This is a genomic window from Lactobacillus xujianguonis (genome assembly GCF_004009905.1).
Lineage (GTDB): Bacteria > Bacillota > Bacilli > Lactobacillales > Lactobacillaceae > Lactobacillus > Lactobacillus xujianguonis.
In genome coordinates, this window is sequence record NZ_ML136885.1 from 1 (window position 1) to 50,211 (window position 50,211).

Consider the following 50,211-nt stretch of genomic DNA (forward strand, 5'->3'; position numbering starts at 1 on the left):
TGAACTAGATACGCCGCAAAACCACGAGCATTTAACGCGGCTACGCAGCTATATTGATCGCCGCTGGAACGATATTAAGCCGTTCAAAATGCGTGATTTAAAAGTTACCAAGGCAATTGGTAGTTGTGAAAGTAATCACCGTAAGTATACTTATCGCGTTAAAGGCCAAGGCAAATATTGGTCTGAAGCTGGTGCCGAAGGAATGCTTCGAATTCTAACTTGCATCAAGAATGGAGACTTAGAAGAATGGCTCAACAGTGATTTTGAAACGAGCAAACTAATTAGCTTAGACCGTAAGAAATTACAAGCCGCAGCTAGAGATAGTTTGAGAATCCGTCACGAAATCCATACCGGTATTCAACACGGAGCCTTAACAGCAGCAGTAGTTGGTGGCAGCTATTTAAGTAAATTCAATCGGATGTTAAATCACATAAATTATTAAGAAATTAAGGTCAGACTAATGGTTTTTGAGTAACCGCAAAAACTTTGACACTTACCTGTAATAGTCCAGTAATTACAGCTTAACATCAGTAGTGTATAGTTAGTAGTGCAATTTGAAAGTGTTTAAACTGAAAATTGCGTACCAACTCATGGATTTGTTTAAACGTTATTTTTTGGAACGAGTTGGTTACATGGTATAAAAAATTCACAATAAGTAATGAGGTATGAAACTTATTATTTATCGTACTGAGTTTTTATCCAGAAAGGAAAGACCACATATTATGAGAAAAAAGACAAGAATTATTAGTATGGCTGCTGCTGCATTGTTAGCTGTCGCTCCTGTAGCTACAGGTGTGATTCCTGCTGCTGGCAGTGCTGTTGTTAAGGCTGATATTAACAGTAATGTTAGCGTTGAAGTTAAGCCATCAAACACTAATAGTAGTAATACACAAACTAGTAAGCCAGCTGATGGCCCATACTTCTCATTTGGAGGCTATGTATTTGGTAAGCCAGATGCTAACGCCCCAAGTAAGAATGTTGCTAGAACTACTATTTCAATTAAAGTCGGAGATACAGTATCCGATGTTGTAAACCAAATTCAAAAGTTATCTATTGTTTATCACAAGAACAATGTTGATTCTGGTACAGTAAAGTTAATACTTCAGTTCTTAAGCAACGTTTGCAATCAAGCGGCGTAGTATTTGATACTGCAAAGAATAAGACTGATGTAATTAAGAGTTTACCAAATTCAGAATTCAATTTATCACTTACAAGTAATGGTGCAGAAATTCAAATTCCTATTGTATTTTCTGCTTCAACTACTACTCCAGATACTACTAGCAATCCAGTTATTAAGTATACTCTTAACGGTACTACTACAACATTAACTAACGACTCTGTTTTCCAAGTTGCTAAGGGCGCTAATTTTACACCAACTGACTTCTATAACACTAATGGTGAAGAAGTTAAGATTAATGCTCAACAAACTGATAAGATTGCAACTCCTGCCATTTTAAGCGTAACTTCCAATGATGTTAATACTTCAGAAGAAGGACGTTATTACCATGTAACTCTAACTGCTACTGGTTTAACCCAAAAAACTACTAGTGTTACATATACTGTCTTAATCGCTTCAAGTGCAAAGCGACCTATCTATGGTAATGGCCCTATTTCTACTTACAACATCTATGGAATCAATGTCTTCCCAGGTTCAACTACCTTTAAGACAGGTGATGAAGTTTATGTTGCTGATGGTACAAAGACAATTAACAATGTATCATACTCACAAGTTTCAACTAAGTCTAAAGCTGATGCTGCAAAAAGCAATATTTGGGTAAAGACTTCAGACTTAACTAAGCCAGCTACTCCAGCAGGTGATACTAACGTTGCAACTCATGCTGTAATGGTGGATTCAAGAGCTTATGATAAGAATGGTAACTACTTAGGTCACATGTACTATGCCTACAATGACATTCAATATGTTCCAGAAGTAGTAACTATTAACGGTAAGACTTACTACAAGGTAGCTAACAAGAATGAATACGTTCGTGTAACTAACATTACTGGTAACCAACGTACTTTACGTCACAATGCTTACATTTATTGGTCATCATACCGTCGTACTCCAGGTACTGGTAAGATGTACAGAGGTCAAACCGTAACTACTTATGGTCCACAAATGAGATTTAAGAACGGTAAAAAGTACTACAGAATTGAAGGCTGCAGAAACAACAATAAGCGTTACATCAAGGCTGTAAACTTCTATTAAAAAGTAGAATCTAAATAACGAAAAGACGATGCTTCGGCACCGTCTTTTTTTGCCCAAAAAATATTTTATTTTTCAGCTCAAACTCCTATAATGAGAAAACAAAAGAAAAGGGAGTATCTGAAAAATGAAAAAAGTAATTCTACCACGCAAGCGCTGGCAGCAAATCTTTGACCTGCAACTGATCATCGCTGTCTTAGTCGCTGCCATCCAAACCTTTACAGATAATAGCGATCGCATTACCAACCTAATTCAATTAGTAATGCTAATCCTCATCGTGGGCCTCAATTTCTATGTCCAAATCAAACATGATCAACCAGACTCAAGCAATTTTGAACTCGCTCGCTGGATCAATCTGGCTCTGTTCAGCGAATTCTTCTGCTCTATTTGGCTCGAAATCGGAAACTTTCTCTTACTGAATTTCCGCAGCCTCGAAGTACTCTGGGTAATTCTACTCTGGATTGCTTATCTAGTGCTCTTATTGCCACTAGCTGTGCTCTACGCCGGTAATTTGCGCCACTGGTATCTCGCTTTATTTGCTGTGATTTTACTTGACCAACAATACGGTCCCGACGAATCCCTCATGGTAAGCAAACATTTCCGTTTACTTCATTCCGTCACCGCTCAAGGAGTGATCGCCGCTTTTGCACTATTATTCATTGCTTGCTGTCTAAGTTACGCCTGGTTCAACCGCTTCAACCCAAGTTTGAAATTCGTCAAAAGCCCCATTTCCAAAAATCAGTTTTAATCGCCCTGTTAGTCATGGCCTTAATTGATTTGTGCTACAATTCCTTCAACACCTATGACAAGAGCATATCAAGCGTCTTTTTTGCCTATAGCTGTGACATCAAGGCCAGTTCCTTCACCATTCTTAATTTCACCAATGCCTTAGAGCCAGGAATCTTAGAGGAAACCCAACGCTACCTGATGATCGTCGTTTTTCTCTGGGGTTTCAGATATGATCGCAACTACCGTGTACCTTTGGCAGTCTATGCCTCAGGAATTATCTTCGGTTTGTCCCATTTATCCAACTTCGGCTGGAACGGCGAGACAGCCCAAGCCGTCTTTGCCCAAGTCATCGGCGTCATGGGCAGCGGCTTTCTCTGGGCCGTCCTTTACCTCTACACCGGTAAACTCTGGTTACCAATGATGTTCCACTTCTTAATGGATTATCTGATTAATTTGCAAACTGGTTGGAATTCAGCTGGTTGGTCATTTGATGACTGGATGACGGACTACCTCAACTTAATCTTAATTGTTGGCGTACCATTACTGTTCACCGTTTGGATGATGTATGGTAAACGTCGGCAAGCGCTAGAAGAGAATGCGGATCGTTTATTAAACATGCAAAGTTAATTAAATTGCTAAATCAAAAATAGTCATTGCTCATTAGTTTGAACAATGGCTATTTTTCGATATTTTCACTTTTATTTTCTACATAATTCCTAAGGCAATCTTACCAGCCTCACTAATCTTATCTGGCGTCCAGACCGGATACCAAACGTATTCAACATCCACGTTCTTAATTTCTGGAACTTTTTTCAGTTCTGCCTTGATCCGCATCTCTAAGGTGTTAACTAGCGGACAGCCTGGCGTGGTGAGGGTCATGTTGATCAAACAGATCCCATCTTTATCCAGGTCAATGCCGTAGATCAAACCTAAATTAACCACATCAATGCCTAATTCCGGGTCAATTACTTGGGCTAGATGATTAATGATATCATCTTTAATTACTTTTGCTTCACGCATGATTAAGCATCCTTACCAAAAATCTTTGTCTTAATTGCTTGGCCAGTTGGGGTCCCAGCTAAGCCGCCCATTCCAGTTTCTCTTAGAGCAGCAGGCATGCTGTGACCAACTTCTTTTAAGGCAATGATACATTCGTCGGGAGGGATGACGCTGGTGCAGCCAGCTAAGGCCATATCAGCGGCGATTAAGGCATTCCCCGCACCGATGGCGTTTCTCTTAACGCATGGCACTTCTACTAACCCTGCAATTGGATCGCAGACTAAGCCGAGCAGGTTAGAGATAGCGATGGATAAGGCTTGCGCACTTTGTTCAGGACTGCCACCAGCCGCTTCGACTGCAGCGGCGGCGCCCATCCCTGACGCACTGCCAACTTCAGCTTGGCAGCCACCAGTTGCCCCGGCAATTTCCGCATTATTAGCGATCACCATGCCAAAGCCACCAGCCGTGAAGAGAAAGCGAATCATTTGCTCCTCAGTCAAGTCTAAGCGTTTCTTGAGCATGAATAGTACGCCAGGCAAGGTCCCAGATGAGCCAGCTGTTGGGGTCGCACAGATAGTGCCCATGGCCGCATTAACTTCATTAGTGGCAACGGCGTTTTCAACGGCTTGCATCATAATATCGCCTGACAGAGTTTGGTGCTTTTGTCGATAATTCTTGATCTTGATGGCTTCACCACCGGTTAAGCCAGTTTTAGAATAGACGCCATCGCCGCTTTCACCTTTTTCCACCGCTTGCTTCATAGTGGAGAGGTTATATTTCATCTTTTGCCAAATGACTTCTCTTGGTAGGCCAGAAGTTTGGCATTCTTGTTCAATAATTAATTCAGAAAGGGCTTTGTGCTCTTTTTGGGCCGCGGCCACAATTTCTTTAATGTGTTGATACATAATTTTTCTTCTTATAAACAAATAACATTGGGAAACTTGGTTTTAATTTCTTGGATTAATTTATCTTGCAAATAATTCTTCAAGTCATATTCATAAATATAACATGAGTCGTTGTGATAAGCTCGCTTAATATTGTAAGGAGCGTGTTTTTGCAAGAAGAGATCGACCGGAATTTCGTCAGTTAATTCTTGACCATGATTAATGGACAGGATGATAGGCAAGGGACCAGACGGGGTGATGGTGAGGCCATGCAGTTTGAGTTGCCGGATTTCAATCGCGCCTCCGCCAATCGAGCAGCCGGAGAGCTGAATCTTTTTCTCACCGTCAGACATGTCCAAGATCGCTGTATTCGGGTGGTCGATGGGACTTGGACCGTCTTCTTCAACGAAGCGGATATCCACGCCTTGCTTGCGGGCAATTTCTGGGGCGTCAGGCACGCGTGGATCATCAGTCTTGAAACCTAAGATGCCAGCTGCAATCGCGTAGTCAGTTCCGTGGCCACGGTGGGTCTTAGCGAAGGAATCGTAATAGTGGACGGTCACCTTCTTGGGGATGCCACCGAATAATTTATTACCTTCTTGGCCGATTGCCACGGCGCCAGCTGTGTGTGAGCTGGAAGGTCCGATCATTACGGGGCCGATAATATCAAAGACGCTGCGATAAATTCCTGTCATTTTTGTTCATCCTTATCCTTTTGGTTAGTTCTATTCTAAAATTTTTCCGTAAAAAGTAAAAAAGAAAATTCTTTTGATAAAAAGGTTTATAATGATGAGGACACTTTAGTGATGTTTAAGGAGGAAAATTCATCTATGAAAAAGAACATCAAAATCGTTAGTTTAGCTGCAGCAGCTTTGCTTGCTGTGTCACCAGTTGTGGCTTCAGCTGTGCCAGTTAATGCAGCAGCAAGTGCTAAGACTACAGCTAACAGTAAATCAACTAAAAAGACTGAAAAGAAGGAAGCTGTTAAGCCAGTAAATTCTGAAAACGTTGAAGGTACACCATACTTTGTTGAAGGTAACAACCGCGTAACTTCAGGTTCAGTTTCACTTAAAGCTAACACTGTTTCTGCAATTGTTGATGCAATTACTAAGAAGTACAGCATTACTACTGATGGTAAGAATACTGTTGCTTGGAACACTCAAGCTTTGACTATTGCAATCACTGGTGCTCTTAACTCACAAGCAGGTATTTCTGTAAACGCTAATGGTTCATTTAACATGCCAGCTAACTCATTCACTGTTAATGCAGTTTTGAACTACGGCAAGAACTTGAGCCAATCAATTACTATGCCTGTTAATGTAACTCCTTATGACGCTCCAGCTGATTATAGTGCAAACCCAGTAATTTCTTACAATGGTAAGAAGTTCGATCACACTCAAAACATTACTTTAGCTGATAACGCATCATTTAATTACGTTAAGGTTAACGGTACTGTAGACACTGCTGCTATTCAAAAAGCTTTCACTGCTCAAGTTTCAGCTTCAGATAAGAATGCCATTGCTGTGACTGTGGACACTTCAAAGGTTAACACCGCAGTTGCTGGTCAATACCCTGTAACTGTGACTGCTATTAACCCAGCAGGCAAGGGCGTAACTTTAACCTTCAACTTAACTGTTGGTGAAAAGGGCGCAACTTACAAGACTGTTAACACCCAAGCCGTTGTTTACTCAATTAACGGTAACACTGTTTCTCAAACTACTAACATCATTAACGTTGGTACTTCAATTGCTACCTTCGGTAACCCAGTAGTTGTTAACAACGTTTCATACACTCGCATCAACGGTGCTAGTGCTAACCAATTTGTCTTAACTAGCGTCTTTGACAAGGTTGCTACTGACAACAACACTAACAAGGATGAAAATTCTAAGCCAGAAGTTGCTACTAAGAAGATTACTTTGCTTCACGCAGCAGCTGCTTACACTAAGGACGGTAAGCGTGCAGGTCATACTTACAAGCTTTACAAGCGCGTAACTATTGAAGACCAAGCAGTTACTATCAACGGTGCTAAGTGCTACAAGATCGCTAACAGCGACAACTACATCAAGGCTTCTAACGTTGACGGCAAGAAGCGGACTTTGAAGCGTCGTTCATACATCTACAAGTCTTCAAAGCGTCGTGCTAACAAGAAGGTCTTGAAGAAGGGCAAGAAGGTAAGAACTTACGGCGGCTCAGTTAAATTCAAGAACGGTAAACGTTACTACAGAATTGGCAAGGGTCAATATGTAAGAACTGTTAACTTTAGATAGAAGAAGTGTGAGGAAACTTCTCGAGTAAAACCGAGATAGTGTAGAACATGAATTAAAGCACATAGCGCTTAATTCATGTTCGTAACTATAGTCGGTTTTACTGTTTCCGAACACGACAATTCTGTAATGGAGATTGCAGAAAACATTGATGATAATTAATTAGAAGAGAGCAGAAGCAATTTTCTGCTCTTTTTTAATTTTTTTGCTTTTTTCCCTTGCATTTTTCCTAGAACTTCGTTATCATAATAAACGTGCTGTTACGGAGGAGTAGCGAAGTGGCTAAACGCGGCGGTCTGTAAAACCGCTCTCCCTGAGTTCGGCGGTTCGAATCCACCCTCCTCCATTGCTGAGTTTTCTCAGCTGGTACATTGAACAACAAGTAAAAGTTCAATCGAATGGGTTATAGCCAAGTGGTAAGGCAATGGTTTTTGGTACCATCATGCGCTGGTTCGAATCCAGCTAACCCAATTGTTCTAATTATTTGAACACCCAACCCGATAAAAAGTTCTATGGATTTTCCGTAGAACTTTTTGTTTTGCTTAAAAATATTATTCTAATCTTTTTAGTTGCGTTTATCGTATTTTTTAATATACTTATATTTAGTAAGTAAGGAGGATGAATAATTTTGAGAAAACGAGAAAAGTTTTTAGCTGGACTTGTCTTAGTAGGAGCAGCCTTTTTAGCAGCTTGCTCTAACAACTCTTCAACTTCTTCAAGTAATAAGCAAGTCATGAACACAGCTACTTCAAATGAAATTTCTACTTTAGACTCAAGCAAATATGGTGATACTACCAGTTCAGAAGTTTTACAGAACTCCATGGAAGGTTTGTACCGCTTTGATAAAAAGAATCAACCCCAACTAGCTGGAGCCAGCAAAGTAACCCGTTCTAAAGATCAAAAAGTTTACACTTACACTTTGCGTAAGGATGCGAAATGGTCGAATGGTGATCCTGTAGTTGCACAAGACTACGTGACTGGTTGGAGACGGACGGTTGATCCTAAGAATTCCTCTTTAGACAGTGATTCTTACTCAATCATTAAGAATGGGACGAAGATTACTCAAGGTAAAGCTCCTGTATCTTCATTAGGGATTAAAGCTCTTGGTAAGTACAAGCTCCAAGTTACTTTAGCTAACCCAATCCCATACTTGCCACAAATTCTTGAAGGAGCACAATTCTATCCTCAAGATACTAAGGTGGGTAAGAAGCTTGGTAGTAAATACGGTACTAGTGCTGATAATTTAGTTTATAACGGGCCGTTTACTGTTAATGGTTGGACCGGTTCTAACTTGAAATGGACTTTAAAGAAGAATCCCAAATATTGGAATAAAAAGTCAGTCAAAATCAAGCGTGTGAATATTCAAGTAATCCAAACCACCAATACCGGGGTTAACTTGTTTAGAAGTAACAGCTTAGATTATGTGCCTTTGTCTTCAGATTTCGTCAAGGAATATGAACACAACAAGGATTACCATACTAAAGTTACGCCAACTAATGGCTACATCACTTTCAACTTGAAGCGAAAAGCTACTGGCAACGTTCACTTGCGGCGCGCCATTAGTTTAGCCATTAACCGCAAGCAGTTAGTTGATACAATTTTACATGCTGGTAAGCCGGCCACCGGTCAAGTTGCTGCTGACTTTATTACTGATGCTTCAACTAAGAAGGATTACCGTGAGGCGGCCGGGAAGATGGTTAGTTATAACGTCAAGGATGCCCGCGCTGAATGGAAACAAGCTCAAAAAGAACTTGGTAAGAAGAAAATGACCTTGGAATTGTTAACTTCTGATATCGATGATTCCAAACGTGTCGGAGAATTCATTCAAAGTAACTTGATGAAGAACTTACCTGGTTTAACTATTCGGGTCCGGTCAATTCCGCTGAAGTCACGCTTGAGTAACACCACTCAGCACAACTACGACTTTGTCTTCGGTACTTGGCAACCAAGTTATGAAGATCCACTTGATTTCTTAACGGTGGGTGGATTGTTTAATTTACAGCAAGATTATCACAACGCTAACTTCTGGAAGCAAATTAACTTAGCTCAAACTTCTTATGCAACTGAGCCTACTAAGCGACTGAATGCTTTAATTAAGGCAGAACAACAGTTGGTAACTAAGGACGCTTTTGTGGCACCGCTTTACCAAGCAGGAGCTTCCTACTTACTGAAACCACAAATTAAAGGCTTCCAATTATCACCTTATGGAAATGTTGCATACTATTGGAATGTTACAATTAAATAGCAGTAAAATAGCTAAAGAGTGTTCTTTGGCTATTTTTTAATGAAGGAATGAAGATTGGCTATTGGTTTAGCTAAAGAAAACAGATATAGATTAATTTAACTTAAAGGGGAAAATAATTTAATGGCGAGAATAATTAGAGTCGGCGCTGGCGGTAGTGAAATCGGCTGGCACGAAGCTTTAAAGGATCTGCAAGCTGATGATGTCATTCTGCTTGAGCCAGGCTATTATGAATTGCCGCAAGGATTAAAATTAACTGATGTGACCGTCAAGGGAATGGGAGCTAGTCCAGAAGATACTACAATTCTGGGCTATCTTACTGTCTCTGAAGATAGCCACTTTGTTAATTTGGAGAATCTATGCATTAATACCAATACTGATCACAATAGTTTGTTTGTACCAACAGAAACAGATGGCTATTTAAGTTTGCGAAATTGCTCAATTAAAGGTGCAGGAACGGATACGGCTGCGATTGCTGCTAACGGAAAGGTGACGCTTGAATTATATTCAACGCAAGTAACTAATGGGTCCGTTTCGATGTTTGCCAACGCCGATTTTCGCTTGGAAATGAATGATAGTGTCATTGATTATCCTTCAGAAGAATATTGCGCCTTAGCTTTAGAAGGCAAGGGGACCGCAATTATCAATAATTCACACATTCACGGGTCAACTAATACTTTTACCAAGACCAATGCGGAAGTTGATATTAATAATTCCAGTTTGGACTACATGATTTTACATGGGCAAACCTGGCTTAATATGCTTAACAGTACGGTGAAGTCCTTTGATGATGCCGCTTTATATATTAGTGATGACTGCTGGGTGAATATTGTAAATTCACGCTTTAACGGCGGAATTTATTTTGATCAAAAAGCCCGTGCCATTCTGCAGAACTGCACTTTAGATCGCTTAATTGCGATTAACGAGGCCCGGATTACCATGACTGGTTGCCAAGTGCTTAGTCATGCGGATTTCCAAGACCAAGTTGAAGCGGATGCTACGCGGGTGAGCTTCAATGGCAATGGGGACTACGAGTATTTCCTCGCCTTGAACGGGAAAGCTCACTTAGCTGGCCATAACTTGATTTTGAATGCAAATGGCTCAGAATTGGCCATTAAGGATAATGCCAAGTTTAACAGTAATGTGTTAGCTTCAGATCAGACCAGTCTAGAAATTGAATGTCAAAAGCCGAAAAATGTTCATGTCTATGGCCTTAATTGGACCGCTAAAAGAAAATAATACATGAAATTTGGTCACCAAGTGTGATGAAATCTAGACCAATTTAGCTTATAATAAAGATAAGACACTTTGAGGGGGCTAAGCGCATGGAAGAACCAATGTATATCAAAATCCATAATCAAATTAAGCGTGATATTGAAAATCATGTTTATCGCGTGGGCGATCGGATTCCAGCTGAACGACAATTAGCCGTTAAGTTTGGCGTGTCACGGATGACTTTGCGCCAGGCAATTAAGACTTTGGAAGATGAAGGCATCCTAGAGCGCCGTCTTGGTAGTGGGACTTATGTAGCTAACCAAAAGGTGCAGGAAAAGATGTCGGGGATTATGTCCTTTACTGAGATTACTAAAGCTAATGGTCAAGTCCCTTCAAGTAAGCTAATTTCTTATCAAATTGGGCGGCCATCCTTATCAGAAAAAGAACGGCTGCATTTAAAGCAAGACGTCGATGTTTTGCGGATGGAACGAATTCGTTATGCGGATAAGACCCCAATTTGTCACGAAGTGGTGACGATTCCTTATCACTTAATTGAAGATATTTCCAAAGAAGATATTTCAACGCACTTGTATGATGCTTTGGAAAAGAATAGTTCTCACATTGGCCGGGTAACAGAATACATTTCTGCCGCTAATGCCAGTGAAAACGATGCGCGTTTATTGCATGCCAAGAAGGGTGAAGCCTTAATTACGAGACGGCAAGTCACCGAATTTTCAGATGGGGTCCCGTTTGAATACACCCGTGCGCGGTATGTCGCTGAAAGATTTGAATTTACTTTTTCTAAGTAAAAAATGAGAAGTGGTCAGAAACTTCTTGAGAATATGCCGAGATAGTGTATAAAAAATCCAAGTTAGCTTAATTGCCAACTTGGATTTTTTGCTATTTCAAATCTTCTTTAATTTTGGTGGTTGAAATTCCTGGGGTGCGCGGCAGGTATACTACCTTACAATAGGGCTTCAAGAAGTCGAATTTTCCTTCCCAATCGCTACCCATGACAAAGGTATCAATGTCATATTTTTTGATATCGTCAATCTTTTGATCCCAATCTTTTTCAGGGATGACTTCGTCGACGTAGCGAATCGCTTCCAGAATATATTTACGCTCAGGGTAAGTGTTATAAGCTTCCTTGTGCTTTTTATATTCATTAAATTCATCCGTTGATAAGCCCACAATTAAGTAGTCGCCCAATTCCTTGGCTCTTTTTAATAAGCGAACATGACCATAATGAAGCAGGTCAAAGGTGCCATAAGTAATAACTTTTTTCATAATTTACTCCTAAAATTTAACGCTTCAATCATACCATAAGTTAAGAAAAGGGAAAACTTGCCCCAAGATAGCAGGCTTTTGATAAAATAAAGGAAAAGACGCTAATTGATCGAGGTATAAAGATGGATAAAGTGAACGTTTTAGGAGTTAATTTTGATAATAAAACATTTAATCAATTTCAAAATGAGTTTATTAGTCGGTTAAACGATCATGAATCGACTTTTATCGTCACGGCAAATCCAGAAATTGTAATGGCGGCCAATGAAAATCCCCGCTACTTGAAAGTATTGCAAGAAGATGCAGATTATATTACCGCTGACGGCATTGGCATTGTGAAAGCAGCTAAGATGCTCAAGACGCCCCTACCTGAACGGGTGACTGGCTATGATCTGTTCTTGTGGCTCATGAAGATTGCTAATGAGCGCGGGTTACGGGTGTACTTAATTGGGGCTAAACCAAGTGTCATTCACGCCGTGCAAGCTAAAGTGGCTAAAGAGTATAGCAATGTCAACTTAGTAGGGGCTGAAGATGGCTACTTTACTGAAGATCTAGATTTAGTTGCGCGCCGGATTCAAAGAACGCAGCCTGATCTTGTCTTTGCCGCCTTAGGCTTTCCTAAGCAAGAATATCTCTTGTCAATTTTGCGTCAGAACGCAATGCCAGCGCTGATGATGGGTGTTGGTGGCAGCTTTGACGTCTTCAGCGGGCAAGTAAAAAGAGCGCCTGAAGCCTTTCAAAAGACGCATTTGGAGTGGTTTTACCGCTTAGTCACCAATCCTACCCGCTTCAAGCGGATGATGGTGTTACCAAGATTTGTCGCAAAAGTTCACCAAGCAAAGAGAGGAAATAATTAATTAAGCAATGAAAGTTTTGCATATTAATGCTGGTTTAGAAAACGGCGGCGGTTTGTCGCATATTATCAACTTGTTAACTGAGGCTAAATTAAGTGGGCAAGATTTCGAATTATTAACTCTAGCAGAAGGCCCTGTTGATAAAGCTGCTAGAGAAGCGGGCATTACCACTTACTGCTTAGGCGCTCAAAGTCGGTATGATTTGGCTAGTTTAAAGAAATTAACGGCCTTTATTAATGAACACCACTATGATTTAGTACATACGCATGGAGCCAGAGCTAATTTATTTCTGTCTTTAATTCATCACAAATTGCAGGCCAAATGGTGTATTACTGTGCATTCAGATCCTTATTTGGACTTTGCTGGACGGGGCTTTTTAGGGAAAATTTTTACCAAATTAAATTTACGTGCCTTAAAGAAAGCGGACTGCGTTTTTGCCGTGACGCAACGCTTTGCCAAGTTAATCACTGACCAAGTTGGGGTTAAGCCTGAACGGGTCCATGTCATTTACAACGGGATTTTCTTCCATGATGACAGTGAGATTCCGGCTAAGTATGAGCACATGTACTTCAATATTGTTAACGTGGCCCGGACCGAAAAAATTAAGGGACAAGAATTATTATTGAAGGCTCTTAAGAAAATTGATGACTCGCATATCCGCTTGTATATTGCTGGTGATGGTAGTCAATTAGAGCCGCTCAAGGCCTTAGCTCGCCAGTTTGATCTTAGTCCGCAAGTTACTTTTCACGGCTTTATGACCCAAAAACAATTAAAGAATTTGTACCGGCGGATGAATTTAGCGGTTTTGACTTCTTATTCAGAGAGTTTCCCATTGGTTTTACTTGAAGCTAGTGATAACCAGATTCCAATCTTGTCAACTGATGTTGGGGATATTCACATGATGATTCCGGATGACCAACATGGTTTTATCGCTAAGACTGGGGATGTTGACTCAATTGCTAGCCAATTAAAGAAGGCGATTGCTATGCCAACAGCCGAGTTAGAAGCAATGGGCGTTAGAGAGAAGAAATATGTTGCTAGTCACTTCTCAATTAAGAATCAATTGACAGAAATCTTGAAAGTGTATCGCAATTTGCTCAAATAAGAGTAGAATCATTGTCGAAAGGGTTCGGGATCGTTATAATAAAGAACAAATTGTTATGCAAGATTTGAGAGGAAACAATGTTTTATCAACAAATAGATAAAGATGATTCTTTGGCTTTACATACAGATTTATACGAAATTAATATGATGTACACTTACTTCAAGAAGGGGATTGCTGACCGCAATGCCGTTTTTGAAGCTTTTTATCGTACGGAGCCTTTTGGCAACGGTTATGCCGTTTATGCCGGCTTAGAGCACATCATTCAATATTTACAGAATTTGAAATTTAAAGAAAGTGACTTGCAATACCTAAAGGAAACGCAAGATTATGATGACGACTTTATCGATTATTTGCGCAACTTCAAGTTAAAGCTCAATATCCGTTCTATGAAGGAAGGGGAATTGGTTTTTGCTAATGAACCAATTTTGCAAGTTGAAGGTCCACTTGCCCAAGCTCAATTAGTAGAAACGACCATTTTGAACATCATCAACTTCCAAACCTTACTGGCTACTAAAGCAGCCAGAATTAAGTTAGCTGTACAAGATGATGGCTTGATGGAATTTGGTTCTCGTCGGGCCCAAGAAACGGACGCGGCCATCTGGGGTGCTAGAGCAGCTTATATTGGTGGTTTTGACTCAACTAGTAATGTCCGGGCTGGTAAGTTATTTGGAATTCCAATTTCTGGTACCCACGCCCATGCCTTAGTTGAAGCCTTTGGTAGTGAATATGATGCCTTCAAGGCTTATGCGGAAACCCACAAGAACTGTGTTTTCTTAGTTGATACTTACGACACGGTCCGTAGCGGGGTACCAAACGCTATCAAAGTTGCTAACGAAATGGGTGACAAGATTAATTTCTTAGGGGTAAGAATTGATTCCGGAGACATGGCCTATATTTCTAAGCAAGTTCGTAAAGAACTTGATGATGCTGGTTATCCTGATGCGAAAATTTTTGCTTCAAATGACTTGGATGAATACACCATCACTAACTTGAAGATGCAAGGCGCTAAGATTGATGTCTGGGGTATCGGAACCAAGTACATCACCGCTTATGATCAACCAGCCTTAGGTGCGGTTTACAAGTTAGTGGCCATTGAAGATGAAGTTCATGCCATGCGGGACACTTTGAAGATTTCTTCTAACGCCATTAAGGTGTCAACCCCAGGGAAGAAGCAAGTTTGGCGGATTAGCGCTAATACCGCTAAGAAGAACGAAGGCGACTGGGTATCACGTGACACAGAAGACCCACGTAAGTTTGACGCCTTGTTCATGTTCCACCCACAATACACTTACATCAACAAGGTGGTAACAGACTACACTGCTATTCCATTACTGCATGATATTTTCAAGGATGGCGAGTTAGTTTACAAGCAACCAAGTTTAGATGAGATTAAAAAGTTTGTGGCTAACAACCTTGATGGGTTATGGGATGAATACAAGCGCAGCTTGAACCCACAAGAATATCCAGTTGATTTGTCCCAAGATTTGTACGAAAGCAAAATGAATTTAATTCAAGACATTCGTCGCAAGATTAGAGAAAGAAGCATTGGTCGATGAGAGAATTACAAAAGAAAATTATTGCTTATGAACATGTTTTACCTGAAATTGATCCTAAAAAAGAAATCAGACGTTCAATTGATTTCTTAAAGGATTACTTGAAGGCTAATCCCTTCCTCAAGTCCTACGTCTTAGGGATTTCTGGTGGTCAAGACTCTACTTTAACTGGTAAGCTTTGCCAAATGGCTATTGAAGAAATGCGTGAAGAAACTGGTGATGATTCTTACCAATTCATCGCCGTGCGTTTGCCATATGGTGTACAAGCGGATGCAAGTGATGCCGCTGATGCAGTCGCTTTCCAAAAGCCTGATCAAGATTTGATCGTTAACATTAAAGAACCCGTTGATGCCATGGTGAAAGTCGTTGAAGCTACTGGGCAAAAGATCACCGACTTTAACAAAGGTAACATTAAGGCCCGCCAAAGAATGGTCGTGCAATATGCCATTGCTGGAGCTAACCAAGGTGCAGTAGTGGGAACTGACCATGCAGCTGAAAACTTTAGCGGCTTTTACACTAAGTTTGGTGATGGTGCAGCTGACTTGACCCCATTATTCCGTTTAGACAAGCGGCAAGGTAAGATGCTCTTGAAGGAACTTGGCTGTCCAGCTCACCTTTATGAAAAGGCTCCAACAGCTGATCTTGAAGAAGAAAAGCCAGACTTACCTGACGAAGTGGCTTTAGGTGTTACTTACCAAGAAATTGATGACTACCTTGAAGGTAAGGATGTTAGTGACAAGGCAGCAGAACAAATCGAAAAATTGTGGAAGAAGAGTGAACACAAGCGTCATTTGCCAGTCACTGTCTTTGATGACTTTTACAAGAAATAATCATTCGCTAAAACTTGTTAAACGCTGCAAACTTTCTTATAATAAACTTGTCATAAGGGAGTAACAGCATTTTGCTTGCGATAAGCTCAACAATCGAAGTAATAGAAGGCTTCTGGGCTTATCTTAATTTGTGAGACTTATGTGCTACAAGCATATGAGTCTCTTTTTTGTTAGAAGGGGGAAATTATTTTGGCTAAGAACTATTACGCGCAGACAAGTGCCGAAGTAGTTGAAGAATTAAAGACTTCAATTAGTTCTGGTTTGTCGAATGATGAAGCCAAAAAGAGATTAGCGGAGTACGGCGCTAATACTTTAGCTGCGAAAAAGAAGAAGAGCATGTTCATGCGCTTTGTTGACCAGTTTAAAGACTTTATGATTATCGTCTTAATCGTCGCTGCCATTTTAAGTGGGGTCGTTGCCCATGAATGGACCGATGCCGCCATTATTATGATCGTGGTTATTTTGAACGCTATCTTGGGTGTGATTCAAGAAGCCCGTTCTGAAGCAGCAATTGATGCCTTAAAGGAAATGGCCACGCCGAGTGCACACGTGCGCCGGGGGGATGCGATTTTAGAGATTCCAAGTACTGAACTAGTTCCAGGTGATATTGTATTACTTGAAGCTGGTGATGTAGTTCCCGCTGATTTGCGCTTAAACAGTGCTCACAGCTTAAAGATTGAAGAGTCGGCCTTAACGGGTGAATCTGTACCAGTTGATAAGAGTGATGAAACTTTACAAGGCAAGGACGTTGCTTTAGCTGACCGGATTAATATGGCTTATTCAAGCACTAATGTTACCTATGGCCGCGGCGAAGGGATCGTTGTTGGCACGGGGATGACCACGGAAGTTGGTAAGATTGCCACGATGCTTAACAACGCGGATGAAACGGACACACCGTTAAAGGAAAACTTGAACCATTTGGGCAAGACCTTAACGATTATGATCTTGATCATTTGTGCCGTGGTTTTTGCCGTTGGTGTCTTCACTAAGCAAGGCACGGAACCGATGAATGCCTTGCTCATTGATATATTCTTAGTTGCGGTTTCCTTAGCGGTGGCAGCCATTCCAGAAGGTTTGCCAGCAATTGTTACCATTATTTTGGCCTTAGGAACGCAAACGATGGCTAAGCACAAGGCAATTGTGCGTAAGTTGCCAGCTGTTGAAACTTTAGGGGCAACGGATATTATTTGTTCCGATAAGACAGGGACTTTAACCCAAAACCGGATGACAGTCGAAAAAGTCTATTATCGTGGCCGTTCACATGATGATAGTGATGAAATTGAAGCTGATAACCCGGCTTTGTTAGCCATGATTTTAGCTAACGATACTAAGATTGAAAATGGCGGGGACTTATTAGGGGATCCAACTGAAACTTCCCTGATTCAATATGCCTTTGATCAAAATCTTCCAGTCAATGATTTACTCACTGAATACAAGCGGGTGCAAGAAGTTCCATTTGACTCAGAAAGAAAGTTAATGAGTACCGTTAATAAATACGGTGATAAGTACTTCGTTGCCGTTAAGGGTGCTCCAGATGAATTATTGAAGCGGGTAACTTCGGTTAAGATTAATGGAGAAACGAGCCCAATCACTGCTGCCCAAAAGCAAGATATTTTGCAAACTAACCAAGACATGGCCAAAAAAGCCCTCAGAGTTTTGGGCCTAGCTTACAAGATTGTTGATCAGACTTATGCTGATCCAACAACGGATAATGTTGAGCAGGACTTAATCTTTGCCGGACTGGTCGGCATGATTGACCCTGAGCGTCCTGAAGCTAAAGCTGCAGTAGCTGAAGCTCATAGCGCCGGCATTAGAACCGTGATGATTACTGGTGACCACCAAGTCACCGCGCAAGCAATTGCCGAAAGATTAGGAATTTTAAAACCTGGTCACGATGAACGAGTCTTAACCGGAGCTCAGCTTGATGAATTAAGTGATGATTACTTCAAAGAACACGTAAGTGACTACAATGTTTATGCCCGGGTTTCCCCAGAACACAAAGTTAGAATTGTCAAAGCTTGGCAAGCTAACGGTAAGATTGTAGCCATGACTGGTGACGGGGTTAACGATGCGCCAAGTTTGAAGCAAGCTGATATCGGTATCGGGATGGGGATTACCGGTACTGAAGTTTCAAAAGGTGCCGCTGATATGGTCTTGGCCGATGATAATTTTGCGACGATCGTTGAAGCTGTTAAGCAAGGACGTAAAGTCTTTAGTAATATTCAAAAGGCCATCCTCTACTTAATGAGTTGTAACGTTGGTGAAGTCTTAACGGTCTTCATGATGACGATGCTGGGCTGGGACATTTTAGCACCAGTGCAATTACTTTGGATTAACTTGGTTACTGATACTTTGCCAGCGATTGCCTTAGGGGTTGAACCAGTGGAAGATGGCATTATGAAGCGTCAACCGCGGGGAAGAAAGTCAAACTTCTTCAGTGGCGGCGTGGCTAGTTCCATTATTTATCAAGGAATTTTGGAAGGGGTCTTAGTGCTAGGGGCTTACCAATTAGGCTTACATGTCGGACCTCACATTGATAATCCAGCCTTGCAACATGGGGATGCTTTGACCATGGCCTTCTTAACTTTAGGCTTAATCCAGCTCTTCCATGCCATTAATTCTAAGTACATCCACCAATCAATCTTTAGCAAGCATACATTTGTAAATAAGTGGTTCAATGGTGCCATTATTATTGCAGCTGTGATTATGGCTGCAGTGGAATTGCCATTTATGACTAAGTTCTTTGATGTGACTGAACTTGATGGTGGCCAATGGTTAGTCGTTTTACTAGCTGGAATTTGCATGATTTTAATTGTGGAAATTGTTAAATTCTTCGAAAGAAGAGCCGGTAAACAATAAAATTTGAGAAAATACTTGAAAAAGGCTTGAGGAGACTCAAGCTTTTTTTGTATGCTTAGAAGAAAATATATTTTTTCTAGGAAGATGTTTATGAAGAGTTTTTTATTTCGACTATATTTAAAATGGATGTGCTTTTTGGCACATTTTACGACGATGGAAGAAAATAATGTCGTCATCTTGAATGGCTCAGGCCGTTCCGGTTCTAATGGCTATTTATTTTATAAGTACTTGCAATTGAATCATCCAGAATTCAACGTAACTTTGGTTGAGCCTTGGCCATCCTCACACTTAAAGTGGGCGACTTGGCAAAAGATTGGGGCTGCCCGGTATGTCATTACCACCCACCAACCGTTTAAGGCAAGAAAAGGACAAATTAATGTACAATTCTGGCACGGCGTTCCACTTAAGCGGATGGGCAATATGGCTCATAACACGCTTCGGCGCGATACTAAACGCAATGGGAAGTTATGGGAGAAAAATGCAGACATCGTTACTTCTAGTTCGGATCTTTATGAAACCCTGATGAGCGCCTGCATGGCAATTTCAGGGAAAAAGTATCGCAAATTAGGCTTTCCGCGCTTGGACTACTTAAAAAAGCCCGTAATTTCAAAAGCAGAACTACTAAAAGATTTGTTTGATCAAGTTGATGAGCAGGCACAAATTGGAATTTACATGCCAACTTTTCGCTATGAATTAGAAGATCAGACGATCATGGATCAGATCAAACAGGGTAACTTCTTTGCCTTTGAAGATTTTGATGGGCAGCAGTTAAACGAAGCTTTGGCTCAGCGACACCAGTATTTAATTGTTAAATTGCATCCCTATGAAATGCGTCTGTTTGCTAGTTTCAAGAGTAATTATTCCAATATTGCTTTTTTAAATAATGATTACTTGTTTGACCACAACTATGACTTGTATGAATTATTAGGTGATACTGACTTTTTGATGACGGATTTTTCATCGATCTATTTTGACTACTTGTATTTAAATAAACCAATTATCTTCATCACCAACTTCTTAGCACAATATGAAAAGACACGAGGTCTATTAATGGGACCGTATGAAGAAATTACGCCAGGAATCTGCGTTAATTCCCAAACAGAATTAATCAAGACTTTGTCAGAATTAGACAACCAGCAAATTCGCAATCGTCGCCTTTATTGGCTAGATTTGACCAATCAGATCAAAGGGGACAATTATTGTGAGCAGATTTTTGACTATATGACAAAGCGATATAGGTGATCAAGAGTGAGAAGAACTTTTCTTAATATTGTTTATAATGCGGTTTACCAAGTATTCTTGGTCTTAGTGCCTTTGATTACAGTGCCGTATTTATCCCGGGTCTTAGGGCCGAAAACTTATGGGATCTATAGCAGTGTCAACAATACGGTGCAATTTTTGATGATCTTTTGTATTTTGTCCTTGTCCTATATTGGGATGCGGACAATTTCAAGAACGCGGACTTACGGCACGCCGCAAGAATTAACCGAAGCTTTTTGGGGCTTATGGTACTTTCAAGGGATTGCCGGAATTATCACCATCTTAGTGACAGTCCTCATTACTAGCATTTTTCATATTCAATACTGGAACTATTTATTATTAATGGTGCCGTATTTGATTTCTGCCCAAGTTGATATTTCTTGGTTCTTTCAAGGGTTAGCTGACTTTGGTCGGGTCGTTTTGAAAAATACGGCCGTTAAACTAGTTAGCGTGGTCTTAATTTTATTATGGGTTAAGTCACCAGCTGACCTCTGGAAGTACTTATTAATTATGTCGGTGTCAACCATGCTAGGCTCTTTTGTCTTTTGGTTTGATATTTGGCGCTATGTCGGCCGGCCAGTAGGGCATTTTTATAAATTTAAAACTACTTTGCGTTCTATCGTTATCTTGATGATTCCGCAAATTGCTACGCAAATCTATACTTCACTTGATAAACCCTTATTGGGAATTTTTCAAAACTCAACGCAAGTAGCCTTTTATGACAATTCTCAGCGAATTTCGAATATGGTCTTAGGGGTTATTACCAGTATTTCGCTGGTTATTATGCCGAAGATGGCGAGTGAAGGTAAAGATGAGCAAAAAGTTGTCATGAAGAAGTCACTAGAAGCGACCGTCATGCTGGGAACCTTGTTTGCCGTCATTATTATGGCCAACACCAAGCAATTTGTGCCTTTCTTTTTCGGGCAAAAATTTATTCCGATGACGCCGTTAATGTTTTTCTTCACGCTAACCATTATTATGATCCCAACGGGTGGGGTATTTGCTAACCAATTCGCCTTAGCCAATCACCGCGATAAGGAATATGCCTTTCCGGTAGTCATTGGGGCAATTTTAGAATTAGTACTCAGTTACTTCTTAGACCGGCATTTTGCGGCCGTCGGGGCCATGATTGCGATTTTAATTACGGAATTTATCGTGTTGATTCTGCGTTTATGGGTTGTCCGCGATGGCTATGATTTTAAATATGTCTTCCATGATGTACCAAAGTACTTTTTACTTGCTCTAATTACTTTAATTGTCGGCATGGTGATGCCTAACTTCATTCCTTCGGCTTTCTTTAATATGGCAGCTAAGTCAATCATCATGTTGTTAGTTTACTTAGGGTTAATGTTTATGATGAAGTTTGATTTTAACGAAGATATCAAGCAATTAATCAAGAACTTTTTTAAGCGAGGCAAAAAATGATTCCAAAAATTATTCATTATGTTTGGGTGGGGCGTAATCCTAAGTCGCCTTTAATTGAAGAATGTATTGCTACTTGGCGTAAAAAATTACCTGACTATCAAATTATTGAATGGAACGAAGATAATTTTGATATGCATGAAAATCGCTATATCGAGCAAGCTTATGCCGCCAAAAAGTGGGCCTTTGTTTCTGACTATATTAGAGCTAGAGCAATTGACGAACAGGGCGGAATCTATCTGGATACTGATGTGCGCGTGGTTGATAAGCTGGATCCCTTGTTAAATCATCAAGCCTTTATTGGCTTTGAAAATCAAGATTATTTGTCAGCGGCCATCTTTGGTGCTGAAAAAGGCCATCCCTTGATGAAGGATATCTTGGACTACTATCAAGATCGGGATTTTGAATTTGATCAAAATAATCAAATGGCGGGCGTTAACAGTTTATCGGTCACCGATATTTTAAAGAAAAACTATGGCCTCAAAACTGGCAATATTGAACAAGAATTACGGACAGGGATTCATGTCTATCCAGATGGCGTCTTATGTAATCCGAGTGCTGAATCTAAAACTATCCATTTATTTACTGGCAGTTGGATGAATGGCAAACATTCTTGGAAGCAAAAGTTAGTTTTAAATATTAAGCGGCACTTGTCAACGCCTAAACAAGCAGGCCTGTATCAGAAGTTGATTCGCTAATGAATGAAAGAGAATTACAAGCGCTAGTTGAGCAAATTTCGTTGCAATCTTTTGGCCGACCCTTTAAGCACCGAGTAAAGATTAATCGTCGCATGCGCACCACTGGTGGCCGCTATCATCTAGATGATCACCACCTTGAAATCAATGCGCATTTTCTTACTCCAGAACATACTGAAGATTTGGTAGGAATTATCAAACATGAATTATGCCACTACCATTTACATTTGTTAGGGTTAGGTTATCGTCACCGTGATCAGGATTTTAAGCAATTACTCAAAAAAGTTGGCGGCAGTCGCTATGCGCCTGATATTGGTTTAAGAAAAAAGCAACAGCTGCACTATCTTTATCGCTGCCAAAATTGTCAGCGTGAATATCCGCGGGTGCGCCGGCTTAATGTGCGCCGTTATGTGTGCGGTAAGTGCCACGGTAAATTACGCTTGGTGAAAAAGTGGCCATAAATTTTAAATTTTTCCTTGCATTCGCCCGTAAAGTAAGTTACTATAGTTAAGTACCGCGGGCGTGGCGGAATGGCAGACGCGCAAGACTAAGGATCTTGTGATCGCTTTTAGATCGTGGAAGTTCGAGTCTTCTCGCCCGCACCAATAAGAAGTCGCTGTTGAGCGACTTCTTTTTTTTACATAAAAATCAGAGCCAATACTTCATTTTTATTTTTGGCAAGTTATACTTAAATTTAACGGGTTAAATGAAGATAAGGAAATCGACATGGCTAAAAAACGAAGAAAAAAAGGAATTCCTAAAAGTATTAAAATTATTGTCCGCACCTTTATCATCTTGTTTGTGTTACTGGTGGCCTTTGTAGCCTTTCGCTACTATCGCCGTTATGCTGTACAAAGTGAACAAATTCGTCAAGAGCAATTGCAGCGCAAGCAAGAACAAGAAAAGTTAATGCGTGAGCGGCGCGCTTTTATTAAAAAGATTGGACCGATTGCGCAAGAAGTGGATAAGTCCTTTGATTTATTGCCAAGTATTACGATTGCGCAAGCTTGTCTGGAAAGTAATTATGGTCAAAGCGACTTGTCGCAAAAGTATAATAACTTGTTTGGAGTTAAGGGAACTAATCCGAATACTTCGGCCATTTTATCAACTAAAGAATATGTCAAGGGAAAGTGGATTACCGTTAAGGCGCGCTTTCAAATTTATGATTCTTATGAAGCCTCTATTCGGGCTCATGCACGGCTGTTTCAAAATGGAACAAGCTGGAATCATCACCAATATCAGCATGTGCTAAAGGCGAAAGATTATCGGGCGCAGGCGAAAGCCTTAGTTAAAGATGGCTATGCCACTGATCCCAATTATGCGGATAAGTTGATTAATTTAATTGAACAATTTAATTTAGAGAAATACGATCAATAATTTGAAAAAGAGGGAAACTATTTGGTTAATAAAAGTACGACTCCAATGATGGAGCAATATTATGAAATTAAGAAGCAATATCCAGATGCCTTTCTTTTTTATCGGGTAGGCGATTTTTACGAATTGTTTGAAGATGATGCAGTTAAGGGTGCCCAAATTTTGGAGTTAACTTTGACTCACCGGTCAAATAAAACCGAAAATCCAGTTCCAATGGCAGGTGTCCCACATCAAGCTGTGGATAGTTATGTGAATACTTTGGTGGAAAAGGGTTATAAAGTTGCTCTGTGTGAACAACTTGAAGATCCAAAGAAAGCTAAAGGCATGGTGAAGCGCGGGATTATTCAATTAGTAACGCCAGGAACCATGATGGCAGAAGGCCCAACTGAAGCCAAAGAATCCAATTATTTAACTTCAGTAGTTACTAGTAAGGCTGGCTTTGGCTTAGCTTACAGTGATTTATCCACCGGTGAAATTTATGCCACCCATTTAAAGGATTTTGCGGCAGTTTCTAACGAATTATTGTCACTAAGAACCCGAGAAGTTGTGTATAACGGACCTTTAACAGCAGAAAACCAGGACTTTTTATACAAGGCAAATATTACCGTTTCAGAACCGACGCCTTTAAGCGGTGAGCATGCGGAAATTTCTTACGTTGAGCAAAGTTTGCATAATCAATTAGAAAAATTAGCAACAGAGCAATTAGTGGGCTATTTATTATCAACGCAAAAGCGGAGTTTAGCTCACTTGCAGGTAGCGCAAAGTTATGAAGTTAGCCAGTACTTACAAATGTCGCATGTGGTACAAAATAACTTGGAATTAGTGGCTTCGGCGAAGACTGGTAAGAAGATGGGGTCACTATTTTGGGTAATTGATAAAACCCACACGGCTATGGGGGCCCGGTTACTTAAGCAGTGGCTAGCCCGGCCACTGCTATCTGTTGAGGCGATTAACCACCGGCAAGATATGGTGCAAGCTTTATTAGATGGCTACTTTACGCGTGAAAATGTCATTGATGCCTTAAAGGGTGTGTATGACTTAGAGCGGTTGACCGGACGGATTGCCTTTGGCAATGTAAATGCCCGGGAATTATTACAATTATCCCGTTCTTTGCACGCTGTCCCGGTGATTTTAGATGCGTTAATGCAGTCTGATAGTCCGGATTTAAAGAATTTTGCCCAGGAGATTGATCCGTTAAAGGGTGTAGCGGAATTAATTTCAACGACTTTGGTCAAAGATCCCCCAATCTTAACGACTGAGGGTGGTTTGATTCAAGATGGTGTTGATCAACAACTGGATCGCTACCGAGATGCCATGAATAATGGGAAAAAATGGCTGGCCCAAATGCAGGCTGAAGAACGGGAAAAGACGGGCATTGATAACCTGAAAGTTGGTTATAACAAGGTCTTTGGCTATTACTTGCAAGTTTCTAATGGTAATAAGGATAAGGTGCCATTAGATCGCTACACCCGTAAGCAAACTTTAACCAATGCGGAGCGGTATATTACCCCAGAGTTAAAAGAGCATGAAAACTTAATCATGGAAGCCCAAACTCGTTCTACCGATTTGGAGTACGATCTTTTTGTTAAGTTGCGGGATGAAGTGAAAAAATATATTCCAGCTTTACAAAAACTGGGAAATCAATTAGCTGCCCTAGATGTTTATACCGGTTTTACCACGGTAGCAGAACAAAATAATTATTGTCGGCCAAGTTTCCATACTGATAGTCAAGACATTAAGGTCATTGCTGGACGTCACCCAGTGGTTGAAAAGGTCATGACCGCCGGCTCTTATATTCCAAATGATGTGAAGATGGATGAGCAGACGAATGTTTATTTGATTACGGGACCAAACATGTCTGGTAAAAGTACTTATATGCGGCAGATGGCCCTGATTGCGGTCATGGCGCAGGTGGGCTGCTTTGTTCCTGCGGATCAAGCTGATTTGCCAATTTTTGACCAAATTTTCACGCGTATTGGAGCTGCCGATGACTTAATTTCTGGACAAAGTACCTTTATGGTGGAAATGAGTGAAGCTAATGAAGCTTTGCAATATGCCACTAAGCGGAGTTTAGTTTTATTTGATGAAATTGGACGAGGAACTGCAACTTATGACGGCATGGCCTTAGCTGGTGCCATTGTTAAATACTTGCATGATAAAGTTGGTGCTAAGACTTTGTTTGCGACCCACTATCATGAATTAACGAGTATGGATCAGACTTTGGCTCACTTAAAGAACATTCATGTTGGTGCCACTGAAGAAAATGGTAAGCTGATCTTTTTACATAAGATCTTGCCAGGCCCAGCTGATCAGAGTTACGGAATTCACGTCGCCCAATTGGCAGGGTTACCGCATAAGGTCTTGCGTGAAGCAACTAAATTATTGAAGCGTCTTGAAGCCCAAGGGGCTAGTGAATTAGGCCCAGCTAGTCAGCAGCTTGATTTGTTTACAGCTGAAGCGGCACCTGCACCCGCAGAAGAAGTGAGTGAAGAGATTTCTCCAGCTAAACAAGATGTGTTAGATCAAATTTCTAATTTGTATTTAGCTGATAAAACACCGCTAGAAGTAATGCAACTGGTTGCCGATTGGCAAGATGATTTGAAGGATGACAAGCAATAATGGCAAAAATTCATGAGCTGTCAGAAAATTTAAGTAATCAAATTGCGGCCGGAGAAGTCATTGAACGGCCAGCTAGCGTGGTCAAAGAATTAGTTGAAAATTCCATTGATGCTGGCGCAAGCCGGATTCGGGTTGATTTTGTCGATAGCGGTCTCAAGCAAATTGTGGTCCAAGACAATGGTTCGGGGATTGCTAAAGATCAGATTGATTTAGCCTTTACGCGCCACGCGACTAGTAAAATTAATAATGAACATGATTTATTTAATGTCGCCACCCTGGGCTTTAGAGGTGAAGCTTTAGCCTCTATTGCGGCAGTTGCTCACATCGAAATTTTAACTAATACTGCTAATGGGATTGGCAGCCGAGCTGTTTTTAGTGGTGGTAGTAAGCTTACGCAAGAAGATGGTGCTAGTGCCCAAGGAACGAAAATTACGGTTAAGGACCTCTTCTTTAATACACCGGCAAGGTTAAAATACCTGCGCAGCCCTCGCACTGAAATGGTGAAGATTGTGGATATCATTAATCGAATTGCCTTAGGTTATCCCCAAATTGCTTTAACTTTATCTAATAAAGGCAAAGTGCTGCTGCGTACGCCTGGTAATGGCAAATTGCCGCAAACAGTTGCCACGGTTTATGGCCGCCATATTGCTGAAAAAATGGTAGCGATTAAAAATGATGATAGTGATTTTCAAGTTGCTGGCTTGATCTCTAAGCCAGAATTGACACGCTCGACGCGTAACTTTATTTCAATTCTGCTCAATGGGCGGTATATTCGTAATTTTAAATTGGCAACTGCCGTCATGGATGGCTATGGCTCCAAGCTAACAGCTAAGCACTATCCTATTGCAATTATTTCGATTAAAGTAGATCCGCTATTGGTTGATGTGAATGTGCATCCCACTAAGCAAGAAGTCCGTTTGTCGAAAGAAAAGGAGTTAGGGCGCTTAATTACTAGTGCTGTCAGTGCGGCTTTAATTGATAAAGGACAAGAGATCGACGCTTTAGCCAATCTTGAGCAGCCAAAAGACACGTTAGTGGACCAACTGCAGTTTAATTTAAATAAAAATGTGGTGAATACTAAACGTGAAGTGGAGCCGGTTCCGGAGGTCCATGAAAGCGCGCCTGCTTTTTCTGAAAGTAACACCACTAATCATTATGTTGATTTAACTAAGCCGCGGAGTGACTCACGGTACGTAATTACGCCAACTTGGCGCGAAAATGTGCAAAAGCAAATTGCTTTAACGCCGTTTAATCAAACTAAAAGTCAAACCGAAGTGATTTCGGCAGGAGATGCAACCTTAGCTAATAATCTGCCAGAGTTAACTTTTGTCGGGCAAACGGACCTGTATTTATTGGCTCAAAGCAAGGGTGATCTATTCTTAGTTGATCAAGTGGCGGCTCGACGGCGGCTAGCTTTTGAAAGAATCAAAAAAGCAATGAATGCGACCAAGATTACCCAGCAAGGTTTGTTAACACCGATTGTCTTAGAATTTGGTAATCTAGATTTTTTACAGATTAAGGATAAATTGGCCGAGTTTAAAAAGATCGGTATCTATCTGGAAAATTTCGGTCAAGATAGTTTTATCGTGCGCTCTTACCCCACTTGGATTAAGGGTGATACTGAAGAATCATTGCGGCTGATTTTAGCTGATTATTTAGATCAAGCCAAAACTGACTTTAGTCATTTATTTAATGATATTGCGGCTAAGCAAGCTAAAAAAGAAGTTAGTGGTCGCATTAAGTTATCGGCAGGTGAGGCCAGTGAATTACTGGCGGATTTAAGACAGTGCTTAGATCCTTATCGCGACGCAGAAGGACACTTAACTTTAGTTAAATTGAGTCAAACTGATTTACGTAAAATGTTTAAAAAGGATGAATAAGGATGTACGAATTTCTTGAAGGAATAATTGCAGAAATTACGCCAAGTTATATCGTGGTCAATGTTAATGGGGTGGGCTATAAGGTATATAGTCCAACGCCATTTGCCTACCAACAAGGAGAAAAGGCCAAGGTTTTTGTTGAACAAAACTTCAGTGATAATAATGGCTTTACGTTATATGGGTTTCAAAGTCAAAATGCTAAAGGCTTATTTTTAAAATTATTAAGCGTTAGCGGTATTGGACCCAAATCAGCTTTAGCAATTATGGCCGCTGAAGATAGTGATTCCTTAGCTGAAGCAATTGAACAAGGTGAAGTAAAATACTTAACCCGTTTTCCTGGCGTCGGTAAGAAGACGGCTTCGCAGATTGTGCTGGACTTAAAAGGAAAACTTGGCGACTTTGTTAGCCGCCTTGAACGGCAAGATAGTGCTGATGAAGCAGTTACGCCTGCTTTGCATGATGCCTTGCTTGCTTTACTTGCTCTGGGCTATACGCAAAAAGAAGTTGACCGCATTACGCCAAAATTGGAAGCAACTGATGCCAAGACGGCTGACCAATATATTAAAAAAGGCTTAGCACTTTTGCTTAAGAAGTAAGAGTTTTGGTATAATGAACGCTAGTTTGTGAATTCTAAAATAGGGAAGTGAATTTGGTGGTAGAAAAAGATGATGCCGTAACTTCTGGTGAAGTGGAAAATCCCGATGAAGAACAAATGGAATTGTCCCTCAGACCCCAAAGTTTAGATCAATATTTAGGACAAGAGCGCGTTAAACGCGAGATGGCTGTTTATATTAAAGCGGCTAAGCAGCGTGATGAAGCTTTAGACCATGTTTTGCTTTACGGACCACCAGGTCTGGGGAAGACAACCTTGGCCTTTGTGATTGCCAACGAATTAGGGGTACATTTGAAGAGTACGAGTGGACCAGCGATTGAAAAAGCTGGTGACTTAGTAGCGCTACTTTCAGACCTTGATCCGGGGGATGTTTTGTTTATTGATGAAATCCACCGTCTGCCGAAGCCAATTGAAGAAGTGCTCTATTCGGCCATGGAAGACTACTATGTTGATATTGTGATTGGCGAAGGTGAAACCACGCATGCTGTTCATGTGCCTTTACCACCATTTACTTTAATTGGGGCAACGACCTTAGCTGGACAGTTGTCAGCGCCGTTGCGCGATCGGTTCGGGATTGTCGAACACATGCAATATTATACGATCGATGAACTAGAACAAATTATCCAGCGCTCTAGTGAAGTTTTCCATACTTCAATTGCGCCGGAAGCAGCGCTAGAATTGGCTCGTCGTTCGCGGGGAACTCCGCGGGTAGCTAACCGCTTGTTAAGACGGGTTCGCGATTTTGCGGAAGTTAAGGGTGAAAGTACGATTTCACTAGAGACAACGACTCACGCCTTAAAGCAACTTCAGGTTGATGATGAAGGCCTAGATTTAACTGATCGTAAACTTCTTCGAACTATGATTGAAGGTTATAGCGGCGGTCCCGTGGGAATTAGAACTTTAGCAGCCAATATTGGTGAAGATGTGGAAACGATTGAATCGCTTTATGAGCCATATTTATTGCAGCATGGTTTTATTTTACTAACGCCGCGCGGAAGAGTGGCAACGGAAAAGGCATATTTACAATTAGGCTTGCCAATTCCGCATCAAGATTGATGGAAATCATTTTTACTGTATAATTGAGTTAATACATATTTTTATTTTTTGAGGTGAAGAGATTGAACAATTTATTTTTAGCTGCCCCAGCTGCGGGCGGTGGTAACATGATGATGATCTTAATGATTATTGTGCTGATTGCCTTTACTTACTTTGGCATGATTCGTCCACAAAAAAAGCAACAACAAAAGCGGATGCAAATGATGGACAAGTTAAAGAAGGGCGACAGCGTAGTCTTAGTTGATGGTTTACACGGTAAGATCGATTCAATTAATGACAAAGATAAGACTGTTGTCGTTGATGCCGACGGGATTTACTTAACTTTCAGCCGGATGGCCGTTAGACAAGTAATTCCAGCAGCTGCCACTCCTGCTACTGATGAAAAGGCTGATCAAGCAGAAGAAGCTAAGCCAGCTGAACCTGCTAAGGAAGCAGACGCAACTGAACCTGCTGCTGGTGAACCAACTGAAGATCAAGACGAAAAATAGTTAAACGAGCAAAAAGACGTTGTTGTAACGCCTTTTTATTTTTTTCAAAAAAATCTTGTTGTAAAATAAAAATGATTAATTAGTGCAATCTGGGGGGATCCAAAATTGAAGAATATACCTGTGATTATGATCATTTTTGGTGGGAGTGGAGATTTAGCTCACCGCAAACTTTATCCAGCCTTATTCAATCTTTATGAACAAGGTCTTATTCATGATAACTTTGCCGTTATCGGGACTGCGCGTCGACCTTGGTCACATGAATATTTACGTGAGCAAGTTAGTGATGCAGTTCATGAAACGCATAATGAAGTTAATGAAAATGATTTGAAGGAATTTGCCAGTCACTTCTATTATCAATCACACGATGTGACTAACGTTGAACACTACGTCACCTTAAAAGAATTAGCCCAAGACTTGGATGACCGTTACTGTGCTCATGGCAACCGTCTTTTCTACATGGCCATGGCACCAAGATTCTTTGGCACAATTGCGACTCATATCAATGATCAGCATTTAACTGGTAGCGGCTTTAACCGGATTGTGGTGGAAAAGCCATTTGGTCGTGATTTAGCTTCAGCTGAAGAATTGAACAAGCAAATTACTGCTTCTTTTGATGAAAGTGAAATTTTCCGCATTGATCATTATCTTGGTAAGGAAATGATTCAGAATATTTTGCCAATGCGCTTTACTAATCCATTAATTAAAAATATTTGGAATAGTGACAATATTAAGAATATTCAAGTAACACTAGCTGAGCGTTTAGGAGTTGAAGCACGTGGTGGATATTATGAAACTTCTGGTGCTTTGCGTGATATGGTGCAAAACCATATTTTCCAAATTATTACTTTACTCGCTATGCCAGAACCAGAAAATATTTCAGCTGAAGCCATTCACAAGGCAAAAGGGAAATTACTAGCTAGCTTAGTGATGCCAACTGAAGCAGACATTAAGCAACACTTTGTCAGAGGACAATATGCTGGTAGTGATACTACTTTTGCTTACCGTCAAGAACCAAATGTGGCTGAAGATTCAACCACAGAAACTTTTGCGGCCGGTGAGGTTAAATTCAGTAAGGGTCCAATTGCTGGCGTGCCAATTTATTTCCGGACTGGGAAAGAATTTAAAGAAAAGAAGAGCCGCATTGATATTGTCTTAAAGCATATGAATAATCCATATGGTCGGGCGCATTCTAACAATATTACGATTGTCATCGATCCTCAGAGTGAAATTTATATCACGATTAATGGCAAGAAGATTCGTGAAGCAGGAATTCGCCGGGAAAATCTTGATTACACCTTTTCTAAGGAAGAGATGGCACAAGTTCCAGATGGCTACGAACGATTATTACACGATGTCTTCGTCAATGATTCTACTAACTTTACTCACTGGAGTGAATTAAAGCGTTACTGGGAATATATTGATACCATTGAAGCTGCTTGGCAAAAAGAAAACGAAAGTGGACAAGCTGAAATTCCACAATATCCACCTTATCGGATGGGACCAAAAGAAGCTTGTGATATTTTTGAAAGTGCAACTGAACACTGGATTTATGAATAAAAACAAAGATGAAAATTTGTTGCCTAAAAATGACATCCATCGCCGGATTATCCATCTGGATATGGATGCTTTTTATGCTTCAGTTGAGATGAGGGATCATCCAGAACTGCGGCATAAGGCTTTAGTTGTCGCGCATGATCCGCGTGAGTATCACGGTCATGGTGTGATCACTACTGCTAATTATTTGGCCCGCCAATATGGGGTGGGAAGCGCGATGCCAGCCATCAAGGCCGTGCAACAGGTCCCCAAAGATTTATTAGTTTTTGTGCCACCTAATTTTGAAAAGTATCGGGCGGTTTCTGCGGAAATTCATGAAATCATGCATGAAGTCACCGACAAAGTGCAGTCTGTTTCTTTAGATGAAGCTTATTTAGATGTGACGCAGAATAAGCTAGGCGATTATCCTTCAGTGGCCTTAGGTAATTATTTACAAGAAAAGATTTATCGTCAGACTGGTTTAACCTCATCTTTTGGGGTAACTTATAATAAATTCTTAGCCAAAATGGGTTCTGAATATGCCAAACCGTTTGGTAAAACCGTCATTTTGCCAGAAGAAGCACTGGACTTTTTAGCTAAACAAGATATTAGTAAGTTCCCAGGCGTTGGTAAAAAGACGCAGGTACTTTTACGAGAAATGGGCATTAACACTGGGGCAGATTTACAGCAGGTGAGTGTGCAGTTTTTAATTGATCATTTCAAAAAGATGGGCTATGTGTTGGCTATGCATTCCCGCGGCATTGATCTTAGTCCTGTTGAATGGCAACGCCAGCGCAAGTCAATTGGCAAAGAGCGGACTTTTGAGCCTAGTATTTTTGAAGAGCAGACAGCTTTAACCCAATTGCGTAAATATAGTAATGAAGTGGCAAAAATCTTGCAGGAACAGAATTTAATGGCAACCTGTGTAGTATTGAAGATTAGGGATACCAATTTTGAAACTGTTACCCGCAGAAGAATGTTGAAGAAAGCTACGACTGATGGACATGAAATTTTTGCCCAAGCTCGTTGGCTGTTTCAAGCTTTGCCAGAATTTTTAGAGCGGGGGATTCGCCTGTTGGGAGTATCGGTCACTAACTTAGAACAAAAGCAATATCAAGAAACGAATCTGTTTGAGACTTTATGAAGTTTTACTTGAAGGCTATCTTACAGGTGCGTTTTTCTGTTAAACTAAAAGATAACAATTTAGAAGAGAGGAATTATTTTCAATGAGTACTTTTGACGAAATCTATCAAAAAATAAAAGCATATCCAACCATCATTTTGCACCGTCATACTAGTCCCGATCCAGATGCCATCGGTTCACAAGCTGGTTTAGCTCGTGCTTTAAGAGCTAAATTTCCAGATAAGAAGATCTTATGTGCCGGAGAAAATGACGAAGGCGACTTAGCTTGGATTAACACGATGGATGAAGTTAAGCCCGAAGACTACAAGGGCGCTTTAGTCATTACTACTGATACTGCTAATACCCCAAGAATTTCTAATAAAAATTACGACAAGGGTAACTTTTTAATTAAGATTGATCACCACCCAGATGTTGATCCTTATGCTGACATGAGCTATGTTGATCCAGATGCTCCAGCTGCCAGTGAAATCGTAGTTGATTTCTTAAACGCTGAAGGCTTTGAAATTACGCCTGAAGTGGCTTACCCACTTTACGCCGGAATTGTTGGTGATACTGGGCGCTTTATGTATCAAGAAACTAGCGCCCATACTTTTGATGTGGCTTCACAATTAGCTTCAACTGGGATTAACATCACTGAAATTGCCCGTAATATTAGTGATGTTACTTTTGCTCAAGCCAAACTTCAAGCAGCAGTTATGGACTATATGACTGTTGACCCAAGTGGGGCTGCTTATGCGGTTTTAACCCAAGCTGATTTAAAGAAATTAGGTGTGACTGAAGATCAAGCTTCAGTTACCGTTTCTACTCCAGGTCGAATCAAAGATGTCATTGCTTGGAACGTTTTTGTTGAAAAACCAGATGGCACTTACCGAGTTCACTACCGTTCAAAGGGTCCTGTAATTAACCACTTAGCAGAAAAGCACGATGGTGGTGGTCATGCTTTAGCCAGCGGTGCTAATGCGCAAGACATGGACGAAGTTAAGCAAATTTTTGCTGAAGTCGTAGATGTAACAAAGAAATACAATGAAGAACATGAATAATACTTTTACTGATTCAAGAATTAGACCAGAATTGCAAACTGGTCTGGAAAAGATTCATTTTGATAAGCCCACTGAAGTACAAGAACGGGTAATTCCTGCCTTACTTTCACGGGTAAACGTGGTTGTTCAAGCCGCTACTGGTTCAGGTAAGACTCATGCTTATTTAGTGCCGGTTTTTAATGATATTGATGAAACCAAAAATTATGTCCAAGCCATCATTACTGCACCAAGCCGGGAATTAGCTGATCAACTCTATCAAGTAGCAAAACAGTTGCGCAAAGCTTCAGGTTTAGATATCTCAATTGGTCATTTAGCAGGGGGAACTGATCGTGAGCGCCAATTAGCTAAAATGGCTAATAAAAAGCCCCAACTGGTCATTGCCACCCCAGGACGGTTGCTAGACTTTGTCGAAAAAAAAGTTTTTGCAGTCGATTCAGTTAAAGACTTTATCATCGATGAAGCTGATATGACCCTAGATATGGGCTTTTTAGCAGATATTGATAAAGTTGCGGCTAAATTACCCAAAGATGTTTTGTTTGCAGCCTTTTCAGCGACCATTCCAGTTAAATTAGCTAACTTCTTGCGTAAATACATGGCTCATCCAGATGAAATTATCATTGATAATCCAGCCGTGATTGCGCCAACGATTAAGAATGACTTGCTCGATATTGGTTCTAAAGACCGCAAGAACGTTTTGTACAAGTTACTGACGCTGGGTCAACCATATTTAGCTTTGGTTTTTGCCAATACTAAGCAAAAAGTTGATGAATTGGTTAACTTTTTACAAGATCAAGGTCTTAAAGTAGCTAAGATTCACGGTGGGATTACTGAACGTGAACGTAAGCGGACCTTGCGCCAGGTTGAACAGGGGCAATTCCAGTATGTAGTTGCCAGTGACCTAGCTGCCCGTGGTCTTGACATTGATGGGGTCAGCTTAGTTATTAACTATGAAGTGCCGCGGGACTTGGAATTCGTCATTCACCGTATTGGGCGTACCGGACGTAACGGCTTACCGGGTCATGCCATCACTTTGATTCGTGAAGAAGAAATGAAGCGGATCCAAGAATTAGAAAACATGGGTGTTCATTTTGACTTTGTCGAACTTAAACATGGTGAGTTAGTACCCCGTAAGCATTACCGCAGTCGGGAAAATCGTCAGGGTAAAAACCGTAAGCTTGATACTAAGTTAGTCGGTTACGTTAAAAAAGAAAAGAGAATACGAAAGCCTGGCTACAAGAAAAAAATTAAGCGGGCAATTCAAGAAGATAACCGGCAAAAGCGTAAGCTGGAACAACGTCATGAAATTAGAAAAGCTAAGCGTTTAAGAAAACGCAAGCGTGAACAAGGACGTTGACAAACGCCCAGCAAGTAGTACAATTATTTTCAGCTTAAGATATGTCCTTTAAAGTGGAATTTCAAAGAGAGAGTCAATTGGTGAGAGGGCTTAATTCGCTTTAAGGGATGCTCCTTTAAGTATTAAATTAAGAATAATTAAGAGGTAACGAACACTGTTGCAATCAAGGTGGTACCGCGCGCGGAGCGTCCTTGAAATAGCAATAGTGTTTTTTATTTTGATTTAGGGAGATAGAAATGAAGAAACTAACTAGTTCAGAGTTTCGCCAAATGTTCCTTGACTTCTTCAAGGATCATGGCCATATGATTATGCCAAGTGCATCACTTATTCCACAAGATGACCCAACTTTGCTTTGGATCAACTCTGGTGTTGCTACGATGAAGAAATACTTTGATGGTTCCGTTGTACCAAAGAATCACCGGATTACTTCTTCACAAAAATCAATCAGAACTAACGATATTGAAAATGTTGGTAAGACTGCTCGTCACCAAACTTTCTTTGAAATGCTTGGTAACTTCTCAGTTGGGGATTACTTCAGAGATGAAGCTATTCCTTGGGCTTGGGAATTTTTGACTAGTCCAGACTGGCTTGCTTTACCAAAGGACAAGCTTTACTGTACTGTTTACCCAAAGGATACTGACTCAATTAAAGTTTGGGAAAAAGCTGGGATGCCAGCTGACCACATTGTTAAGTTAGAAGACAACTTCTGGGATATTGGTGAAGGTCCATGTGGTCCTGATACTGAAATCTTCTACGATCGTGGTCAAGAAAACAATGATGTTGCTGAAGACGATCCAGAAAACTTCCCAGGTGGTGAAAATGCTCGTTACCTTGAAATCTGGAACATCGTGTTCTCACAATACAACCACTTACCAAACGGTAAGTATGTTGATCAACCACACAAGAACATCGATACCGGTATGGGTTTAGAACGGGTACTTTCAATTTTACAAGATGCCCCAACTAACTTTGAAACCGACTTGTTCTTACCAATCATTCATGCCACTGAAGAAATGACTGACGGTAAAAAGTACGGTGAAAACAAGGCTGACACTACTGCCTTTAAGATTATTGCCGACCACGTTCGTGCTGTAAGTTTCGCCATTGCTGATGGTGCTCTTCCATCTAACTCAGGTCGTGGTTATGTTCTTCGTCGTTTGATCCGTCGTGCTGATCTTAACGGCCAACGCTTGGGCATCAAGGGAGCTTTCCTTTACAAGTTAGTTCCAGTTGTTGGTAAGATTATGGAAAGTCACTATCCAGAAGTGATGGATCAACGTGGCTTCATTGCTAACGTAATTCAAAACGAAGAAGAAAGATTCCAAGCAACGCTTGATACTGGTTTGACTTTACTTGATGACTTAATTGACAAGGCCAAGAATTCAGCTGATAAGACCATTTCAGGTAAGGATGCCTTCAAGATGTTTGATACTTATGGCTTCCCATACGAATTGACTTTTGAATCAGCTCAAGATGCTGGCCTTAAGGTTGATAAGAAGGGCTTCGATGCTGAAATGCAAGCTCAAAAAGAACGTGCACGTAAAGCTCGTGGTGACCTACAATCAATGGGGCGTCAAGATGTAACTTTGATGAACATTAAAGACAAGTCAGTCTTTGAACGTGATACTTATGAAGAACCACATGCTAAGTTAATCGATATCGTTGTTGACGATAAGCTAGTTGATAAAGCAGATGGTGAACATGCAACCTTAGTCTTTGATAAGACGCCATTTTACGCAGAACGTGGTGGTCAAGTAGCTGATCATGGTGATATTTATGACCAAGATGGTGAACTTGTTGCCAAGGTAACTGATGTTCAACATGCACCAAATGACCAAAACTTACACTTTGTTGATCTTGTTTTGCCAATGGAAAAGGGCAAGGAATATGTTTTAAAGATTGACAAGGAACGTCGTGAAGGTTTACGTCACTCACACTCAGCAACTCACTTACTTCACGCTGCCCTTCGTCAAGTCTTAGGTGAACATACTCACCAAGCAGGTTCATTAGTTGATCCTGATTACTTAAGATTTGACTTCACTGCCATGGAACCAATGACTCCACGTGAAATTAAATCAGTTGAAGAATTAGTAAACCAAAAGATTTGGGAAGCTATTGATGTTAAGACGACCATCACTACACCTGAAGAAGGTGAAAAGATGGGTGCCTTAGCTCTCTTTGACGGTAAGTATGGTGACAAGGTTCGCGTTGTGCAAATGGGTGACTTCTCGTCAGAATTCTGTGGTGGTACTCACTGTGACAACACTAACCAAATTGGTATTTTCAAGATTACTTCTGAATCAGCTGTTGGTGCCGGAATGCGGAGAATTGAAGCTGTAACTTCAAAGAAGGCATACGAATACTTAGCAAACCGTTCAGAATTACTTGATGAAATTCAAACTGATGTTAAGGCAACTAAGCCAGACAACATTATCGATAAGATTGACTCCCTTGAAAGTGATTTACATGATAGTCAAAAGCAAGTTGAAGATTTGACTAAGCAAATTAACCAAGCTAAGTCAGCTGACTTGTTTGACAATGTCCAAAAGGCTGGAGACTTGACTGTGATTGCTGAAATTGCTGATGTTAACGGTATGAAGGACTTGCGTGAACTTGCCGACAACTGGAAGAGTAGTAACAAGTCTGACGTTTTAGTTTTAGCAGCTAAGAATGACGGCAAGGCTAACATGATTATTAGTTTGAATGACAAGGCTTTAGACAAGGGTCTTAAGGCCGGCGACTTAATTAAGAAAACTGCCCCAGTCTTTGGTGGTGGCGGTGGTGGCCGTCCAAACATGGCTCAAGCCGGGGGTAAGAAGCCAGAAGGTTTAGCAGATGCCATTCAAACTGTGCTTAAAGAAATTTCTGAAAACTAATTGTAAAATTAATTAATTGAGTTTAACGCTTTTTTCAAGTAAAATTGTGACAGGAGGAATAATTATGAGTTCGCTAGATAAGACGATGCATTTTGACTTTAATCAAAATAAAGGAAAAAATGTTTATGATACTCTGCAAGATGTTTACAATGCACTTGAAGAAAAGGGTTATAATCCAATTAACCAGATTGTAGGATATTTACTTTCTGGCGATCCGGCTTATATTCCACGCCATAATGATGCACGTAATTTAATTCTTAAGCATGAGCGTGATGAAATTATTGAAGAGCTTGTAAAGAGCTATCTTGGCAAGAATAAGTAAATGCGACTTTTAGGATTGGATGTTGGTTCTAAGACAATTGGGGTGGCAGTGAGTGATGAATTAGGTATTACTGCCCAAAAGCTAGAAACGATTCCGATTGATGAAACACGTTTCAATTTTGGCATGCGCCCTTTAAAGAAAATTGTGCGGGAATATGAACCTGCTGGTTTTGTCTTAGGTTTACCAAAAAACATGGATGGCACTTCAGGGCATTCTGTTGCTAGAAGCAAGGCCTATGGGCAACGTCTTGAAAAGAAGTTTGGCTTGCCGGTTTATTATTCAGATGAACGCTTAACAACGATTGAATCAAGGAGAGTCCTGGTTGAAGAAGCAGGGATGCACGATCGTAAAAAGCGGAAAGAAGTTATCGATCAGATGGCAGCCGTACTTATTTTGCAAAATTATTTAGACTTACACCGAAAGGATTAAAATGGCAGCAAGTGTTAATGGTGATGGCAACAAGGACCGTCAAATTACTTTGATTGATGATCAAGGTAATGAAGAATTATATGAAATTTTATTCACTTTCCATTCTGACGACTATGATAAGTCATATGTGCTTCTTTACCCAGCAGCAGTTGGGGATGAGGAAGACATTGAAGTGCAAGCTTTCAGTTATGATGCTGATGACGCTGGCGATGTTACTAGCAGCGACTTACATGAGATTCAATCAGATGATGAGTGGGACATGGTTCAAGGAGTGTTAAATACTTTCTTGAGCGATGATCGTTTAAGTGGTGAATAAAAAAGGGACTGGCCTGGGCCAGCCTCTTTTTGTATAAAGTAAAGAAATATAATAAGCATATGAATAAAAAGATTTTAGAAATACTAGAATTTGGTAGAATTACAGAGCAATTAGAAGCCTTAGCAATTACTACTCCAGCTAAAGAAAGAGCGCGAAAATTATTACCAAGTGGTGACTTAGCCCAAGTAAAAAAGCAATTAGCCCAAACCTTTGCTTTGGCTAATTTGTTGCGGGTAAAGGGACAATTACCGTTAACTAGCTTTAATGATGTTCGTCCTAGTACTAAACGTTTAAGCGTTAAGGCTAATTTAAATGCGCAAGAGTTGGGTAATTTATTATTAGTTTTAACTTTAGCTAGTGATGTTAACGGCTTTTTGGAAGATATTGATGAAAGTGTTGATTTATCAGCAATTGATGAAATACTGGACAAATTAACGATCCCTGATGTTTTATTTACTGAACTTAAAAAGTCCTTAACCTATGATGGTGAAGTTTTAGATACTGCTTCATCTGCTTTAGCACGGTTGCGCCATGATTTGCGCAGCAATGAAGAAGAAATCAAGCAACGGATGGAAGCTTATACTAAAAAGAGCAGCAAGTATTTGTCTGAGGCAATTGTCACGATTCGTGATGATCGCTATGTTATTCCAGTTAAGCAACAATATCGTGGTAAATTTGGTGGGGTAGTCCACGATCAAAGTGCTAGTGGACAAACTTTGTTCATTGAACCCGAAGCCGTTTTGAATTTAAATAACCGCCAGCAAAATCTGTTAGCGCAAGAGCGGCAAGAAATCCATCGCATCTTAAAGCAATTATCAGCTTTAGCCCGTGAAGACATTAACGCCCTAAATGAAATTGCGGCAGCTTTGACTGAACTAGATTTCTTGCAAGCTAAGGCAAAATTAGCTAAGCAAATGAAGGCTACTGAACCCAAGTTAAGTCAAGATCATTCGTTAAACTTGTTAAAGGCCCGACACCCTTTAATTGATCCTAAAAAGGTTGTCCCTAATGATATTAACTTAGGAACTGATTTTGACACGATGCTATTAACTGGTCCTAACACTGGTGGTAAGACGATTACGTTAAAGACTGCCGGATTATTGCAGTTAATGGCGCAGGCCGGTTTGTTTATTCCAGCTGAGGAAGGCAGCACTGTTGGCGTCTTTGGGCAAGTTTATGCAGATATTGGGGATGAACAATCGATTGAACAATCATTGAGTACTTTTTCATCTCACATTAACGATATTATTTATATTATGAAAAATGTGGATGAAAATACTTTGGTCCTAATTGACGAAATTGGAGCTGGAACTGACCCAGAAGAAGGGGCGAGTCTGGCAATCAGTATCCTGGACTTTTTACGTAAGAAAAAAGCTAAGATCATGGTTACGACTCACTATCCTGAGTTGAAGCTGTATGGCTATAACCGGCCACGCACTACTAATGCCTCAATGGAATTTGATTTAAAGACCTTGTCGCCAACTTATCATTTACAAATTGGAATTCCTGGCCATTCTAACGCCTTTGCAATTGCTCGTCGGCTAGGGATGCGTGAAGACGTGGTCAAAAACGCTCAAGGATTAATGAAAGATTCTGATTCTGACATCAATAAGATGATTGAACGGTTGAATGAGCAAACTAAGGCTGCTACTAGCGCCCGTAATCACTTACAAACTTCACTTGATCGGAGTGAAAAGTTAGCTAAAAAGTTGCAGGAAGCATTAGATTGGTACAATCAAAGGGTGCAAAAGCAGCTTGATTTTGCCCAAGAGCGGGCAAATGAAGTTGTGGCTAAAAGACGGAAAAAAGCTGATGAAATTATTAAGCAATTGCAAACCCAAGCTAAAGATGGCAGTTTGCTTAAAGAAGATAAATTGATTTCAGCTAAGGGTGAATTAAACAGCTTGCAACGTCAAGCTCAGAATTTAGCCCATAATAAAGTCTTACAGCGTGAAAAGCGTCGTCATCATGTAAGTGTGGGTGACAAGGTAAAAGTCCTCTCATATGGTCAAACTGGGACGATTACTAAAAAGTTAGCTGAACATGAATATGAGGTACAACTAGGAATTATTAAGGTTAAAGTTAGTGATCGCGATGTTGAAAAGATTTCAGGACAAGCTCCTAAAAAGCAAACCGTTCGTGCTACTAGTGCTAGCTTGCGCCGGACTAATGCTCACAGCGAACTAGATTTGCGTGGCCAACGCTATGATGAAGCGATGACGAACTTAGATCGATACATTGATTCAGCCTTATTAGCTGGCTTAGATATTGTCACTATCATTCACGGTATTGGGACTGGTGCAATTAGAAAAGGAGTCTGGCAATATTTGCGTAACAGCAATCACGTTAAAGGCTTTAATTACGCTCCAGCGAATGAAGGCGGGAACGGCGCAACGATTGTTAAATTAAAGTAAGCATTTTACTTGTAAAAAGTAAGTTTACTTGGTATAGTAACAATATAAACTTTTAAAAGATTACTGAAAGAGGTAGAAGCGTATGGTTGATGCAATTACTGATCAAAACTTTGAAAACGAAACTAAAGATGGCGTTGTTTTAACTGACTTTTGGGCAACTTGGTGTGGTCCATGTAAGATGCAATCACCTGTAATTGACCAATTAGCAGAAGAACGTCAAGACGTAAAATTCACTAAGATGGACGTTGACCAAAACCAAGAAACTGCCAAGAATCTTGGTATTATGGCTATTCCAACTTTGCTTATTAAGAAGAATGGTCAAATTGTTGACCGTTTAACTGGTTACACGCCAAAGGAAAAGTTAAACCAAATCTTAGATCAATATACTGCTTAGTTGCAGGTAAAGAAAAAGTGTCTGGAAAAGTTATTTTTCCTAGACACTTTTTTTAATATTAATTTTGTTTTTCTTGCAACAGATCACAGATTTCTTTGAGATAATCTGTTGCGGTTGGCGCAGGAGTTTCTTCTTTCTTTTCACGGCGTAAAACTCTGTTGATCGCCTTAACGATGAGAAAAACTACGAACGCGATAATTAAAAAGTTGATCACTGAATTGATAAAGCTACCATATTTGAAGGTTGCTCCGCCAACTTTGAGTACCAAGTTCGAAAGATCAATGCGGCCAACAAAGAGGCCAATTAGCGGGTTAATTAAATTTGTAACCAGCGATTTAACGATTGAAGTAAAAGCAGCCCCAATGATCACCCCGACAGCAAGGTCGATCACGTTGCCACGTGCAATAAACTCTTTAAATTCTTTAATCATATTTTTGCCCTTTCTTTTATTTTTTAAAAAAGTATACAGGAAGATTAGGCTCTTTGTCAAAATTCTGTTGATAAAGAGGTTAATATAATTAGAGTAGCCATAAGCTGTTCTTTCAATTTGTTTGATCTTGCAGTTAAAGCCCTCTAAACAACCATTGGAATGAGTGAGAGCAGCTCCATTTAAAGTTTTTACGGAATGTCATTAATGTCTTATGCATTACTTCTCCTACGGTTTCTTTAGAAAAGATAAGTGTCTTTAAGGCTTGTTCATCATGATTCTTTAAAGCTGAGATAAAGTCTTGCATTAATTCATAAGAAGCACTAAGTATTGGATCAGTACTGATTCCTTCGTTAACCACTTGTTCCTGAGTGAGGCTATCTTTATAGTGCCAATTGTAGCGTGGATGGGTCTTTTTTAGATCATCATACTTCTTTAAATATAACTTCCAAGGAGCCTTGAGCAACTGATAACTACGTGTATTCTTCTTAAATTGTTTCATTACCTTAACTCGTAAAGAATTAAAAGAGCGCGCAAACATTTGAACCATATGGAAACGATCGATGACGATTTTGGCATTAGGGAAACATGCTCTCACAATTCCTTGGTAGTAGAAGTTAAGATCCATGGTGACGGTTTTGACATTTTCTCTAGCTTCAGGAGAGAAACGTCCAAAGTATTTAAGTAAAGTCTTCTTGTAACGTGTTCTAAGGATCTGAATTACTTCATACTTTTCGCCATCTAGACAGATAAAGTGTAATTGTCGGTCTACGCCTTTAAATTCATCGGAAGCAAGATGTTCAGTTAAAGCACTTAAGACTTTTAACTTAGAAGCATTGGAAATAGAGCAATATTTTTTAACGAGATTAGTTTGGGCCATTGATCTACGATTGCAGTCTCTGCACAAAACACGTTGCTTAAACAAGCGGATAATGACGGGAAAGCTAGCATTAGCTGTAAGATAGCGAATATCAGACTTGTAACGACCATTGTGAAGAAGATCAATCGAACCACAAAAAGGACAAGCAGGTTGAATTAAGACAGCTTCAAAGATCTTACATTTTTTACCTTGGATTAATTTATAATATTGATCTTTAAAAAAGATATTTTTATCTTTAATATCAAGCATAAATTTAATACAATCATTAGTAGAAGAGGACATAGAAATCACCTTTATTTATAAAATTTTGTGTGGAAATGGTTTTTTATGATAGAGGACTATGTCCTCTTTTTTGATGCAATAAAAAACCTGTTAATAGATTACTCTTTTTCTGAGTAAAGCATCAACAGGAAAAATTATAGAGCCAAAGATTAATAACTAGACTATTTTTTAGCTTAGTTGAAGCGAGTTAAAATTTGCACTTTCTTTTCTTTATTTAAAATAGTGATTTCACTTTCGGTAGCGCGACCAGTTTCACGTTCAACGGCTTCTGCGAGGATGCCACTTTCAAGTGAGAACTCGCGACTATCACTGTCTAAGCGGTCAGCTACGTTTTGTCCGCTCAATTCAAAAGTAATTGAAGCGCGCCGCTCCTTAATTTTTTCCAATTGGCCAAATTCTGCCATATTGAAAAAATCAACGACATCATCAAACGATGATAAATCATAGTGACGTGAAATTCTTTTACCAGCCCAATAAAGAATTGCGGCAGTATCATCGCCTAAGATTTCTGGTAATAAGAAGTCACGGTATAACTGATTGACAAAGTATACGTGTTCATTAGGTTTTTGAGTGTTATCTTGCATAAAGTCTTTCATCCCTTTTATTCTTTTTTATTTTACCGTAAACTAGTAGAAGTAGAAAATAATTTTTTCTTGAGGAGTTAATGAAATATGGATAATCGTCCCATTGGATTACTAGATTCAGGTGTTGGCGGCTTTACTGTTGTCAAAAAAGTAATTGAAAAAATGCCCAACGAGTCCACTGTTTTTATTGGGGATAGTGCCCATATGCCATATGGGAATAAAACACGTGAAGAAGTCATTGAATTAACACGCCGCAGCGTTAAGTTCTTATTGCAAAAAGACGTTAAGTTGATTATTTTTGCATGTAATACGGCAACCGCTGCTGCCATGCCGGTTTTGCAAAATGAAGTTGAACAGCAGATTATTGGCGTGATCCAATCTGGTAGTCTAGCAGCTTCTAGAACGACGAAAAACAAAAAAGTTGCGGTCGTTGCCACTCCAGTCACAATTAATTCACATGCCTATCAAAAAGAAATTAAGTTTAGAGATCCAGCAATTGAAGTTACAGAATTGGCTGCTCCAAAGTTAGCACCTTTAATTGAACAAAGAAAAAGCCACAGTGTCAATTTAAAGGCGGTTGATCAAAGCTTGCAACCGATTTTAAAGCAAGATTTCGATACCTTAGTTTTGGGTTGTACGCATTATCCAATTATTCAAAATGAGTTCGCAGAGGTTCTTGGAAAGCAAGTCCAAATTGTAGATCCCGCTGATCAAGTAGCTCAGTACACTTATAATGTGATGCGCCGGGATGGCTTGTTTAATGATCATTCTGGTAAGACTCAGCATGAATATTATACCACTGGTGATGCCAATGAATTTGCTGCAATGGGACGTTCATTTTTGGGTGAAAAAGCATTAGTAGCAAAACATGTCAATACGGAGAACTTATAATGACCAGAGAAATTTTATTTGCAACTAGTAATCAAGGTAAAGCTAGAGAATTAAAAGAAGCTTTTAAGCAGGCTGGGATAGATGTTGAGGTTAAGACTAATGCTGATTTGACTAATCCGCCGCATCCAGTTGAAACTGGCCGGACTTTTGAAGCAAATGCGAAGATTAAGGCTCATGAATTAGCTGACTTTTCAGGGATGTTGACCTTAGCTGATGATTCAGGCCTAATGGTCGATAAGTTAAATGGGGAACCAGGAGTGCGCTCAGCTCGTTATGCGGGTGAAGCTCACAATGATGCCCATAATAATGCTAAATTGCTGGCAGAACTTGGCGGCGTAGCTCAAAATGAGAGAACGGCGAAGTTTAATACCACGATTGTGGCTAGTATGCCAGGGCATTTTGAGCAGGACTTGGTCGTGACTGGTCAATGTGCTGGAGAAATTTTACCAGGTCCGCGCGGAAAAGATGGTTTTGGTTATGATCCGCTCTTTTACGTACCAGAAAAAGGAAAAACTTTTGCTGAAATGACTACTGATGAAAAGAATGAGATTTCGCACCGTGGTCGGGCAATCAAAAAACTGCTAGTTGAATTGCCTGCCTGGTTAAAACAATTTGAATAAAATAAAAATGTCTAGGAAAATTTTCCTAGGCATTTTTTATGAATTCTTAGTAGTAATCGTCGTCGGCTCTTCCGCAAACTTAATATGTTGTTTTTGCAAGGCTTTAAGATAGCCACTTAAGTATAGGTTACGAACACTGCTTTCTTTGCCAGGTTTAACTTTTAGAAAAACGGCAAAAGTAATATTGTGACCGACTTGCTTCGTAATTCCTAAAATTGTTGGTCCTGAGACAATGGTCTTTCTTTCAGGCTGAATTTGGCCATTAACTTTTTTAATAATTTCATTTACTTGATCGAAGTCATTTTCAGCATCTAATTCTAAATTAATAGTTAACGACATAGCATTGTGGGCTAGATTTTGGACCATGGAGATATTACGGTTTTGGATAAAAATTAAAGAACCATCTGATGAACGTAAACGCGTTGTTCTTAGTCCTAATTGGACCACCGTTCCGACTTGCCCGTTAATTAACACGGTATCGCCAACATCGAATTGGTCTTCACTCAAGATAAAGAAGCCATTAACTAGGTCAGTCACAAAGCCTTGCGCGCCCATCCCTAAGGCTAGTGAAAAAATTCCGGCACTGGCTAGTAAAGTACCTACTGGAACACCGATAATTGAAAGAACGCCAAACAAGTAAAAGAAAATAATCGTGTATTGAAAGACACTGTTAATTAAAGCTGTAATTGTTCGCGTTCGTTTATTTTTGGGGCGTTTACTTTTGCTGGTTAAATAATTATTGATGATTTTATGACCAAAATGGGAGATTAGGTAAAAAATCAGGGTGGTTAACAGTAATTGCCAAACGATTGAAATAAGATTACCAGTTAATTTATCCCAGTCGATTGCAAAATTATGGTTGAAGTGAAAGTTGAACTTCATAAAGTACCTCCTTGTTCTTTACTTATCTTATCAAACTACTTAATGATTGAGAATAAAGCATTTTCATGCTAGACTTTTTTTAGATGTATTTATTTGTCGGAGGGTAGAAGATGGTAATCTCATATGGTGCATTAGCAGGCTTGATTGCTGCGGTTGCATTTTTAATTTTTGTACTTTTTTTAATTCCAGTTTTAGTTCGAATGACTAAGACCTTGAAGGAAGTTAACGCCACAATGCAAACTACCAATAAGTCAATTGAAGAGATTTCAACTGATGTGGATAGTTTAATGAAACAAAGTGGCGATTTATTAGATAAAACCAACGACCTATTAGCGGATGTTAATGGTAAAATGAAGACAATAGATCCGGTTGTCCAAGCAGCAGCTGATCTAGGAGAAAGTGTTCAAGAAATTAATGCTTCTTCTAAGAAGATGGCCAAGCATTTTAACAATGCGCGCATGACGCGGACCGGCTTAATTTCTTCAGTATTAACCACAGTGCTCGCTAGACGTAAACGCCGTAAAGGTGAAGATTAAAGGAGGAATTGCTATGAGTAAGTTTTCAAGCTTTTTAATGGGTACCGTTATTGGTGCAGCTGCAGGTTTTGTTGCAGGTTCATTACTTGTTGATGATGACAAACTTGATGATGTGAAGAGCAAATTAAAGGATAACGATAAGTTACAAGACTTAAAGAAGAAGTACGACAACGGTACTGAAATCGTTAAAAATCAATTAGCTTCATTCCCTAAGAGTGTTGAAGATGATTCAGAATTAAAAGACTTTGATGATATCGTAATTGATGATTCAAATAATGATGATCATGAAGATGGTGAAGAAACTGCTTCTGACTTAGATCATGCAGAAAAAGACGATGATACTTCTGCTGATGAAGATCATTCTGACGCTGAATAAAATATAAAGCACAAAGAAAAAGGCTTGAGAGAATTAACTTCTCAAGCCTTTTTTCTTTATGCTTTAATCCTTTAATGGCAATACTTTTAAGTCCTTGTCAGTGTGAGTGAAGGTTTCAAAACCGTCCTTAGTTACCACACCGCAGTCTTCAATTCTAACACCAGCAAAGCCAGGGATGTAGATTCCTGGTTCAATTGAGAAGCACATGCCTTCTTCAAGTACCAAGTCATTACCTTGAACAATTGATGGGAATTCGTGCACATCCTTACCAATCCCGTGACCTAGACGGTGAATAAAGTATTCGCCGTAGCCAGCTTTAGTGATAATGTCACGTGCAACACTATCAAGTTCAGCAGCAGTAATTCCAGGCTTAGCTGCTTCAATTGCTGCTTGTTGAGCTTCACGGTCAATTTCATAGATTTCTCTTTCTTTGTCACTAACTTCACCATAAGCAACTGTTCGACTTGAGTCAGAAGCATAACCTTCATGCATCGTTCCGAGGTCAAAGAGCACTAATTCGTGAGGTTTAATCTTGTTCATGGTTGGACCAAGGTGTGGGTTAGCGGCGTTTTTACCAGTTTGCACGATTGTTTCAAAACTTTCATGCATGACCCCTTTTTGTACTTTTAATTGGTAGTCAATTTGACCAGCAATGCTGCGTTCGGTAACGCCAGTCCGAATGGCATCAAAACCAATTTTGAAGGCAAAATCAGCTTCAGCTCCAGCACCCTTTAATTTTTCAATTTCTTCAGGGGTCTTGTATAAACGTAATCTTTCAATAAATGCAGATAAATCACCGCTAAAGTCAGCATCTGGGAATTGACCATGCAAGTTTTGGAAGTGGGCAACTGATAAGTTAGCTTTTTCAATAGCCCATTTACTAGTATGCTTGGTTCTTTGGTGAATGCGATCAGCAATTAGCATCCATGGATCTTCTGAGTCTAAATAACCATAAACATCGCCATTCCAATCACTTGCTTTTGCTTCTTCAACATTTAAAGCAGGTGTGAACACAAAAGGTTCAGCATCTTTAAAGGCAAATAAGGCAAAGATTCTTTCGTGTGGCTCCATATCATAGCCAGTGAAGTAGGCAATGGTAATGGGGTCAGAAATGTATGCGACGTCCAAATTGTTATTTTGTAGCCAAGTTTGTAGTTTATCTAAATTCATGTGTAAGTCCTTTCTGATAAAAACGTTAGCGTTATGCAAAGTATATCATGGAATTTCTATGAAAAAATGAAAGAAATGCTGTAAACGTTTGCAAATAGTGGCGATTAATGGTAAATTTTATAGTGAGTAAATTATAAGGACTGAGGATTTAAAATGCATAAACAAGAAGTAACTATTTATGATGTTGCCCGTGAAGCTAAAGTTTCAATGGCAACTGTTTCTCGTGTTGTTAATGGAAATAATAATGTTCGCAAAGAAACGCGTGAACGCGTAGAAGCTGTCATTAAAAAATTGCATTATCAACCTAATGCAGTAGCCCAGGGTTTGGCTTCTAAGAAGACCACTACCGTTGGGTTAATCGTGCCAGATCTGACTAATTTGTACTTTGCGGAATTATCAAAGGGGATCGATGATATTGCCTTGCTTTACAAGTACAATATCATTATTTCAAGTATTGAAAACCGTTTGATGAAGGAAGATCAAGTTATTCAAAGTTTGCTTAACAAGCAAGTTGACGGGGTTATTTACATGTCCAACCGTTTGCCTGATGAAGCAGCGGAAGCTTTCAACCGGACTAATACGCCAGTTGTCTTAGCAGGAACTAAGGATAGCCGGGAAAACTTCCCATCAGTTACAATTGATTATAAGAAGGCTGATACGGAAGCATTGAACTTGCTTTATAACGATGACAAGCGCAAGTTAGCGATTGTTGTTGGGGATGATGAGGCAGTCGTTAACAGTGAAAACCGTATCCCAGCTTACAAGCAATTTATTGCTGATCATGATGACTTAGATCAAGAATACATCTACACTGATGTGCGTGATTATTCTGATGGTTATAACTTATATACTAAGTTACAAAAAGATGGCATTGACGGCGTAATCGTTACTCGTGACAGTGTTGCAGTAGGAATTTTGAATTCAGCTATGGATGCTGGTAAGAGCGTACCAAATGATTTGGAAATTGTTACTGCTAGTGCTACGCAAATTGCTTCTGTTGTCCGTCCAGCGTTAACGACGATTAAGCAACCATTATATGATATGGGTGCGGTAGCAATGAGAATGTTGACTAAACTCATGAATAATGAAGAAGTAGATGATACGCACATTGTTTTGCCATATGAATTAGTGAAGAAGCAAAGTACTTTAAATCAATAAAAGTAAGAAAAAGCAGCCCAATTGGGCAATGTCATTAAGTTAAGGCATTGACTTTGAACAGGGAACCGCTTTGAGACACTCATCTAAGTTAGGTGGGTGTCTTTTCTGCTTTTTGGGTATGACAAATAAGCAGTCGATTGACTGTTTTTTACG

Annotated in this window: 46 protein-coding genes, 3 tRNA genes and 2 pseudogenes; 42 read left to right on the plus strand and 9 right to left on the minus strand. The window is 40.0% G+C overall.

The window, feature by feature from the left end:
* The 5 genes and pseudogenes from EJK17_RS06925 to EJK17_RS11815 form a co-directional block, all read left to right on the plus strand.
* Window positions 1-442 (plus strand): annotated as a pseudogene (locus tag EJK17_RS06925) (UPF0236 family protein); the annotation flags it as partial.
* Between the two features lie 280 nt (window positions 443-722).
* Window positions 723-1,139 carry a hypothetical protein gene (locus EJK17_RS12140; protein WP_369823568.1) on the plus strand — a complete coding sequence of 139 codons (417 nt, stop codon included), beginning with the start codon at window positions 723-725 and terminating at the stop codon, window positions 1,137-1,139.
* Window positions 1,121-2,209: an SLAP domain-containing protein gene (locus EJK17_RS06930; RefSeq protein ID WP_369823567.1), complete on the plus strand. Its 1,089-nt coding sequence runs from the start codon at window positions 1,121-1,123 to the stop codon at window positions 2,207-2,209. The genes EJK17_RS12140 and EJK17_RS06930 overlap by 19 nt, the downstream gene beginning before the upstream one ends.
* A 124-nt stretch (window positions 2,210-2,333) precedes the next feature.
* Window positions 2,334-2,954, plus strand: a complete 621-nt coding sequence (locus tag EJK17_RS11810; RefSeq protein ID WP_236629288.1) for a hypothetical protein — start codon at window positions 2,334-2,336, stop codon at window positions 2,952-2,954.
* Window positions 2,955-2,968: 14 nt separating this feature from the next.
* On the plus strand, window positions 2,969-3,562 hold the full coding sequence (locus EJK17_RS11815; RefSeq protein ID WP_236629287.1) for a CPBP family intramembrane glutamic endopeptidase: 594 nt from the start codon (window positions 2,969-2,971) through the stop codon (window positions 3,560-3,562).
* A 78-nt stretch (window positions 3,563-3,640) separates the two neighbouring features.
* Here EJK17_RS11815 and EJK17_RS06940 read toward each other — a convergent pair whose 3' ends face one another.
* The 3 genes from EJK17_RS06940 to EJK17_RS06950 are packed head-to-tail and all read right to left on the minus strand — an operon-like array spanning window position 3,641 to window position 5,513.
* Window positions 3,641-3,955 (minus strand): metal-sulfur cluster assembly factor, encoded by a 315-nt coding sequence (locus tag EJK17_RS06940; RefSeq protein ID WP_103660756.1) that lies wholly within the window; start codon window positions 3,953-3,955, stop codon window positions 3,641-3,643.
* A gap of 2 nt (window positions 3,956-3,957) precedes the next feature.
* Entirely contained in the window at window positions 3,958-4,839 is an 882-nt protein-coding gene (gene sdaAA / locus EJK17_RS06945) for an L-serine ammonia-lyase, iron-sulfur-dependent, subunit alpha (RefSeq protein WP_103660755.1), read from the minus strand.
* A gap of 11 nt (window positions 4,840-4,850) precedes the next feature.
* On the minus strand, window positions 4,851-5,513 hold the full coding sequence (locus EJK17_RS06950; RefSeq protein WP_103660754.1) for a serine dehydratase beta chain: 663 nt from the start codon (window positions 5,511-5,513) through the stop codon (window positions 4,851-4,853).
* Window positions 5,514-5,648: 135 nt separating this feature from the next.
* Here EJK17_RS06950 and EJK17_RS06955 point away from each other — a divergent pair, with 135 nt between their 5' ends.
* From EJK17_RS06955 to EJK17_RS06980, 6 genes are all read left to right on the plus strand, one after another.
* Window positions 5,649-7,085, plus strand: coding sequence for an SLAP domain-containing protein (locus EJK17_RS06955; RefSeq protein ID WP_161494891.1), 1,437 nt, complete (start codon window positions 5,649-5,651; stop codon window positions 7,083-7,085).
* A 261-nt stretch (window positions 7,086-7,346) separates the two neighbouring features.
* Window positions 7,347-7,428, plus strand: a tRNA-Tyr gene (locus tag EJK17_RS06960).
* A 53-nt stretch (window positions 7,429-7,481) separates the two neighbouring features.
* Window positions 7,482-7,553, plus strand: a tRNA-Gln gene (locus EJK17_RS06965).
* Between the two features lie 262 nt (window positions 7,554-7,815).
* Window positions 7,816-9,327: a peptide ABC transporter substrate-binding protein gene (locus tag EJK17_RS06970; protein WP_236629291.1), complete on the plus strand. Its 1,512-nt coding sequence runs from the start codon at window positions 7,816-7,818 to the stop codon at window positions 9,325-9,327.
* A gap of 120 nt (window positions 9,328-9,447) precedes the next feature.
* On the plus strand, window positions 9,448-10,563 hold the full coding sequence (locus EJK17_RS06975; RefSeq protein ID WP_103660751.1) for a hypothetical protein: 1,116 nt from the start codon (window positions 9,448-9,450) through the stop codon (window positions 10,561-10,563).
* An 86-nt stretch (window positions 10,564-10,649) separates the two neighbouring features.
* Window positions 10,650-11,348, plus strand: coding sequence for a GntR family transcriptional regulator (locus tag EJK17_RS06980; protein WP_103660750.1), 699 nt, complete (start codon window positions 10,650-10,652; stop codon window positions 11,346-11,348).
* Between the two features lie 91 nt (window positions 11,349-11,439).
* Here EJK17_RS06980 and tagD read toward each other — a convergent pair whose 3' ends face one another.
* Window positions 11,440-11,826 (minus strand): glycerol-3-phosphate cytidylyltransferase, encoded by a 387-nt coding sequence (gene tagD / locus EJK17_RS06985; protein ID WP_103660749.1) that lies wholly within the window; start codon window positions 11,824-11,826, stop codon window positions 11,440-11,442.
* A gap of 122 nt (window positions 11,827-11,948) precedes the next feature.
* Here tagD and EJK17_RS06990 point away from each other — a divergent pair, with 122 nt between their 5' ends.
* The 26 genes from EJK17_RS06990 to trxA all read left to right on the plus strand — a co-directional run bounded on the left by EJK17_RS06990 (window position 11,949) and on the right by trxA (window position 42,252).
* Window positions 11,949-12,680: a WecB/TagA/CpsF family glycosyltransferase gene (locus tag EJK17_RS06990; protein ID WP_103660748.1), complete on the plus strand. Its 732-nt coding sequence runs from the start codon at window positions 11,949-11,951 to the stop codon at window positions 12,678-12,680.
* 7 nt (window positions 12,681-12,687) lie between these two features.
* Window positions 12,688-13,782 carry a glycosyltransferase gene (locus EJK17_RS06995; protein ID WP_103660747.1) on the plus strand — a complete coding sequence of 365 codons (1,095 nt, stop codon included), beginning with the start codon at window positions 12,688-12,690 and terminating at the stop codon, window positions 13,780-13,782.
* A 77-nt stretch (window positions 13,783-13,859) separates the two neighbouring features.
* A complete protein-coding gene (locus EJK17_RS07000) occupies window positions 13,860-15,338 on the plus strand; it encodes a nicotinate phosphoribosyltransferase (RefSeq protein WP_103660746.1) in 1,479 nt (492 codons plus the stop codon).
* Window positions 15,335-16,165: an ammonia-dependent NAD(+) synthetase gene (gene nadE, locus EJK17_RS07005; RefSeq protein ID WP_103660745.1), complete on the plus strand. Its 831-nt coding sequence runs from the start codon at window positions 15,335-15,337 to the stop codon at window positions 16,163-16,165. The genes EJK17_RS07000 and nadE overlap by 4 nt, the downstream gene beginning before the upstream one ends.
* A gap of 189 nt (window positions 16,166-16,354) precedes the next feature.
* Complete coding sequence (locus EJK17_RS07010) at window positions 16,355-19,024, plus strand: calcium-translocating P-type ATPase, PMCA-type (protein WP_103660744.1); 2,670 nt, start codon at window positions 16,355-16,357, stop codon at window positions 19,022-19,024.
* Between the two features lie 90 nt (window positions 19,025-19,114).
* Window positions 19,115-20,266, plus strand: coding sequence for a CDP-glycerol glycerophosphotransferase family protein (locus EJK17_RS07015; RefSeq protein WP_103660743.1), 1,152 nt, complete (start codon window positions 19,115-19,117; stop codon window positions 20,264-20,266).
* A gap of 6 nt (window positions 20,267-20,272) precedes the next feature.
* Window positions 20,273-21,709: an oligosaccharide flippase family protein gene (locus EJK17_RS07020; RefSeq protein ID WP_103660742.1), complete on the plus strand. Its 1,437-nt coding sequence runs from the start codon at window positions 20,273-20,275 to the stop codon at window positions 21,707-21,709.
* Complete coding sequence (locus EJK17_RS07025) at window positions 21,706-22,404, plus strand: glycosyltransferase family 32 protein (RefSeq protein WP_103660741.1); 699 nt, start codon at window positions 21,706-21,708, stop codon at window positions 22,402-22,404. The genes EJK17_RS07020 and EJK17_RS07025 overlap by 4 nt, the downstream gene beginning before the upstream one ends.
* Window positions 22,404-22,862 (plus strand): SprT family protein, encoded by a 459-nt coding sequence (locus tag EJK17_RS07030; protein ID WP_103660740.1) that lies wholly within the window; start codon window positions 22,404-22,406, stop codon window positions 22,860-22,862. Before EJK17_RS07025 ends, EJK17_RS07030 begins: the two co-directional genes overlap by 1 nt.
* A gap of 55 nt (window positions 22,863-22,917) precedes the next feature.
* A tRNA-Leu gene (locus tag EJK17_RS07035) sits at window positions 22,918-23,006 on the plus strand.
* 121 nt (window positions 23,007-23,127) lie between these two features.
* Window positions 23,128-23,778: a glycoside hydrolase family 73 protein gene (locus tag EJK17_RS07040; RefSeq protein ID WP_103660739.1), complete on the plus strand. Its 651-nt coding sequence runs from the start codon at window positions 23,128-23,130 to the stop codon at window positions 23,776-23,778.
* 45 nt (window positions 23,779-23,823) lie between these two features.
* Window positions 23,824-26,394: a DNA mismatch repair protein MutS gene (gene mutS, locus EJK17_RS07045; RefSeq protein ID WP_127796302.1), complete on the plus strand. Its 2,571-nt coding sequence runs from the start codon at window positions 23,824-23,826 to the stop codon at window positions 26,392-26,394.
* Window positions 26,394-28,274, plus strand: a complete 1,881-nt coding sequence (gene mutL, locus EJK17_RS07050; RefSeq protein WP_103660738.1) for a DNA mismatch repair endonuclease MutL — start codon at window positions 26,394-26,396, stop codon at window positions 28,272-28,274. Before mutS ends, mutL begins: the two co-directional genes overlap by 1 nt.
* A 2-nt stretch (window positions 28,275-28,276) precedes the next feature.
* Window positions 28,277-28,870, plus strand: a complete 594-nt coding sequence (ruvA, locus tag EJK17_RS07055; protein ID WP_103660737.1) for a Holliday junction branch migration protein RuvA — start codon at window positions 28,277-28,279, stop codon at window positions 28,868-28,870.
* A 56-nt stretch (window positions 28,871-28,926) separates the two neighbouring features.
* Window positions 28,927-29,943, plus strand: a complete 1,017-nt coding sequence (gene ruvB, locus EJK17_RS07060) for a Holliday junction branch migration DNA helicase RuvB (protein WP_168180756.1) — start codon at window positions 28,927-28,929, stop codon at window positions 29,941-29,943.
* A 62-nt stretch (window positions 29,944-30,005) separates the two neighbouring features.
* The gene (yajC, locus tag EJK17_RS07065) at window positions 30,006-30,431 is read left to right on the plus strand and encodes a preprotein translocase subunit YajC (RefSeq protein ID WP_168180758.1); all 426 of its coding nucleotides are present in this window, start codon (window positions 30,006-30,008) and stop codon (window positions 30,429-30,431) included.
* A 105-nt stretch (window positions 30,432-30,536) separates the two neighbouring features.
* Window positions 30,537-31,988 carry a glucose-6-phosphate dehydrogenase gene (gene zwf, locus EJK17_RS07070; protein ID WP_103660734.1) on the plus strand — a complete coding sequence of 484 codons (1,452 nt, stop codon included), beginning with the start codon at window positions 30,537-30,539 and terminating at the stop codon, window positions 31,986-31,988.
* The gene (gene dinB, locus EJK17_RS07075; RefSeq protein ID WP_201738249.1) at window positions 31,981-33,108 is read left to right on the plus strand and encodes a DNA polymerase IV; all 1,128 of its coding nucleotides are present in this window, start codon (window positions 31,981-31,983) and stop codon (window positions 33,106-33,108) included. The genes zwf and dinB overlap by 8 nt, the downstream gene beginning before the upstream one ends.
* 82 nt (window positions 33,109-33,190) lie before the next feature.
* On the plus strand, window positions 33,191-34,147 hold the full coding sequence (locus tag EJK17_RS07080) for a DHH family phosphoesterase (protein ID WP_103660732.1): 957 nt from the start codon (window positions 33,191-33,193) through the stop codon (window positions 34,145-34,147).
* Window positions 34,140-35,501, plus strand: coding sequence for a DEAD/DEAH box helicase (locus EJK17_RS07085; protein WP_103660897.1), 1,362 nt, complete (start codon window positions 34,140-34,142; stop codon window positions 35,499-35,501). The genes EJK17_RS07080 and EJK17_RS07085 overlap by 8 nt, the downstream gene beginning before the upstream one ends.
* Before the next feature lie 236 nt (window positions 35,502-35,737).
* A complete protein-coding gene (alaS, locus tag EJK17_RS07090; RefSeq protein ID WP_103660731.1) occupies window positions 35,738-38,377 on the plus strand; it encodes an alanine--tRNA ligase in 2,640 nt (879 codons plus the stop codon).
* A 64-nt stretch (window positions 38,378-38,441) separates the two neighbouring features.
* Entirely contained in the window at window positions 38,442-38,699 is a 258-nt protein-coding gene (locus EJK17_RS07095) for an IreB family regulatory phosphoprotein (RefSeq protein WP_003549189.1), read from the plus strand.
* Window positions 38,700-39,128: a Holliday junction resolvase RuvX gene (ruvX, locus tag EJK17_RS07100; RefSeq protein WP_103660730.1), complete on the plus strand. Its 429-nt coding sequence runs from the start codon at window positions 38,700-38,702 to the stop codon at window positions 39,126-39,128.
* A gap of 1 nt (window position 39,129) precedes the next feature.
* On the plus strand, window positions 39,130-39,444 hold the full coding sequence (locus EJK17_RS07105) for a DUF1292 domain-containing protein (protein ID WP_103660729.1): 315 nt from the start codon (window positions 39,130-39,132) through the stop codon (window positions 39,442-39,444).
* Between the two features lie 59 nt (window positions 39,445-39,503).
* Window positions 39,504-41,858, plus strand: a complete 2,355-nt coding sequence (locus tag EJK17_RS07110; protein WP_103660896.1) for an endonuclease MutS2 — start codon at window positions 39,504-39,506, stop codon at window positions 41,856-41,858.
* A gap of 82 nt (window positions 41,859-41,940) precedes the next feature.
* Complete coding sequence (trxA, locus tag EJK17_RS07115; protein ID WP_103660728.1) at window positions 41,941-42,252, plus strand: thioredoxin; 312 nt, start codon at window positions 41,941-41,943, stop codon at window positions 42,250-42,252.
* Window positions 42,253-42,310: 58 nt separating this feature from the next.
* Here the strand turns inward: trxA and mscL are convergent, their stop codons facing one another.
* The 3 genes and pseudogenes from mscL to EJK17_RS07130 all read right to left on the minus strand — a co-directional run bounded on the left by mscL (window position 42,311) and on the right by EJK17_RS07130 (window position 44,437).
* Window positions 42,311-42,682 carry a large-conductance mechanosensitive channel protein MscL gene (gene mscL, locus EJK17_RS07120; RefSeq protein WP_103660895.1) on the minus strand — a complete coding sequence of 124 codons (372 nt, stop codon included), beginning with the start codon at window positions 42,680-42,682 and terminating at the stop codon, window positions 42,311-42,313.
* A 45-nt stretch (window positions 42,683-42,727) separates the two neighbouring features.
* Window positions 42,728-43,841, minus strand: a pseudogene (locus EJK17_RS07125) (ISL3 family transposase); the annotation flags it as partial.
* Window positions 43,842-44,014: 173 nt separating this feature from the next.
* Entirely contained in the window at window positions 44,015-44,437 is a 423-nt protein-coding gene (locus tag EJK17_RS07130) for a YslB family protein (RefSeq protein WP_103660727.1), read from the minus strand.
* Between the two features lie 75 nt (window positions 44,438-44,512).
* Here EJK17_RS07130 and murI point away from each other — a divergent pair, with 75 nt between their 5' ends.
* Together murI and EJK17_RS07140 are read left to right on the plus strand one after the other, a co-directional pair.
* Entirely contained in the window at window positions 44,513-45,316 is an 804-nt protein-coding gene (gene murI, locus EJK17_RS07135) for a glutamate racemase (RefSeq protein WP_127796301.1), read from the plus strand.
* On the plus strand, window positions 45,316-45,936 hold the full coding sequence (locus EJK17_RS07140; RefSeq protein ID WP_103660725.1) for an XTP/dITP diphosphatase: 621 nt from the start codon (window positions 45,316-45,318) through the stop codon (window positions 45,934-45,936). The genes murI and EJK17_RS07140 overlap by 1 nt, the downstream gene beginning before the upstream one ends.
* 36 nt (window positions 45,937-45,972) lie before the next feature.
* On the opposite strand, the gene EJK17_RS07145 is transcribed toward EJK17_RS07140, so the two are convergent.
* Window positions 45,973-46,818 (minus strand): mechanosensitive ion channel family protein, encoded by an 846-nt coding sequence (locus EJK17_RS07145; protein ID WP_103660724.1) that lies wholly within the window; start codon window positions 46,816-46,818, stop codon window positions 45,973-45,975.
* A 110-nt stretch (window positions 46,819-46,928) separates the two neighbouring features.
* Between EJK17_RS07145 and EJK17_RS07150 the strand changes: the two genes are divergently transcribed.
* Together EJK17_RS07150 and EJK17_RS07155 are read left to right on the plus strand one after the other, a co-directional pair.
* Window positions 46,929-47,354: a DUF948 domain-containing protein gene (locus EJK17_RS07150; RefSeq protein ID WP_103660723.1), complete on the plus strand. Its 426-nt coding sequence runs from the start codon at window positions 46,929-46,931 to the stop codon at window positions 47,352-47,354.
* A 13-nt stretch (window positions 47,355-47,367) separates the two neighbouring features.
* Window positions 47,368-47,730 carry a DUF1269 domain-containing family protein gene (locus EJK17_RS07155; RefSeq protein WP_103660722.1) on the plus strand — a complete coding sequence of 121 codons (363 nt, stop codon included), beginning with the start codon at window positions 47,368-47,370 and terminating at the stop codon, window positions 47,728-47,730.
* A 63-nt stretch (window positions 47,731-47,793) separates the two neighbouring features.
* On the opposite strand, the gene EJK17_RS07160 is transcribed toward EJK17_RS07155, so the two are convergent.
* Window positions 47,794-48,900: an aminopeptidase P family protein gene (locus EJK17_RS07160; protein ID WP_103660721.1), complete on the minus strand. Its 1,107-nt coding sequence runs from the start codon at window positions 48,898-48,900 to the stop codon at window positions 47,794-47,796.
* 153 nt (window positions 48,901-49,053) lie between these two features.
* Here EJK17_RS07160 and EJK17_RS07165 point away from each other — a divergent pair, with 153 nt between their 5' ends.
* Entirely contained in the window at window positions 49,054-50,058 is a 1,005-nt protein-coding gene (locus EJK17_RS07165) for a substrate-binding domain-containing protein (RefSeq protein ID WP_103660720.1), read from the plus strand.
* The last annotated feature ends 153 nt before the right edge of the window (window positions 50,059-50,211 follow it).

Excerpts from the sequence above, each read along its gene's own strand:
- EJK17_RS12140 (WP_369823568.1), top strand. The coding sequence starts at position 723 with ATGAGAAAAAAGACAAGAATTATTAGTATGGCTGCTGCTGCATTGTTA.
- EJK17_RS11810 (WP_236629288.1), top strand. The coding sequence starts at position 2,334 with ATGAAAAAAGTAATTCTACCACGCAAGCGCTGGCAGCAAATCTTTGAC.
- EJK17_RS11815 (WP_236629287.1), top strand. The coding sequence starts at position 2,969 with ATGGCCTTAATTGATTTGTGCTACAATTCCTTCAACACCTATGACAAG.
- EJK17_RS06940 (WP_103660756.1), bottom strand. The coding sequence starts at position 3,955 with ATGCGTGAAGCAAAAGTAATTAAAGATGATATCATTAATCATCTAGCC.
- sdaAA (WP_103660755.1), bottom strand. The coding sequence starts at position 4,839 with ATGTATCAACACATTAAAGAAATTGTGGCCGCGGCCCAAAAAGAGCAC.
- EJK17_RS06950 (WP_103660754.1), bottom strand. The coding sequence starts at position 5,513 with ATGACAGGAATTTATCGCAGCGTCTTTGATATTATCGGCCCCGTAATG.
- EJK17_RS06955 (WP_161494891.1), top strand. The coding sequence starts at position 5,649 with ATGAAAAAGAACATCAAAATCGTTAGTTTAGCTGCAGCAGCTTTGCTT.
- EJK17_RS06970 (WP_236629291.1), top strand. The coding sequence starts at position 7,816 with ATGAACACAGCTACTTCAAATGAAATTTCTACTTTAGACTCAAGCAAA.
- EJK17_RS06975 (WP_103660751.1), top strand. The coding sequence starts at position 9,448 with ATGGCGAGAATAATTAGAGTCGGCGCTGGCGGTAGTGAAATCGGCTGG.
- EJK17_RS06980 (WP_103660750.1), top strand. The coding sequence starts at position 10,650 with ATGGAAGAACCAATGTATATCAAAATCCATAATCAAATTAAGCGTGAT.
- tagD (WP_103660749.1), bottom strand. The coding sequence starts at position 11,826 with ATGAAAAAAGTTATTACTTATGGCACCTTTGACCTGCTTCATTATGGT.
- EJK17_RS06990 (WP_103660748.1), top strand. The coding sequence starts at position 11,949 with ATGGATAAAGTGAACGTTTTAGGAGTTAATTTTGATAATAAAACATTT.
- EJK17_RS06995 (WP_103660747.1), top strand. The coding sequence starts at position 12,688 with ATGAAAGTTTTGCATATTAATGCTGGTTTAGAAAACGGCGGCGGTTTG.
- EJK17_RS07000 (WP_103660746.1), top strand. The coding sequence starts at position 13,860 with ATGTTTTATCAACAAATAGATAAAGATGATTCTTTGGCTTTACATACA.
- nadE (WP_103660745.1), top strand. The coding sequence starts at position 15,335 with ATGAGAGAATTACAAAAGAAAATTATTGCTTATGAACATGTTTTACCT.
- EJK17_RS07015 (WP_103660743.1), top strand. The coding sequence starts at position 19,115 with ATGAAGAGTTTTTTATTTCGACTATATTTAAAATGGATGTGCTTTTTG.
- EJK17_RS07025 (WP_103660741.1), top strand. The coding sequence starts at position 21,706 with ATGATTCCAAAAATTATTCATTATGTTTGGGTGGGGCGTAATCCTAAG.
- EJK17_RS07030 (WP_103660740.1), top strand. The coding sequence starts at position 22,404 with ATGAATGAAAGAGAATTACAAGCGCTAGTTGAGCAAATTTCGTTGCAA.
- EJK17_RS07040 (WP_103660739.1), top strand. The coding sequence starts at position 23,128 with ATGGCTAAAAAACGAAGAAAAAAAGGAATTCCTAAAAGTATTAAAATT.
- mutS (WP_127796302.1), top strand. The coding sequence starts at position 23,824 with ATGATGGAGCAATATTATGAAATTAAGAAGCAATATCCAGATGCCTTT.
- mutL (WP_103660738.1), top strand. The coding sequence starts at position 26,394 with ATGGCAAAAATTCATGAGCTGTCAGAAAATTTAAGTAATCAAATTGCG.
- ruvA (WP_103660737.1), top strand. The coding sequence starts at position 28,277 with ATGTACGAATTTCTTGAAGGAATAATTGCAGAAATTACGCCAAGTTAT.
- dinB (WP_201738249.1), top strand. The coding sequence starts at position 31,981 with ATGAATAAAAACAAAGATGAAAATTTGTTGCCTAAAAATGACATCCAT.
- EJK17_RS07080 (WP_103660732.1), top strand. The coding sequence starts at position 33,191 with ATGAGTACTTTTGACGAAATCTATCAAAAAATAAAAGCATATCCAACC.
- EJK17_RS07085 (WP_103660897.1), top strand. The coding sequence starts at position 34,140 with ATGAATAATACTTTTACTGATTCAAGAATTAGACCAGAATTGCAAACT.
- alaS (WP_103660731.1), top strand. The coding sequence starts at position 35,738 with ATGAAGAAACTAACTAGTTCAGAGTTTCGCCAAATGTTCCTTGACTTC.
- EJK17_RS07095 (WP_003549189.1), top strand. The coding sequence starts at position 38,442 with ATGAGTTCGCTAGATAAGACGATGCATTTTGACTTTAATCAAAATAAA.
- ruvX (WP_103660730.1), top strand. The coding sequence starts at position 38,700 with ATGCGACTTTTAGGATTGGATGTTGGTTCTAAGACAATTGGGGTGGCA.
- EJK17_RS07105 (WP_103660729.1), top strand. The coding sequence starts at position 39,130 with ATGGCAGCAAGTGTTAATGGTGATGGCAACAAGGACCGTCAAATTACT.
- EJK17_RS07110 (WP_103660896.1), top strand. The coding sequence starts at position 39,504 with ATGAATAAAAAGATTTTAGAAATACTAGAATTTGGTAGAATTACAGAG.
- trxA (WP_103660728.1), top strand. The coding sequence starts at position 41,941 with ATGGTTGATGCAATTACTGATCAAAACTTTGAAAACGAAACTAAAGAT.
- mscL (WP_103660895.1), bottom strand. The coding sequence starts at position 42,682 with ATGATTAAAGAATTTAAAGAGTTTATTGCACGTGGCAACGTGATCGAC.
- EJK17_RS07130 (WP_103660727.1), bottom strand. The coding sequence starts at position 44,437 with ATGAAAGACTTTATGCAAGATAACACTCAAAAACCTAATGAACACGTA.
- murI (WP_127796301.1), top strand. The coding sequence starts at position 44,513 with ATGGATAATCGTCCCATTGGATTACTAGATTCAGGTGTTGGCGGCTTT.
- EJK17_RS07140 (WP_103660725.1), top strand. The coding sequence starts at position 45,316 with ATGACCAGAGAAATTTTATTTGCAACTAGTAATCAAGGTAAAGCTAGA.
- EJK17_RS07145 (WP_103660724.1), bottom strand. The coding sequence starts at position 46,818 with ATGAAGTTCAACTTTCACTTCAACCATAATTTTGCAATCGACTGGGAT.
- EJK17_RS07150 (WP_103660723.1), top strand. The coding sequence starts at position 46,929 with ATGGTAATCTCATATGGTGCATTAGCAGGCTTGATTGCTGCGGTTGCA.
- EJK17_RS07155 (WP_103660722.1), top strand. The coding sequence starts at position 47,368 with ATGAGTAAGTTTTCAAGCTTTTTAATGGGTACCGTTATTGGTGCAGCT.
- EJK17_RS07160 (WP_103660721.1), bottom strand. The coding sequence starts at position 48,900 with ATGAATTTAGATAAACTACAAACTTGGCTACAAAATAACAATTTGGAC.
- EJK17_RS07165 (WP_103660720.1), top strand. The coding sequence starts at position 49,054 with ATGCATAAACAAGAAGTAACTATTTATGATGTTGCCCGTGAAGCTAAA.